The 56,501-nt window shown below is 71.0% G+C and carries 47 protein-coding genes and 3 tRNA genes (1 of these 50 cut by a window edge); 12 read left to right on the top strand and 38 right to left on the bottom strand.

Going from position 1 to position 56,501, the window contains the following annotated elements:
• Positions 1–6: 6 nt before the first annotated feature.
• From ABD652_RS00250 to ABD652_RS00325, 16 genes are all read right to left on the bottom strand, one after another.
• Positions 7–1,170, bottom strand: a complete 1,164-nt coding sequence (locus tag ABD652_RS00250) for a hypothetical protein (RefSeq protein WP_344717179.1) — start codon at positions 1,168–1,170, stop codon at positions 7–9.
• A 23-nt stretch (positions 1,171–1,193) separates the two neighbouring features.
• The gene (locus tag ABD652_RS00255; RefSeq protein WP_344717180.1) at positions 1,194–1,568 is read right to left on the bottom strand and encodes a hypothetical protein; all 375 of its coding nucleotides are present in this window, start codon (positions 1,566–1,568) and stop codon (positions 1,194–1,196) included.
• Positions 1,565–1,993 (bottom strand): hypothetical protein, encoded by a 429-nt coding sequence (locus ABD652_RS00260; protein WP_344717181.1) that lies wholly within the window; start codon positions 1,991–1,993, stop codon positions 1,565–1,567. Before ABD652_RS00260 ends, ABD652_RS00255 begins: the two co-directional genes overlap by 4 nt.
• A 7-nt stretch (positions 1,994–2,000) precedes the next feature.
• On the bottom strand, positions 2,001–4,073 hold the full coding sequence (locus ABD652_RS00265) for a type IV secretory system conjugative DNA transfer family protein (protein ID WP_344717182.1): 2,073 nt from the start codon (positions 4,071–4,073) through the stop codon (positions 2,001–2,003).
• Positions 4,070–5,722, bottom strand: coding sequence for a conjugal transfer protein TraC (locus ABD652_RS00270; RefSeq protein ID WP_344717183.1), 1,653 nt, complete (start codon positions 5,720–5,722; stop codon positions 4,070–4,072). Before ABD652_RS00270 ends, ABD652_RS00265 begins: the two co-directional genes overlap by 4 nt.
• A gap of 21 nt (positions 5,723–5,743) precedes the next feature.
• On the bottom strand, positions 5,744–7,399 hold the full coding sequence (locus ABD652_RS00275) for an SCO6880 family protein (protein ID WP_344717184.1): 1,656 nt from the start codon (positions 7,397–7,399) through the stop codon (positions 5,744–5,746).
• Between the two features lie 37 nt (positions 7,400–7,436).
• Entirely contained in the window at positions 7,437–8,954 is a 1,518-nt protein-coding gene (locus tag ABD652_RS00280; RefSeq protein ID WP_344717185.1) for a hypothetical protein, read from the bottom strand.
• Positions 8,955–9,035: 81 nt separating this feature from the next.
• On the bottom strand, positions 9,036–9,395 hold the full coding sequence (locus tag ABD652_RS00285) for a hypothetical protein (protein WP_344717186.1): 360 nt from the start codon (positions 9,393–9,395) through the stop codon (positions 9,036–9,038).
• Between the two features lie 127 nt (positions 9,396–9,522).
• Positions 9,523–10,182, bottom strand: coding sequence for a hypothetical protein (locus ABD652_RS00290; RefSeq protein ID WP_344717187.1), 660 nt, complete (start codon positions 10,180–10,182; stop codon positions 9,523–9,525).
• Between the two features lie 250 nt (positions 10,183–10,432).
• Positions 10,433–10,855 (bottom strand): hypothetical protein, encoded by a 423-nt coding sequence (locus tag ABD652_RS00295; RefSeq protein WP_344717188.1) that lies wholly within the window; start codon positions 10,853–10,855, stop codon positions 10,433–10,435.
• A 3-nt stretch (positions 10,856–10,858) separates the two neighbouring features.
• Complete coding sequence (locus tag ABD652_RS00300; protein ID WP_344717189.1) at positions 10,859–11,746, bottom strand: hypothetical protein; 888 nt, start codon at positions 11,744–11,746, stop codon at positions 10,859–10,861.
• Positions 11,747–11,799: 53 nt separating this feature from the next.
• Positions 11,800–12,777: an RNA polymerase sigma factor gene (locus ABD652_RS00305; protein ID WP_344717190.1), complete on the bottom strand. Its 978-nt coding sequence runs from the start codon at positions 12,775–12,777 to the stop codon at positions 11,800–11,802.
• A gap of 48 nt (positions 12,778–12,825) precedes the next feature.
• Positions 12,826–14,214: a helix-turn-helix transcriptional regulator gene (locus ABD652_RS00310; protein WP_344717191.1), complete on the bottom strand. Its 1,389-nt coding sequence runs from the start codon at positions 14,212–14,214 to the stop codon at positions 12,826–12,828.
• On the bottom strand, positions 14,214–15,491 hold the full coding sequence (locus ABD652_RS00315) for a DUF2637 domain-containing protein (protein ID WP_344717192.1): 1,278 nt from the start codon (positions 15,489–15,491) through the stop codon (positions 14,214–14,216). The genes ABD652_RS00310 and ABD652_RS00315 overlap by 1 nt, the downstream gene beginning before the upstream one ends.
• Positions 15,488–16,456, bottom strand: a complete 969-nt coding sequence (locus ABD652_RS00320; protein ID WP_344717194.1) for a hypothetical protein — start codon at positions 16,454–16,456, stop codon at positions 15,488–15,490. The genes ABD652_RS00315 and ABD652_RS00320 overlap by 4 nt, the downstream gene beginning before the upstream one ends.
• A complete protein-coding gene (locus ABD652_RS00325) occupies positions 16,456–16,719 on the bottom strand; it encodes a helix-turn-helix domain-containing protein (protein WP_344717195.1) in 264 nt (87 codons plus the stop codon). The genes ABD652_RS00320 and ABD652_RS00325 overlap by 1 nt, the downstream gene beginning before the upstream one ends.
• 138 nt (positions 16,720–16,857) lie before the next feature.
• Here ABD652_RS00325 and ABD652_RS13940 point away from each other — a divergent pair, with 138 nt between their 5' ends.
• Complete coding sequence (locus tag ABD652_RS13940; protein ID WP_425574522.1) at positions 16,858–17,160, top strand: helix-turn-helix domain-containing protein; 303 nt, start codon at positions 16,858–16,860, stop codon at positions 17,158–17,160.
• Here the strand turns inward: ABD652_RS13940 and ABD652_RS00330 are convergent.
• The 5 genes from ABD652_RS00330 to ABD652_RS00350 all read right to left on the bottom strand — a co-directional run bounded on the left by ABD652_RS00330 (position 17,120) and on the right by ABD652_RS00350 (position 21,905).
• Positions 17,120–17,193, bottom strand: a tRNA-Met gene (locus ABD652_RS00330). The genes ABD652_RS13940 and ABD652_RS00330 overlap by 41 nt on opposite strands.
• 85 nt (positions 17,194–17,278) lie before the next feature.
• Positions 17,279–17,350 (bottom strand) — tRNA-Thr (locus tag ABD652_RS00335).
• Between the two features lie 182 nt (positions 17,351–17,532).
• Positions 17,533–19,512: a DEAD/DEAH box helicase gene (locus ABD652_RS00340; RefSeq protein WP_344717196.1), complete on the bottom strand. Its 1,980-nt coding sequence runs from the start codon at positions 19,510–19,512 to the stop codon at positions 17,533–17,535.
• A gap of 324 nt (positions 19,513–19,836) precedes the next feature.
• Positions 19,837–20,895: a class I SAM-dependent methyltransferase gene (locus ABD652_RS00345; protein ID WP_344717198.1), complete on the bottom strand. Its 1,059-nt coding sequence runs from the start codon at positions 20,893–20,895 to the stop codon at positions 19,837–19,839.
• Between the two features lie 38 nt (positions 20,896–20,933).
• Entirely contained in the window at positions 20,934–21,905 is a 972-nt protein-coding gene (locus tag ABD652_RS00350; RefSeq protein WP_344717199.1) for a CPBP family intramembrane glutamic endopeptidase, read from the bottom strand.
• Positions 21,906–22,036: 131 nt separating this feature from the next.
• Here ABD652_RS00350 and ABD652_RS00355 point away from each other — a divergent pair, with 131 nt between their 5' ends.
• Together ABD652_RS00355 and ABD652_RS00360 are read left to right on the top strand one after the other, a co-directional pair.
• Positions 22,037–23,227 (top strand): sensor histidine kinase, encoded by a 1,191-nt coding sequence (locus ABD652_RS00355; protein ID WP_344717200.1) that lies wholly within the window; start codon positions 22,037–22,039, stop codon positions 23,225–23,227.
• Entirely contained in the window at positions 23,215–23,871 is a 657-nt protein-coding gene (locus ABD652_RS00360) for a response regulator (RefSeq protein WP_344717201.1), read from the top strand. Before ABD652_RS00355 ends, ABD652_RS00360 begins: the two co-directional genes overlap by 13 nt.
• A 27-nt stretch (positions 23,872–23,898) precedes the next feature.
• Here the strand turns inward: ABD652_RS00360 and ABD652_RS00365 are convergent, their stop codons facing one another.
• From ABD652_RS00365 to ABD652_RS00380, 4 genes are all read right to left on the bottom strand, one after another.
• The gene (locus tag ABD652_RS00365) at positions 23,899–24,999 is read right to left on the bottom strand and encodes a Fic family protein (protein WP_344717202.1); all 1,101 of its coding nucleotides are present in this window, start codon (positions 24,997–24,999) and stop codon (positions 23,899–23,901) included.
• A 104-nt stretch (positions 25,000–25,103) separates the two neighbouring features.
• The gene (locus tag ABD652_RS00370) at positions 25,104–25,730 is read right to left on the bottom strand and encodes an MOSC domain-containing protein (RefSeq protein ID WP_344717203.1); all 627 of its coding nucleotides are present in this window, start codon (positions 25,728–25,730) and stop codon (positions 25,104–25,106) included.
• A 104-nt stretch (positions 25,731–25,834) separates the two neighbouring features.
• Positions 25,835–27,016: a cystathionine gamma-synthase gene (locus ABD652_RS00375; RefSeq protein WP_344717204.1), complete on the bottom strand. Its 1,182-nt coding sequence runs from the start codon at positions 27,014–27,016 to the stop codon at positions 25,835–25,837.
• A 2-nt stretch (positions 27,017–27,018) separates the two neighbouring features.
• Complete coding sequence (locus ABD652_RS00380; protein WP_344717205.1) at positions 27,019–28,545, bottom strand: pyridoxal-phosphate dependent enzyme; 1,527 nt, start codon at positions 28,543–28,545, stop codon at positions 27,019–27,021.
• A 177-nt stretch (positions 28,546–28,722) separates the two neighbouring features.
• On the opposite strand from ABD652_RS00380, the gene ABD652_RS00385 reads away from it, so the two are divergent.
• Positions 28,723–29,805: a DNA-3-methyladenine glycosylase family protein gene (locus tag ABD652_RS00385; protein ID WP_344717206.1), complete on the top strand. Its 1,083-nt coding sequence runs from the start codon at positions 28,723–28,725 to the stop codon at positions 29,803–29,805.
• Positions 29,806–29,905: 100 nt separating this feature from the next.
• On the opposite strand, the gene trxA is transcribed toward ABD652_RS00385, so the two are convergent.
• The gene (gene trxA / locus ABD652_RS00390) at positions 29,906–30,370 is read right to left on the bottom strand and encodes a thioredoxin (protein WP_344717207.1); all 465 of its coding nucleotides are present in this window, start codon (positions 30,368–30,370) and stop codon (positions 29,906–29,908) included.
• A gap of 210 nt (positions 30,371–30,580) precedes the next feature.
• Positions 30,581–30,662 (bottom strand) — tRNA-Tyr (locus ABD652_RS00395).
• Between the two features lie 260 nt (positions 30,663–30,922).
• Between ABD652_RS00395 and ABD652_RS00400 the strand changes: the two genes are divergently transcribed.
• A complete protein-coding gene (locus ABD652_RS00400; RefSeq protein ID WP_344717208.1) occupies positions 30,923–32,347 on the top strand; it encodes an aminotransferase class I/II-fold pyridoxal phosphate-dependent enzyme in 1,425 nt (474 codons plus the stop codon).
• 44 nt (positions 32,348–32,391) lie between these two features.
• Here the strand turns inward: ABD652_RS00400 and ABD652_RS00405 are convergent, their stop codons facing one another.
• Positions 32,392–33,672 (bottom strand): cobalamin-independent methionine synthase II family protein, encoded by a 1,281-nt coding sequence (locus tag ABD652_RS00405; protein ID WP_344717209.1) that lies wholly within the window; start codon positions 33,670–33,672, stop codon positions 32,392–32,394.
• Between the two features lie 347 nt (positions 33,673–34,019).
• Here ABD652_RS00405 and ABD652_RS00410 point away from each other — a divergent pair, with 347 nt between their 5' ends.
• On the top strand, positions 34,020–34,508 hold the full coding sequence (locus ABD652_RS00410) for a YajQ family cyclic di-GMP-binding protein (RefSeq protein WP_344717210.1): 489 nt from the start codon (positions 34,020–34,022) through the stop codon (positions 34,506–34,508).
• A 142-nt stretch (positions 34,509–34,650) separates the two neighbouring features.
• Here the strand turns inward: ABD652_RS00410 and ABD652_RS00415 are convergent, their stop codons facing one another.
• Positions 34,651–35,886 carry a Na/Pi symporter gene (locus ABD652_RS00415; protein WP_344717211.1) on the bottom strand — a complete coding sequence of 412 codons (1,236 nt, stop codon included), beginning with the start codon at positions 35,884–35,886 and terminating at the stop codon, positions 34,651–34,653.
• 384 nt (positions 35,887–36,270) lie between these two features.
• Here ABD652_RS00415 and ABD652_RS00420 point away from each other — a divergent pair, with 384 nt between their 5' ends.
• Complete coding sequence (locus ABD652_RS00420; RefSeq protein WP_344717212.1) at positions 36,271–37,164, top strand: M48 family metalloprotease; 894 nt, start codon at positions 36,271–36,273, stop codon at positions 37,162–37,164.
• A 90-nt stretch (positions 37,165–37,254) separates the two neighbouring features.
• Here the strand turns inward: ABD652_RS00420 and ABD652_RS00425 are convergent, their stop codons facing one another.
• Positions 37,255–38,679: an FAD-dependent oxidoreductase gene (locus ABD652_RS00425; RefSeq protein ID WP_344717213.1), complete on the bottom strand. Its 1,425-nt coding sequence runs from the start codon at positions 38,677–38,679 to the stop codon at positions 37,255–37,257.
• Positions 38,680–38,958: 279 nt separating this feature from the next.
• Here ABD652_RS00425 and ABD652_RS00430 point away from each other — a divergent pair, with 279 nt between their 5' ends.
• The 3 genes from ABD652_RS00430 to rox all read left to right on the top strand — a co-directional run bounded on the left by ABD652_RS00430 (position 38,959) and on the right by rox (position 41,642).
• Positions 38,959–39,387, top strand: coding sequence for a hypothetical protein (locus ABD652_RS00430; protein ID WP_344717214.1), 429 nt, complete (start codon positions 38,959–38,961; stop codon positions 39,385–39,387).
• On the top strand, positions 39,384–39,890 hold the full coding sequence (locus ABD652_RS00435) for an HIT family protein (protein ID WP_344717215.1): 507 nt from the start codon (positions 39,384–39,386) through the stop codon (positions 39,888–39,890). Before ABD652_RS00430 ends, ABD652_RS00435 begins: the two co-directional genes overlap by 4 nt.
• Before the next feature lie 306 nt (positions 39,891–40,196).
• On the top strand, positions 40,197–41,642 hold the full coding sequence (rox, locus tag ABD652_RS00440) for a rifampin monooxygenase (protein ID WP_344717216.1): 1,446 nt from the start codon (positions 40,197–40,199) through the stop codon (positions 41,640–41,642).
• 188 nt (positions 41,643–41,830) lie between these two features.
• On the opposite strand, the gene ABD652_RS00445 is transcribed toward rox, so the two are convergent.
• A complete protein-coding gene (locus tag ABD652_RS00445; RefSeq protein ID WP_344717217.1) occupies positions 41,831–42,868 on the bottom strand; it encodes a polyprenyl synthetase family protein in 1,038 nt (345 codons plus the stop codon).
• An 11-nt stretch (positions 42,869–42,879) separates the two neighbouring features.
• Complete coding sequence (locus tag ABD652_RS00450) at positions 42,880–43,554, bottom strand: demethylmenaquinone methyltransferase (protein ID WP_425574523.1); 675 nt, start codon at positions 43,552–43,554, stop codon at positions 42,880–42,882.
• Between the two features lie 234 nt (positions 43,555–43,788).
• Between ABD652_RS00450 and ABD652_RS00455 the strand changes: the two genes are divergently transcribed.
• A complete protein-coding gene (locus ABD652_RS00455; protein WP_344717218.1) occupies positions 43,789–45,111 on the top strand; it encodes an isochorismate synthase in 1,323 nt (440 codons plus the stop codon).
• A 38-nt stretch (positions 45,112–45,149) separates the two neighbouring features.
• Here the strand turns inward: ABD652_RS00455 and ABD652_RS00460 are convergent, their stop codons facing one another.
• The 4 genes from ABD652_RS00460 to ABD652_RS00475 form a co-directional block, all read right to left on the bottom strand.
• Positions 45,150–46,748, bottom strand: a complete 1,599-nt coding sequence (locus ABD652_RS00460) for a peptide chain release factor 3 (protein ID WP_344717219.1) — start codon at positions 46,746–46,748, stop codon at positions 45,150–45,152.
• 144 nt (positions 46,749–46,892) lie between these two features.
• The gene (locus tag ABD652_RS00465; protein ID WP_344717220.1) at positions 46,893–48,884 is read right to left on the bottom strand and encodes an aconitate hydratase; all 1,992 of its coding nucleotides are present in this window, start codon (positions 48,882–48,884) and stop codon (positions 46,893–46,895) included.
• Between the two features lie 119 nt (positions 48,885–49,003).
• Positions 49,004–50,932, bottom strand: a complete 1,929-nt coding sequence (gene menD / locus ABD652_RS00470; protein ID WP_344717221.1) for a 2-succinyl-5-enolpyruvyl-6-hydroxy-3-cyclohexene-1-carboxylic-acid synthase — start codon at positions 50,930–50,932, stop codon at positions 49,004–49,006.
• 46 nt (positions 50,933–50,978) lie between these two features.
• Complete coding sequence (locus tag ABD652_RS00475; RefSeq protein WP_344717222.1) at positions 50,979–52,070, bottom strand: o-succinylbenzoate synthase; 1,092 nt, start codon at positions 52,068–52,070, stop codon at positions 50,979–50,981.
• A gap of 284 nt (positions 52,071–52,354) precedes the next feature.
• Here ABD652_RS00475 and ABD652_RS00480 point away from each other — a divergent pair, with 284 nt between their 5' ends.
• The gene (locus tag ABD652_RS00480) at positions 52,355–53,356 is read left to right on the top strand and encodes a phosphatase PAP2 family protein (RefSeq protein ID WP_344717223.1); all 1,002 of its coding nucleotides are present in this window, start codon (positions 52,355–52,357) and stop codon (positions 53,354–53,356) included.
• A 16-nt stretch (positions 53,357–53,372) separates the two neighbouring features.
• Here the strand turns inward: ABD652_RS00480 and ABD652_RS00485 are convergent, their stop codons facing one another.
• The gene (locus ABD652_RS00485) at positions 53,373–54,095 is read right to left on the bottom strand and encodes an MBL fold metallo-hydrolase (protein ID WP_344717224.1); all 723 of its coding nucleotides are present in this window, start codon (positions 54,093–54,095) and stop codon (positions 53,373–53,375) included.
• A 189-nt stretch (positions 54,096–54,284) separates the two neighbouring features.
• On the bottom strand, positions 54,285–56,501 hold the 3' portion of the coding sequence (locus ABD652_RS00490) for a rhamnogalacturonan lyase (protein WP_344717225.1). Its footprint extends 105 nt past the window's final position; 2,217 of the gene's 2,322 nt are visible here — the last part of the coding sequence; its start codon lies beyond the right edge, outside the window — the gene reads right to left on this strand; the stop codon is at positions 54,285–54,287.

The raw sequence follows: 56,501 nt of genomic DNA on the forward strand, positions 1-56,501 counted from the left end.
TTCTCGTCACCGCACGGGTGTCTCGACCTCGTCCTCTTCCTCGACGGCTTCCGCGTCGGCTGTCGTCTGCTCGTCGGGAAGCGGCTGCCAGGACTCGCCATCGGCGCTGGTCTCCCACTGCACTGTCGTCACCTGGGTGCCGCGCTCGACGTCGAGCCAGAGCTCGGCTTCTCCGGCCTCGGCGAGGCTGCCGAACCGAGCGAATGCCTCCGGCCGGTGGTTCACCCGCGCCGCCCCCAGCCCGACGGGATTCGAGGCCGCGATCTGTTCGCCGAATCCGTCGAAGGCCACCGCCCTGACCCACTGCGACCCGGCCGCCGGCCGCGCAACTCCCTGGGTCTCGCGCCGACCGGAGGTCGCTGCCTGCCAGTCGTCCTCGTCGTAGGCGATCTCGAAGGGCTCCAGCCCATTCCCCGGCGGGATCGGCGGCTGGTGACCCTTCTCCGGTGAGCAGCCAGCATTCTCAACCTTGTTCCGAAGCCGGACGATCATCTGCTCCAAGTTGGGGTGCCACATCATCATCGGGGTCAGGCTCGGGGCTCCCTCGGCCCAGGCCTTGTACTCCATGTTCATCGCCGCCCACAGCTCGGCGGTGATGTCGGGGTGGCGATACCAGCACGCCGGCACCACATGCGCCGGCAGCCGGTACTCCCGCACCAGCCAGTCGACCCACTTGCGCAGCCCGATCCAGGCCTGCTGCTGCTGTTCGGTCGGGATCTCGCGCCACCGCAGACCCAGCCATTCCGGCACGCCGTCCGAGTCGTCTTCCAACTTCTGCTGGACCCGCGGATCCCGATACGGGGCCAGCGGCGTGCCCTGGTCCGCTTCACCGTTCGATCCGGCCCCGCCAGCCGAGGCGGCCTCGTTCTTCTGCTTGGCCGCCTGCCGCTGAGCACGCAGTTCGTCCCACCGTTCACGCCGTCGCTGCCGGGCCTTCTCGATCACCGACTGCTGCTGAGCAGCTTCCTGGTCGCTGATATCGCCGGCCCGGCCCGTCGCCTCAGCGACTGCAGTCCAGGGATCCTCCTCCCCCGGACCGTCCTCCGCCTGGTCCTCGTCGCCGTCGCCGCTGTCCGGGCTCGCCGGCGCGGCGATCTCGTCCCAGGCCATCAGCAGCGCGTCGTCCTCAGCGGCACCGCCCTGCTGCTGGTTCTGCGTTTCCTCGCTCATCTCGTCTCCCCCTCACCGCGTGGTCATGCTGCCGGGCTTCGGCGCATATCCCGGCGTCTGCGGTAGATCCGTGGTGTCTGGATCACGTTCAGTGCTTGCTTCATCACCTCAGCGATGGCCAGCATCGCCGCATCCTCTCCCGGATTCCTGTCCATCCAGCGGTGCAGCGCGACATGGCAGGAGTGGCAGACCCACACCCCCGAGTCACTGGGCTGGGTGCAGGCGGTGATGTCGTAGACCGCGTGGCCGGTGGTGTGGACCTCCAACACCGCCGGCCGCTGGCACAGATAACACGTCAGCGGCTCGTCGGCGACGACGTCATCGACCACCGCCTCCTCGGGCGGCTGGTCCCCGGGTCGGTGCTCCTCGCTCGGCTGCTCGCCCATCGGCACGCTCACGCGTCCTTCCTCGTCTCGTCGTCGGTGTCTGCTGTCTCTTCTGTGCGGATCAGATGCGTGATGATCCAGATCGTCGCCCGCTCACGGTCCCAGCCGTAGAACTCCTTGCGTCCATCCATCATCCGGTGGAGTCGCTGGTGGTGACCCCGGCACATCGGCATCAAATCCTGGTGCTCCTCGGCGGCGATCCACCGGCCGGACTCGGTCTTGTCGACACCGGCGTAGGAGACATGGTGCAGGTCCAGCGAGACCTGATCCTGCCGACCGGCGGCCTCGGTCATCCCACACACCACGCAGCCAGGCTCCATCCCCATCGCCCGAACCTCCTCGAACCAGCGCCGCCGCCGAGCGAACCACGCTCGAGAGCGCAGGTACCCGCGCGAGTAGTCACTGTTGCCGGTCCGGTGCAGGGACAGTCGTGCCATCCTCGCCTCACCTCACCGGCGGAAGGTTCACGGCCTGACCGGACTGCCGCTCATCGCCGCCGCCATCGGTCGAGCCAGTCGGCTCGCCCACAGCCTCAGATGCGCCGGCACCGGTCTCGGTGGCCTCGGTGGTCTCGGCCGCGGCGGTGGTGGGCTGGTCGACTGATGACTGCACGGCCTCGTTCTGTTCGCGGATCAGCTCGTCCAGTCCTGCCGCCGCCTCTGGCGTCGCGGACGGTCCGGGCGTCTGTCCCGCGGTGGCGGCCGGTTGTTCGGCTCCGGTGGTCAGCACCTCCTCGGAGACCTGCTGGTCTCCGTTGGTCAGCGCTTCCAGCAACGAGGAGTTGTACCTCCCCAGTGAGGCCTTGATCTCCTTGGAGTCCTTGCGGTCGACCCACTTGACCATCGACATGTAGATCGGTCGGCCGTTGCGCTGCAGCAGCAGTCCCCGGCCGAACGGGATGCGCCGCAGGTCCGCGATCGGCAGCACGTCGACGTCGTGGACCTGTTCAGCGACCGAGGCCCCGTCCTTCTGCCAGGACTTCGAGCGCCGCGTGATCTGCCGCTGTCCGGCCAGCTCGTTGAAGACCTTCAGGTCATCGGTGTTGGCGGCACCGCCGAGCTGGACCTTCACCGTCGCGGCATCGAACAGCGCCGAGGCCTCCTGCTCGCCCCACTCGTTGCGGGCCTGGGCCATGGACTGGAACACCGCGAACGGCGAGATGCCGACACCGCCGCCGTCGGCCATCAGCTGGGTCAGCCCCGGCCAGGAGCCGGAGATGTTGGCGATCTCATCCAGCACCAGCGACATCGGCGGGTCCAGCCGGTTGCCCGGCCGCTTCGCCGCGATCTCGCGGGCCCGCTCGGTGATGGCATCCATCATCGCGATCAAGAACGGCCCCGCACTCGAGCCGCCGGTCTTAGTGCCGACGATGTAGAGAGTGCCGGATTCGTTGATGAAACGGTCGATGTCGAAGGTCTCCTCGACGCTGGTCGGCTTCAGCGCCTCCCGGACCTCCGGGACGCTCAGGCCCTTCACGCAGCCCTCGACGCCGAACCACTTGTTCTGCAGCATCTTCGGGTCGCCGTCGATGATGCCCTCCAGCGCCGCGCCCCAGCCGGAGGCAGCCTGCGGGTGGTCCTTCAGGATCGCCACCGCCCGGCGGGCCGAGGCCTGGTTGGTGCCCCACTCCATGAGGTCATCGACCGTCCGGTTGCCCAGGGCCGCGGCGTGCAGCAGGCACTCCATGATCGTCGTCGCCGGGGCCTTCCACTCGGCGTTGTTCCCCGACGATCCCAGCCCGGAGGCACCGATGAGGCTGGATGCCCGCTGGTTCGCGACCACCGGCTTCTCGCACCCGGTGATCGGCGACCACTTCAGCGTGGTCGGCTTGCCGGTCAGCCCCTGCGGGTCGAACAGTGCCACCGGGCCCTTCTTCGCCCGCATCTCAGCGGTCGCGGCGTAGTTGTCCGACCGGGAGCTGGTGGTGATCACCGGGCCCGGGGCATCCAGGATCGCCTGGATGAGCAGGTGCAGCCCCTTACCCGACCGGGGCGGGCCGATCAGCAGCAGCGACTCCTCCAGCGAGACCCAGATCGGGGTGCCCACACTCTGACCCAGCCGCAGGGCCGCATCGGCCAGCCGCGGCCGCTTCTGCGTCGGCCGGACCTTCTTCACCGTCTTCTTCGAGTTCTTCAGCACCCGACGGACTTCGGCCCCCTGGGCGATGCCCTCGCGGCTGGCCACGTCCTTGTTGAAGTACTTGTCGGACTGCTTGTACCGCCGGTAGGCGGCCACGCTGGCGGCGACGATGATCCCGACGATCACCAGCGTCACCAGCAGCACCACTGCCAGCCACCCCGGGGTCGCCGAGCACCCATCAGCGGTGCCGAACGCGGCCGGGTTCTGGGTGGCGAAGAACTCCAGCCCTGCCAGCGGGCTCTGCGGGCTCGCCCATGCCCCGCAGGCCAGCCGATTCGCGAGGATTCCCACGCCGATGAACAGCCCGTAGAGGGCGAACAGGCCGAGCACCAGCAGCATGATCTTCTCCTGGCCGGTGGTCTGCTTGGTGGTGTTCATGCCGCATCCTCCTGACCCGCAGCAGTCTCTGCGCCTCGACCGGCGGCCGCCATCTCAGCGTCCACCAGCGCTTCGTCCTCATCGTGTTGCCGTGTCTCTACTCCGGTCGCCGGAGTCTCCGGCTCGTCTGTGCCGGCGGCGAAGTTCATCCGCTGGTCCGTGTCGGTCAGCGGCACTTCGGCCGCGGTCCGCCGGGTGGCGACTTGGAAGCTCATCTTCGAGCCGATCCGCCACAGCGCGACACCTGGTTCGAGGTCCTTCAGCAGCGTCCGTTCCCGCTCGGAGATTTCCAGCTCCGACATCGTCCGGGTCAACGCCGAGGCGTCCTGCTTGTGGATGATCTTGATGTCGGCCTCGGCGAGCAGTCCGCGGGCCATCGCCGCTTCCTTCGAGCCGGCGTCGCCGGCGATGTCGAGGTCGGTGAGCTTGTGCAGGATCAGGATGTTGAAGATCCCGTAGGTGCGAGCGAGCTTGAAGAACCGCACTTTCGCCGCCAGGTCGTCCTCGCTGGTGATCTCAGTCCAGGCCTCCTCGTTGACCACGACACGCTGACCGGCTTCGGCGAATCCGATCATCGACTCGGTCCAGGTGGTCGAGCAGGCGCTGATCACATTGCGCAGCACCTGGTCGGCTTCGCCCAGTGCGGAGGTGTCCAGCGAGACCGCCGTGGCGAACGGGTCGTAGACGTGGGTGGACTCTCCGTCGACCATGCCCTTCATGTCGCCGGTGGTCAGCCGCCGTAGCGTCATCGCCATGCCGTTGGCCGCCTCCGAGCGGGTGGGGTTGCTCGTCTGCTCGCCGTGGTAGATGCCCCAGAGCTTGTCGATGATGTCCGGGATGATCACCGTCCGCGGTATCCCCTGCGCCGAGACCGGCTCGGCATCGACTGCGTCGTCCAGGGCTTGCCGGATGACGTCGATCTCGGCATGGGTGAGCTTGCGCTCCTCCAGGATGCGCACGATGCGGTTCATCAGCGTCAGCCGCCGCGAGCGGACCATCTCGGCCCATTTCTCCTCGGTCATGACCTCACCGTCCTCGGTCAGCGAGGGACGAACCCCCTCGTCCAGGGGATTCACGCGGGTGTTGAGCCCGGGTCCGAGCTTGATGACCTGCCCGCCGAGAGCTTCGATGACCGGAGTCCATTCGCCCTTCACGTCGGAAGTCACCGAGAGCTTGCGGCCGGTCAGCACCAGCCGCATCGCCCAGCATTTGGCCAGTGTCGACTTCCGGGTGCCGACGGTGCCGAAGATCATCGCCGCCGGCGCAGTGATGATCTTGCGCTCGTAGAGCTCCCACGGGTCGATGCAGAAGGCTCCGCCGCCGTTGAGGTCGTCGCCGACGAGCACCCCGTCAGAGCCCAACGACGGGCCAGCGACCCAGGGCATCGTCGTCGCCGCCAGGTGCGCCGTCGTCGGCACCCCCTGCACCTTCAACCGCCGCAGCCCCCAGCCTTGAGCCGGTGCCGTCGACCCGCCTTCCCCGTAGGCCGGGCCCGGCAGGCCCGGCCCGCTGGCCTTCTTCCGCTTCGTCGCCGCCTGCAGCCGGGACAGCTCACGCAGCCGCTTGCGTTCCTTCCGGGCGGCGCGGCCCGTGGCGGGCCCGTCGCCGAACACGGTCCGATGCACCGGGCGGCCTGTCTCCATGCTCATCCTCGTTCCCCTTCGTGCTCGTCAGCGGATCCCGATGCGACCGAACGGCAGCGCCGCGGCGGCGAAGGCCGCGTCCTGCTCTCGCCAGACCGGCCGCAGCTGGCAGTTCGCGCGCGTCGCCCGGGTCAGCACCTTCTGGCAATTCGCTTCCAGCGACGACATGTCCTCAGCCGAGATCGTGATCAACCCGACCGGCTTCATCGGCGCATGTCCCTCGAGCAGCTCGGCCTCCTCCTTCTCGACATCGGCCCCTTCACGCTCGGGCTGCTGGGTGTCGGGCTGGTCGAGCTTCTGCCGCATCCGGTTCGCGGTGGCCAGATCAGCCTTGCGCTGCTTGTTCCGGTGCAGCGCCTTCGCCGGCTCCTCCGGCTTGTACGCCACAGTGATGGTGTGCCGGAACCCGCCGGCGAAGACGAACTCTTCCAGAAAGCCCAACTTGGCCTGGTGCTGCGGCCATTCCGAGATCATGTAGGTCCGGTGCACCGCCGAATCGGCTGCGATCCGATCCGGGTAGACGTCCATGGCCATCGGCCCGGCATCGGTGACGTCGGCACCGGCGATTCCGCCATCGCCCTGGGTGACCATCAGCGTCGAGCCCGGGTCGAAGGCCGAGCGAGACAGTCCCGCCAGCGTCCGCGGGGTGTGCCAGCCGGTGACTTCAGCGCCCGAGTCCTCCACCACTGACTCCACTGAGCCGGTGACCCCGATGGCGACCTCCATGAACCCACGGATCCCGCCGCCGGAGACCGTGATCGCCTCCCGCAGCTTCTTCTCCGACAGCACGATGGTCAGCCACATCTCATGCACCGGCACACTGCCAGACTCTCGCATCAGGTCGATGAACGCGCTGTGCTGGAACGGGTCGACGTTCTCCCCCGACAGCGGCACGTGCTGCTCCAGGTCCTCCTCCCAGACCGTCGGAGCCTTCGCCCGCTTCTGGTCGTAGTAGCGCTCGATCCGAGCACCGGCGATCAGCGTGGTCTGGTCCGAGGTCACCCACCGGTCGATCCCTTCGACACCGGCCAGAGCGGTCAGCCCGTCACGGTATCCCCGGGTGCGGCCTTCCTGGTCCTCGGCCGCCTCCAGACCGAACGCCTTCGGAGTGCTCACCTGCGCAACCATGATCCCCTCGCGGTGCCGAGGATCCCAGACGAACGCCGGCCCGCCGGGAAGCTCATAGGCGGTCAGTTCAGCCAGCTCGCCGGGGAGAGTGAAGCGTCGCCGCTCCGTGGTCAGCTTGATCCGTCCACGCGCATCCCGCCACTGGGTCTCCCGAGAGATCCCATCGTCTGGTTCATCGTCATCATCGTCGTCCTCGCCGTCGAGCAGCTCGGCATCCTGCTCAACCTGCACCGGCGCGAGCTGGCGGCGGTACTGCAACTGGCCCCGCCGGTTCCGCAGCTTGTAGTAGAGGATCACCGCGCCCCAGACCGGGATCGAGCGGCCAGCCGGCTTCGGAATCGCCACCGCCGCAGTGATCATCAGCACCGGGATCGCCGTCAGCACGCCCCACGGGAACGGGACCAGGAACAACGCCTGCAGGATCGCCATCCCGATCCCGACCAGCACCGTGCCGACCTGCACCCAGTCCAGGCCCAGCACCACGCCCGTCCGGCGCTCCTTCGGGAACGAGGACCCGTCCCACTCCGACTCGAATCGCGACTCTGTCGTCGTCATCGTCACCTCACGTCCCTTCGATCATCCTGCCCCGGCATCACTGAGTCGCACCGACAGCCGGCCGCGCCGTCCCGCCAGATCCTGAATCCTTCTGCGCCGAGGCCCCTGCCGACGTCGAGGACCCCTTGGCCGCTCCTCCGTAGGCCGGCTTGGCTTCCTTCGTCGTCGACGAGCCGCTGGAGGCCGGGGTCGTGCTCGTCCCCGAAGCCCCGGAGCCAGCGGTCCTGGATCCCCCGGTCGCAGTCTTCTGCCCACCACCAGAGGTGTTGGTCGCCGGCTTCGCCGTACCCCCGCCGCCGGAGCCCCCGCCGGAGCCCCCGCCGGAGGGCTTCGTCGCGGATTTCGCCGCGCCTCCACCTCCGGTGCTGCCGCCGTCCGAGGACGTGGTCGCTGACTTCGCCGCACCTCCGCCGCCAGTGCCTCCACCTCCGGAGCCACCGCCGACGGCTTTGACTGTGCCGCCTCCGCTTCCTCCGGCGCTGGGCCGCACCGCCGACGAGGTCCGCCGGCTGGCCCCGCGCACCGCATTGCGGGTGGTGCTCTTCGTCTGGTTCACCGCCCGGCTGGCCACACCCGCGCCGGCGCGTTCGATTCCGTCGCTGGCACCGCCGGTCATCCAGCCCATCAAGGGCAGTAGAATCAGCGGCGCAGCCGCGGCGACCAGCAACAGGACGAACCCGATGGCCATCATGATGAACTCGGAAGAGGCCTGGGCCATGACGGCCCCGAATCGGATCACCACGGCCGCGGCAGGTTTCGCCGCCAGCAGCGCGATCACCACACCCCACCAGCGGTTGAAGATCGGCTTCGACGCCTCGCTGGCCAGCGAGAAGATCGCCACCGGCAGGAACACCGTCAGGATCAGCAGCGCCAGCACCCGAAGGACCATCATCCCCATCAGGATCACTCCGGCGATCAGCAGCGCCCCCGCGACGATCAGCGGGAACAGCGCCCGGCCGACGTCCTGCTCGTCTCGGGCCATCTCCCATTGGACGAAGGCCTCGTTCAGCACGACGCCCGCTTCACCGTCAGAGGTGTTGGTCCCGGATTCGTCCCATTGCAGACCGAACATCGACAGCACCGCCACGACCCCGTCGTTCTGACTGGTCCCGGCATTGAGGATGTGCGATGTGGCCAGGTCAGCGGCACCGAGCAGCATCCACATCAGACCGGTCATGATCACCACCGCGGGGATTCCACCGATGGCGACCAACGCCGCGCGCAGCAGACCAGCGGTCGAGCCGCGGAAGATCGACAGCACCACCTGGATGCCGACGATGATCATCAGCACCGGCACCATCACCGCGGTCACCACCGCCAGCATGCCGGGATGATCGACAGTGGAGAGCACCTCTCCGTCCGTCGAGACCTGGGTGATCTCTCCGCCGACGACGGCGACCCACCAATCGCTCAGGGCGCCGTCGCCGGCCTCGCTGCTGACAGTGCCCACGCGGAAGGCGTCTTCGATGAAGAACCAGGCCGCCATGGCCAGACCCTCGATCCCGCCGGACAGGATCTCGGCGATCTTCTCGCCCCAGTCATCAAAGATTCCCACGTGGACTCCTCGCCACCGTCTGCTTCACGTCACCACTGCCGCATCTCCAGGCGGCCCTTCGGCCGGCCCGCAGGGTGCGGATCAGGTCGACTGCTGCTGCTGCGAGATCTCTTCGTCGAAGGTCATCCAGTCCGGCCCGACGTCGGAGAAGTAGACGACCAGCGTGGTCGCGGTGCCGATCAGTACCGAGGCCACCAGGCCCCACACGAACGCGCCGATGCCGCTCTCCTGGGCGCGCCCACCGGCACCGAGCTTGCCGGCGACCCAGATGCCGACACCGATGATCATCACCACCACCAGCACCACGACGATCGTGGCGATGATGAACCCGCCGATCGTGGTGAAGAAGTCCATCCACGGCGCTTCGAAGTCCGCCGTCGGCAGGTCGCTCTTGTTGATTCCGCTGGCCACCGTGGTGGCCAGAGCAGTCGTCGCAGACATAGGTCTCCCTCTTCCTCGTTGAGAATTTCTCAGTACGCCCATCCCTGAGGTCCGTCCCAGGGGAGGTCTCTTCACAGATGCGCCTGCCGCCAGCGCCAGAGCGACACGGGCTGGTCAGGTCGCGGGTTCAGCCGTCGCTGGATTCCGGAGCTTCGAACTCGTGAGTCTTGTGCTCGGTGTTGCTCATCGCCCCGGGGGCGTGGATGGTGCCGACCTCGATCGTGGTTCCGCCCGCGGCCGAGCGGTTATCCGGGGTGCATTCGCCCTCACCAGGCATCCAGGAGATCTTCCAGAGGTAGGCCGAAGCGTGGTCGTCCAGCTCCTTCTGGACCTCCTCCTCGATGCCGAGAGCCTTCACGACCTCCATGCCCTCCTCGTGGGCCTCTTCATAGGCGCTCTCTGCTGGCCCGGCCCCGTCGGACTCCCACTGCACCGGCTCCTCGCAGCTGACCAGCGTGCTCTCGACCTCGACCTCGACGGCCCCGGGACGAGCGTCCTCCGGCATCAGGCCATAGATCCCGCCCTGCTCACCTCCAGCAGTCGAGGACCACGCCACCGCACCGGTCAGTGTTCCGATGAGGACACTGCCGCCGAAGAACGCCAGCAGAGTGCTGGTGCCCTTGCTGGCCAGCACTGAGCTGGCCTTGATCTTGCCGGTCGCCACCAGCAGCGCCCCGGTCGCGCCGCCGAGGACCAGCAGCACGGCTACAGCCCCCAGCACCATCGCCGCGATCTCTCCGGTCCCCGTCTCGGAGGACCAGATCTCGCTGTCGAGACCATCGAACATTGCACTCACTCCTGAAGGTGTCTGTCGCATCCGCTACACCTGCCATTCGTGACTGCCCCGATCACACGTATGTCACGCGGCCCCAGCACCGCCCCGCGACTCCCCCATGACTGCCTGCGGCCAGTCCGCGGCAACCGGCCGAGACGAAGAAGGGCGGTGAACCGCACCGGCCTCCCGATAGGAGGCCAGCTCGGTTCACCGCCCACGCACCGTGGCTGGCGAGGCTGCCCTGTCGCCGCAGCCAAACGGCTCAGAGCATCATCCCGGCAATCTGCATCCACGCCACCAGCACCGCCGCCGTGGCCACGACCAGCAGCGTCTTGCCCCACCAGCTCCGCACCCAGCCGGGATACCGCTGCACAGCGGACTCATCGTCGGGAGCTGTCGCCGCATCCATCCCCGAGCGGACGTGCCGCCCCATCTGCGCGAAAGGGCCACCGATGGCCCGCAGCGTCGCCGTGGCAGCTCGTCGCACCCACGAACGCCGCCGGTAGACGTACTCGCCCCGGCCGTCGCCGGCATCGAGCCGCTGGGGAAGCTCCTCCTCGGCTGCCTCGACCGCGGCCTCAGCGCTTCCCTCGATGTCGACGCCCTCGGAGCCGGTCCCGGCCGTCTCGATCACCTTGTCGGCACCCTCGGCGTCCTCTGGGGTTGTTCCGTTCCTCGTCATCATCGTCTACCTCCTCGTCTCGTCACCCATGCGCCCCGTGCGCCGTTCCGGCTGTGGATCTTCGACCAGCTCACGCTGCAGACGCCGGAGCCGTTCCTTCGTCCGCGCCGCCGAACTCTCAGCCTGCTCAGCCAACGCCGTTGCCGTCGCGGGCCGTCGCAGCGGCTTGTCCTGGAACCGCCGTCGAGCCCACAGCCGCGCGATCAACGACTTGACCCCAGCGTCCCGGGTCTCCACGCTCCAGTCGCTCTCCATCCAGCGGTCTCCGCACACCTGCTCGTTGATCACCCGATAGCGACCCGGACCCTCGTTGATGTCCCAGGTGTCCTCGAAGCCCAACGGCCGGTTGACTTCGATGCGGCCGAGCCGGACCGTCCCGACGCCCTCGTCCGTGGCCTTCTGGTAGACGATGACCGCACGCCGGGTCAGCGACGGGACCACGATGATGTCGACCAGACCGACCGGATCATTCGCCAGCCTCGGAGTCTGCAGACGCCGCGACCGACGAGTCATCCACTGCCGCGCTGCCGCTGCCACCAGAGAGCCACCGGCCTGCAGCAGAACGGCAATCACCAGCACGCTCGCGATCAGCTCCAGCAGCACCACCATGCTCCCGGACATGCTCGCGGGTTCAGTCACCTTCATCACTGCCGGAACCCAGGACCACTGGACCCCCAGCAGAGCCTCGGACCGTTCGGCGACGATGCCAACGAAGGCGAGAACCAGGACCCAGACCGCCACCACGCTGAATGTCCTCACCGGATCGACGTAGCGCCTCCAGCCTCGCCAGCCCATCACCGGAAACTGCCCTGCGAGGACCGTTCCGACAACTCGGCTCTCGAGCATCTGCTCGACCCACTGCTCGTTCTGGACGGTGTCACCGGGATCGCTCATCGTGTCTCCTTCGGCTCGTGTCTGCAGCATTGCTCCGTCTCCTCCTCGCCGGGTCATCGGCGGTCACCCTCATCTCCAGTCAGTCCGGTCTCGGTGGTCATCACCGTCGCCGCGACCGAGAGCCAGAGCTTCATCCGTGCCCAGTACTGCCGCGCGGTGTGCTTGCTGAATCCCGTCAGCTCAGCGACGTAATCGCCAGTGATCTTCGAGACCGGCCGGCCACTGGCCGCCACAGCATCAGCGACCTCCCTGCGCCATGACCCGGCCTCACTGGGGTCCGAGTCGGCCACACAGTCCAGCAGCACCCCGACAGTGGCCTGCTGGCCCTCTCGGCGGGCCGCCTGGGCCGCGGCGATCACCTGGCAGGTGGTGACGAACTCCCGGCGGGCCGCGCGCAGCGCGTCCTCGCTGACGCCCAGCCGCTGGGTCGCCACTGCGATGTCGTTCTCGCAGCCGATGATCGTCTCGACCGCCCGCTGGAAGGTCTCGCGGTTCGGCATCACCTTCTGGGCCGCGCGGAACAGCGGCCCGGCCTGCTCGATGGCCTCCTGAGCCGCCAACACCGCCTCATAGCCGTCGTCCTCGGCCCAGATCGTCACCGCGGACTGCTCCCGAGCCTTGGCCCCGGTCTCCAGGGCGTACTGCCCATCGACCTGCCGCTTCTGCTCACGGATGTGATCCACCGCCCTGCGCTTCGCGATCGTGTTCACCCAGGTCTTCAACGACCCCTGCATCGGGTCGAACCGATGCAGCGCCGCGGACGCGTCGATCCAGGCCTGCTGCAGCACGTCTTCGACGTCCTCCGAGCTGCCCATCGACCCGCCCAGGGTCTTGACGACCACCGGCCGGGCCGCGCGCAGCGCCTCGACCAGCTCATGGTCGCTGACCCCGGGACCGTCCTCGCCGGCACCGTTCTGCTCGGCCCACTGATCCCATGCGCCCTGGCCGTCGTCTGGCTCATCGACGTGCTGGCAGTCGCCCTCGGGTATCCCGGCACTGCCGGGGTCCTGTTCCAGTTCCTCAGGTCTCATGCTCTCCGTTCCTCCAGTCCCCGTTGCTCGGGCATCAGCCGAGATCTCTCACCCAGAGATCTCGATGCCCTGCTTGCCCACGGCCTGCTGTGCCTCGGCCGAGAGCTTCTCGAACTTCGCCCGTGTCATCTGACCGCGGTCGTACTCGGTCTTCCATCCCTCGCTGATGGCGTTGGAGCGGCACATCGGACACCGCCCCTTCCGGTGGCCGAAGCTCGCGTGGTCATCGACCGGACACCCTGGCCGGTCACCACCGGCCATCGCAGTGGCCGCCTGGCCGGTCACATGGCCGGCCACAGCCGCCGCAGCCTCCTGCTCGTTGTGGCCGGCCGCTCCGGCCAGCTCGGCCTTGGCCGCGGCCGGGATGCTGGACAGCTGGGCCGCCCAGCCGGCCGGGTCCGCGGTCACCGCGGCCACCACGTACGGGGTCGGCCGCTGGACTCGCGTCTTCGCCCGGTCAAGCACCTGATCGACCAACCAGCGGATGTCTGCGGACGAAGCCCGCCGGCCAATGGCCGCGGCCACCTGGTTGGCCACCACGGCCACATCCACGCCGCGGTGGACACCGTCGGCCCCCACCGTGGCCACCGGCCCAGACGCACCGGCCACACCGGCGGCGGGACCGGCCATCTGGCCGGACACTGTGGCCGCGCCGCCCATCGCTTCGCCGGAGTCGGGCTGAGGAGCCCCCTCGGTATCGGCCGGACTCGGCGGGGTGGCCGCGCTGGGCTCCGCCCCAGCGGCGGCCACCGCCGAGCCGGCAGCGATCTCGGCGGCAGCCTGATGGTCATCATCGATCCGGTCATCATCGGCGGCTCCAGCCGCCGGCTGGCCGACTGACACGACGGTGAACGCACCAGCCGACGATGAGGATGATGATGACGGTTCATGGTGATGGTTCAAGGACGCGCGCGCGTTCACCTCGCGCGCGGGAGGTGTCGCTGGTGTCACCTCGGAGGTGACACTGTGTCGCCTCCCCTGGGTTTCCTTCGCAGAGGTGACACTGTGTCGCCTCCTGGGATCACGCGGATCTGTAGAGGTAGGTGACACTGTGTCACCTCCTGCGGTTTCAAGAGGTGACACAGTGTCACTTCCTGGGATCACGCGGTTCTGTTCGGTGAGGGTGATCGGCTGCTCGACCGCCTCAGGGTGGAAAATGTAGCCGTTGCCCCCGAGGAATCCCGACTTCCGTCGACGCCGGTAGGTCGAGATCAGCCCGTGCTCGGTGAGCCGGCTCAGCGCCCGCATCACCGAGCGCTTCGACAGACCCGACTCCTTGGCCAGGGTTTCCTGGAAGGGCCGGGCGTGCCAGTGCCCATCTTCCTCATCCCAGGAGGCGTTGTCGGCCAGCAGCATCAGCACGAAGCGTTCCGAGCTTGAGAGATCGAACTGCTGAAAGACCTGTCTGCGCGCCCAGGTGAGCATCTCCGTGGCCATCAGAACCCTCCTGTCTGGCCCTGGCCCTCTTCATCAGCGCCGTCATCGGCCTCGTCGTCTGCCTGGAACAGCTCCGGGTAGGTCTTGCGCACATCACCCAGCCGACGCCGGGCAGTACGCTCCGAGACCCCGAACTCCTCGGCGAAGGCCGTCCCGACTGGCTCGATGCCGGCCTCGATCTGACGACGCACCCAGTCGGCAGCGTCCGCGACCGACTGGCGTCCCCGGGTCGAACCGCCGGAACTATTAGCGCTCGGTGCCTGTGTTGAGCCTTTCTCGGTCCGCGGTGCCGCCGGCACCTGCGCCACCGGCGCGGCAGACGGTTCCCCGCTGTCTTCAGCCATCGCCTGCTCGATCCGCCGCTCACGCTGTGCCCGGGCGATGGCCAGTCGAGTCTCATGTTCCTCGGACTCCAGTTCGGCCTGCCGGCGAGCTTCCTCACGCTCCTGCTCCAGCCGACGCTTCTGCTCCTCCCGCTGAGCTTCCAGCTCGACCATCTGCTGCTCCTGCTCGGCCTGGGCGGCCTCCCAGCGAGCGGCTTCCTGCAGCTCCCGGTCCCTGGTCTTGGGGTCCTCGACTGCGACCCGGGCAAGCTGCTCGGTCGCGGTGAAGATCGCAATCGGGACCATCGCCGCCATTCCCGCACCGACCAGCGACTGCCAAGAGTCCGTGGCCCCGTAGGCCAGCGCATGTGCGCTGTTCGCCACCACAGAGAGCAGCGTGAAGATCGTCAGCGCGGTCCACGAGGCGATAGTCCGCTCGCCCCGAGCGCGGTGGACCAACACCGCGGCGGCATAGACGAGGATCGCCAGGTCGATGAAGACCGGAACCGCCCAGGCCATCCACGACGGGAGCCCGAGCCAGGCGGCCACCTCCATCAGGGCGACGAAAGAGATCGCGAAGGCCACCAGGCCCAGGATCGTCACCCCGGCGACGATCAGGCGGATGAAGGGCCCGGAGTCCGGATTGACTCTGCGTCCCCGGCCCGGACGGCTCGCCGCTGTGCGCCCGCGACTGCCCTCGCCCTGATCGGCGCTGATACCATCGGAGTTGGCGAAAGATGCCGAATCCGTTCCTCGGTTCTTATCTTCGTCACCTCCAGTGCCCCCGGCCTGCGGTTCACCCGCCGCATCTTCAAAGGCCGGGGGCACACCCCTGTCTGCCGCCGTCGCCGACGACTCGGTCTCAACCGCGTGCAGCTCAGTCTTCCGCTCCGCAGTCTCTGCCGGCCGGTGTCCGTTCGTGGTCATGAACTCGTCTTGGATCAGCTCGCTCATCGCGTCTTCCTCCACCCGTCGACGGCGCGGGACAGGTCCTCCACGGCGTCGGTCACGTTCGACATCACTTCTTCAGCCGCAGCATCATCAGCGGCAAGGGCCTCAGGCGCTGCGGCCGTGCGGCTCAGCAGATTGGCGAGGGTGCGCACACACCGCGCGGAATCGCTGATCACTCCGACCCGTTCCTCATCGGTCAGCGGCGAGTCACCCATCGCCGGAACCACCGAAGCCGAAAGCCGGGCGGCCAGCTTGATCGTCATCGGCACAGCAGCCTGCCCCGAGGCATGGAACTCGCGAAGGTCGCGGCGGGACTGCTCACGGTGATTGGCCTCAGTCGCTTCGATGTCGACCACTGGGATTCCGGCCTCCTCGGGAGACATCCCCAGCACCGATCCCGACACGGCGTCCCCGGCGTCCTCGCCCAGCTCATCCGCGATCGAGATCTGGCCCGGAACGCGAGGTTCGTCTGACGCCGGTTCTTTGTGCTCGTCGTCCCCACTTCTCGGGCGGGCCGCAGCGTACTGTTTTCCGTCGATCCCCTGGATGGGTGCAGGAGTTGGATCAGTAGGCATCATCTGCTCTGAGGACTCACCATCAGGTGTCCCAGTTGGGACACCTGCATGGGACGAGGAGATAGCTCGCCCGACCGTTCCGCGCCCTAGCTGCGTTGCGGCGGCAATCGCGCGGACGCTCATGCCCGCGTCGCGGAGTGACGAGATGGTCTGTTCACGCTCTTCACGAGGCGGCTGGAGGTTCATCGACCCGAACTCTCGCTGGATGAACTGATCCCACGTCTGGTGGCCTAGAGCCAGCCATGCCCGGCCCTGGTAGGCGCGGATGATGTGCTCCCAGACCACAGCAAGTCCGGTCTTGATCTGGTCCGTAAGTTGCCGGGCCTCCTGGGCCGTCAGGTCACCGTCGGAGCTTCCGAGGCTGAAGCTTTCAGAAATCTCGCCCTCAGCCATCAGGCAGCCCCCGCGTCCGAAGGATTCCCGCCGTGGTTCAGCTCATCGGCGTCATCGATCCCCTCGGTGATCTGGGAGAACTTCACCCCAAGGATCGAAGCCAGGAGAACAAGCTCGCCGGTCTTCCAGTCCGTCATCCCGGTCATGCGCTTGCTCAAGGCCCCGCGAGATACCCCCAAGCACGATGCCACCTCCAGATTCGAGAGGTTCTTCCTCCCCACCTCGGCTCGTACATTTGCTGCAATCGCTTCGCTGTACTTCATGGCGGCAACTCTATTCGCTCTGCGATTAGGTGCCAAGCCGTTCGTTTCGCGTGTCGATACATCTGAGTCTTGTGGGTACACGAACGGTCGCCTAGGAGTTAGACTTGCCCCATGACGATCACCAGCACTGATGCGGAGATGGACAATCTCGACGCACATGTGGGCGCAGAAATTCGCAGCTGGCTAGGTAGGCGCGGCCTTCCTCAGCGCCGCCTGGCTGAAGTACTGAACATCACGCAGGGGAATGTCTCGCAAAGACTGCGAGGAAACCGGTCCTTCACGATCGCCGAACTCATGCAGATCGCGACATTCCTGGATGTATCGCTCGCTGACCTGCTCGGCAGCAGCCTGGTCAACGAAAAGACCCCCCGCCCGATGGGCGAGGGGTCCTCTGAGGGAGTAGCGGTGGCGGGGCTCGATCCCGCGACCTCACGATTATGAGTCGTGCGCTCTAACCAACTGAGCTACACCGCCACAGAATGAGAAGCGCCCGCGCCGTGCAGTGGCGCCCCATCCTCGGGAGGATGAGACGCTCTGCGCTGCGCGGGCTCTCACTCCGAGCCCCAAGCGGGAATCGATCCCGCGACCTCCACCTTACCAAGATGGCGCTCTACCGCTGAGCTATTGGGGCAACGGCATGAAAGTCTACCAGCACCCTCACGGCGAGTGAAATCGAGAGCAAGTGACCTGACTCACCTCTTCGATCCACCCTCGCGGCCGGCGGTCCGAGACTGCCGCCTCGACGAAGACTGCCGACACGACGACGGCGCGGCCCCGACCGTGTGGCCGGGACCGCGCCGTCGTCGTGCAGGCTCAGCTCGAGCGCGGCTTGCGCTTCGGGGAGCCGAAGCCGCCGGACTTGGCGTCACGACGCCCGCCGCCGCGCGGGGCGCCGCCCCCGCGGCCGCCGGAGGGGCCGCCGGACGCGCCGCCGGCGTCCTTCTTCAGCTCGATCAGCTCGCCGCCGATCCGCGTCTTCGCCAGCGCATCCCACTGCGCGGAGGACAGCTGCTCGGGCAGCTCGACCAGTGCGTGGGTGTTGCGGATGTCGATGCCGCCGATGTCCTTGGCCGGCAGGTCGGCCTCGTTGGCGATCGCCCCGACGATGTGTCCCGGATTCACCCCGTTCCGGCGACCCACCGCGATGCGGTACATCGCCTTGCCGGGGCCGGCCTCGCGGGCCGGACCCTTGGAAGCGCGGTCACGACCGCCGCGCTCGGGCTTCTCCGAGGCCTCGCGGGACGCCTCGCGGACCAGGTCGTCGTGGCCGGAGTCCCGGTCGAACAGCGGACGCCCCTCGTGGAGCATCGCCACCAGCGCGGCGGCGACATCCTCCCCAGAAACATCGTTATCGGCGATGTAGGAGCTGACGACCTCGCGGTACTGGTCGATCTGGCCGTCCTGCCGGGCGGCGGTGATCCGCTCGGCGAAGCGCCGCGACCGGGCGGCGTTGACGTCGGCGATGGTCGGCATCGCCATCTGCTCGACCTTCTGGCGCGTGGCCTTCTCGATCGAGCGCAGCATCCGCCGCTCGCGCGGGGTCACGAACAGCACGGCCTCCCCGGAGCGCCCGGCGCGGCCGGTGCGGCCGATCCGGTGCACATAGGACTCGGTGTCCATGGGGATGTCGTAGTTGTAGACGTGGCTGATCCGCTCGACGTCGAGCCCGCGGGCGGCGACGTCGGTGGCCACCAGCACGTCGACCCGGCCGGCGCGCAGGTTCTCCACCGTCTTCTCGCGCAGCTTCTGCGGGACGTCGCCGTTGATGGCGGCGGCGCGGAATCCGCGGGCGGTCAGCTTCTCGGCGACCTCCTCGGTGGCCGCACGGGTGCGGACGAACACGATCGCGCCGTCCTGCGTCTCGGTCTCCATGATCCGCACCAGGGCGTCGCCCTTGGCGTGATGCTTGACCTGGACGTAGCGCTGGCTGATCGTCGACGACGTCGACGTCGCCTCCTTGACCGAGACCTCGACCGGGTCGTTCAGGTAGTCGGCGGAGATCCGGCGGATGGCCTTCGGCATGGTGGCCGAGAACAGCGCGACCTGCTTCGCGGACGGAGTCTTCGCCAGGATCTGGTCGACCTCCTCGGCGAAGCCCATGCGCAGCATCTCGTCGGCCTCGTCGAGGACGAGGTGCTCGATGCCCGAGAGGTCCAGCGAGCCGCGCTGCATGTGGTCGATGACGCGCCCCGGGGTGCCGACGACGACCTGCGCACCGCGGCGCAGACCGTCCAGCTGCGGGCCGTAGGGGGCGCCGCCGTAGATCGGCAGCACGGTGACGCCGTCGACGTCGGCCGCGTAGGTGGAGAACGCGTCGGCCACCTGCAGCGCCAGCTCACGCGTCGGGGCGAGCACGAGCGCCTTGGGCGTGCGGGTCAGCTGACCGGCGTCGTGCTCGGCGGCCAGACTGCTCAGCGTCGGCAGCGCGAAAGCCGCCGTCTTGCCGGTGCCGGTCTGGGCCAGGCCGATGACGTCGCGACCCTGGTTCATCAGCGGGATGGTCCGCGCCTGGATCGCCGTGGGGGTCGTGAAGCCCATCCGGTCGACGACGGCCATCACGCGGCGGTCCAGGCCGAGGGTGCGGAAGGCGGGCTCGGCCGCCTCGGTCTTCGCCGGCGCCTCGGACGGCTCGGACTCCTCCGGCTGGGCAGCCGTCTGCTCAGTCGCCGGCTCAGCGGCCTGGTCAGCCGTCTGCTCAGCCTGCGGGGTCTGCTCCTCCGTCGCAGCCGGGGCGGACTGCTCGACGGTCTCCTGACGCTCGTCGGCGTCCTGGGCGAGGGTGGGGGTACTCATGGGCGGTGCTCCTTCTCGGATCGGCACGGCCGGTCCTCGACAGCACAGCTCTTCTGCACACATGCGTCGACCACCTCTGCTCGACATGCGTCAAGGGCAGGGCAGGGTGCACATGCTCTGATGAGAGCTGGGATGACGGGGACTCTGCGACCGCTGGTCGGCTCCGGAGTCGACCCGTGAAACACACATGAACCTCGACAGGCATCACAGGCGTCGAATGCTTCGACGCTCGCCTGGAGCAAGCAGGAGAAGACGGGGCCTTCCGGAGAATGCCCTATGAGTCTACGGCATCGCGACGCCGAATGCCGAGTCTCGAGACGAAGGTCACGGCCAGGCCACGTACCAGGCGTTCTGCGCGTCATGCGGCAGCAGGTGCGTGGACACCGAGCTGAAGCCGCTCTCAGCGAGCAGCGCCTCCGCGGCCGGCCGTCCCCACGCGGCTCCGAGGCCGGTCCCGCCCCGGGCCAGCGAGACCGTCAGGCAGTGCATCGTGGAGATCGTATAGATGAACGGTCCCAGCGGGTGGTCGAGGTCGCCGGCATGGGTGCCCGACGTATTGATGTCCTGGGCCAGGTAGACGCCGTCGGGCCGCAGCGCCTCCCGGATGCCGCGCACCACGGCGAGGGGATCGGCCTGGTCGTGGATCGCGTCGAAGGTCGTCACCAGATCGAAGGACTGGGCGCCCCACGGCGCCGGGAGGACGGCGGCGTCGCCGACGCGCCCCTCCAGCGACGGCAGGTCGGCATGCTCGGCGCGCAGGTGGTCGATCGCCTCCTGGGAGAGGTCGAGCCCGTGGAACCGCGAGCGCGGGAACTGCCGGGCCAGCACGGCCAGCGCCCTCCCCCGGCCGCAGCCGACGTCGAGCACGTCGATGCCGGCGGTCAGCCGGCCGGCGAGGCCTGGGACCATGGGCAGGACGTCGTCGAGCAGCGCGGCGACCACCGTCTGTGCGGAGTCGGCCTCCATGACCTCCTGGAACCGCGGATAGGAGGAGTACGGGACGCCGCCGCCGTGTCGGAAGCAGCCGACGAGCTCGTCCTCGACGCCGGCGAGGACAGCCAGGTACTGGGCGAAGGCTGCGACGTTCGCATCGCCCTCGTCGGTGAGCAGGTCCGCATGCGCCGCCGGCAGCCGATAGCGTCCGGTCTGCGGGTCGTGGGCGACGAGACGCCCGACGGCCATCGCCCCTAGCCACTCGCGCACGTAGCGCTCCTGGAGACCGGCGGAGGCGGCGAGCTCGGCGGCCGTCGGCGGCGTCGACGCCTGCGCCAGGACGGCGAGGAGCCCGGTGCGGTGGCCGAGGGCCAGCATCAGCCCCAGGCACCCGTCGTTGAGGATCTCGACGAGGCGCTCCTCCGCCGCCTCGGCCGTCGGGTCGTCCACCGTCCACACATGCCTCACCCCCGCTGCCCGGTCCACCGTCAGCGTCCGCCCGGCCGACCGGGAGAGTCAAGAGACCCGGCCCGCGACGCGGGAGAGACGGTCCTCGCCCGCACGATCCGTTGCTCGACCCAGAGCACGAAGGCCGCGACCGCCGCGGCATCGGCCAGCGCCACCGGCCAGCCGACCTCCGTCGCCGCCAGGTCGCCGATCCCGCCGAACCCGAGGAGAGACACGGCGAGGTTGTTGACCACATGCAGCGCGATCGCCGCCTCGAGCCCGCCGGTGCGCCAGGTGATCCAGGCGGTCCCGAGCGCGAACACGGCGATCGCCAGCTGTCCGGGCAGGTCGTAGTCATGGCCGAGGACGAAGAGCGGCACCGGCAGCAGGATCGCCCACCCCGGGTGCTTCAGCCAGGCGCCGAGGGTCTGCATCAGCGCCCCGCGGAAGATGTACTCCTCGGCGGCCGCCTGCATCGGGACGAGCACGAGGGCCAGCAGCAGCATCGGCCACGGGACCTGCAGCCCCATCTGCCGCGCCCCGCCCTCGCCGAGCTGCGCCCAGGCGGAGACGGCCGCCATCCCGGCGGCGGCGACGACGGCCGGCACCAGGCAGCGCGCCATCATCGTCCAGCGCAGCCGCCCAGCCACTGAGGACAGCAGCCCGACCGGCCGACATCCCGCCAGCCGGAAGCCCAGCAGCAGCGCCGGGAGCATCAGCGCGACGGTTCCGAAGATCAGCGTGAATCCCCAGGGATCATAGACGTCCAGCGTCGCAGGAAACTCCGCGTCAGGGTCCCGGATCAGCAGCGACAGCAGCACGGCGACCATGAGGACGAAGCCGCCGACGGCATAGATCACCGCACTGAGCACCAGGCCCAGCAGCGGCTTCCACCAGCGGTACTGCGGCCAGCTGCGGGCCAGCCGGTGGTGGACCGGCGGCGCCGGCTCCTCGTCGGGACACGGCATGGAGTCCGGCGGGGTCGTGACATCAGTGGTCGTCGAAGAAGGCATAGTTCCATCCTTCGCCGGCCCGCCGGCGCGCACATCGGTCGCTGAGCAGCCGGCCCGCCGTCGAAAGGACCAGATCAGCGTCATCCTTCCGGTCGACGCGGGGCGCCGGGCCGGTGGATAGGCTGGACACCGTGACAGCTCGTGGACGACGCCGACGGCACCTCTGGCAGCTGCCCCTGACGGCGCTGATCGGCCTGGCCTCCGGCGTCGTCGTCTGGGTGGACGTCATCACGGTCGACCCCGACATCTCGCCGCTGCCGCTCCTGCTCGACGTCGTCCTCGGCCTCGCCTCGATGGTCCTGGTCGGCCTGCGGGACCGGGCCCCGGTGACCATCGCCCTGCTCCTCTGTGCGACGGCGGGCTTCTCCGTCTTCGCCGTGGCCCCGTGGCTGCTCGCCGTCGCTTCGCTGAGCACGCGCCGCAGCCTGCGGCTGGTGGCGCTCCTGCTCGCCGCCACTGTCGCCTCGACGGCGCTCGGTGAGCTCGTGATGCCCCTTCCCACGGAAGACATGCCGTTCGACGACCCCTGGCTGATCATGGGAGTGGCGCTCACCGGCATGGCCGTCTTCGCCGCGCCGGTCCTCTCCGGGTGGATCCTCGGCGCTCGGCGGGCGCTGGTGGAGAGCCTGCGCAACGAGGCGCGCGCCGCCGAGGCCGAACGCCGCCTCGCCGCCGAGCAGGCGCGCACGGAGGAACGCATCCGGATCTCGCGGGAGATCCACGACGAAGTCGGCCACCGGCTCTCGCTCATCGCCCTCCATGCCGGGGCGCTGGAGTACCGCGAGGGGCTCGCCGCCGAGCAGGTCCGGCATGAGGCCGGAGTGATCCGCTCCAGCGCGCACCAGGCGATGGGCGAGGTCCGCCGCACGCTGCAGGTGCTGCGCGACGACGCGTCCGGACATCTCCCGGAGGATCACGACGCGGGGCTCGATCTGGAGGCGCGCATCCGACGCCTCGCCCAGGACGCCGACGACGCCGGGTCCCCCACCACTGTGCGGGCCTCCGCGCCGCTGGCCGAGCTGCCGCCCGCGTCGAGCCGCCACGTCCACCGCATCGTGCAGGAGTCGCTGACCAATGCGCTGCGCCATGCCCCGGGAGCCGCCGTGGAGGTCACCCTCGACGGCGGCCCCGGCGACCGACTGGCGCTGACCGTCGCCAACCCGCGGCTCCGCAGGACGCCGGAGGAAGCTCCGGTCGGCGCCGGCGGAGGACTCGGGCTGGTCGGCGCCCGCGAGCGCGCCGAGCTGGCGGGCGGACAGCTCGTCACCGAGGCCGGAGAGGACGAGTTCCTCGTGAGGGCGTGGGTGCCATGGCCGAGCTGAGTGTGCTGGTCGTCGACGACGAGGAGCTCATCCGTGCCGGCCTGCGCCTGCTGCTCGACGGCGCCGAAGGGCTGCACATCGCCGGCGAGGCCGCCGACGGGCACCGGGCCGTCGAGCTCGCCGCCGCGCTCGATCCCGACGTCGTGCTGCTCGACCTGCGCATGCCGGGCATGGACGGCTTCGCCTGCGCCGAGCAGCTGCTCGCCGACGACCCCGACCGCACTGTGCTGGTGCTGACCACCTTCGACGCCGACGAGACCGTGCTGCGCGCTCTGGAGCTCGGCGTCGCCGGATTCCTGCTGAAGGACACTCCGCCGGCCGAGCTCGTCCGCTCGGTGCGGCAGGCCGCCGAAGGCGCCCCGGCGCTCTCTCCGTCGGTCGCCCGGCAGGTGATCTCGCGGGCCACCGCCCCGCGCGAGGGCTTCCGGAGCGAGGAGGCTCGCGGCCGCCTCGCCGCACTGACCGAGCGGGAGCTGGAGATCGCCCGCGCCGTCGCCGAGGGGATGACGAATCAGCAGATCGCCGAGGCGCAGTTCGTCAGCCTGCCGACGGTCAAGACGCACATCGGGCGGATCATGCAGAAGCTGGAGGCCGACAATCGGGTGAAGATCGCCCTGGCGATCCATCGAGCGGAGCTGAGCTGATCCCGACTGCGTGCTGGAGTCCAGCCGTCACGCGTTCGCCAGGACCTCCAGGTACCCGTCGTGGACGAACAGCACGTCGCGCCCCTTCTCCATTCGCCGAAGCACTCCGGCGTCGACCATGGCGCTGAGCCATTTGCGCGCCGTCGGACGCGAGACGCCGCAACGTTGCTGCACTGCCGCCATGCGCGTGTAGGGACGCATCATCAAAGTCTCGACGAACCAGAGGTTCCCTCCGGCGGGCAGGGCATCGGCGGCCACACGCTTCAGCTGCTCTTCGACCGCCTGCAGCTCGTCGATGAGCAGCACTGTGGAGCGAGCCGTGCTCTGTACTGCGTCCAGGATGAACCTGATCCATGCGACGAAGTCCCCCTCCTCGGTGACTCGCCGCAGCAAGCTGTAGTACTGGCGCTTATGCGCGATGATGTACCGCGACAGATACAGCGTGGGGCGGGAGAGCATCCCCTCATTGATGAGCTGCAGAATGGCGAGGATCCGACCAGTCCGCCCGTTCCCGTCGTCGAACGGGTGGATCGCCTCGAACTGATAATGGCTCAACGCCATGCGGACGAGCGGATCATGAGCGCCGGGAGAGTTCACATAGTTCTCCCACTCCCCCATCTTCCGGTCGATCACCTCGAACCCCTCAGGAGGGGTGTACACCGGGGCGCCAGTCAGCGCGCTGGCGATGATCGTCCCCGGAGTCCTGCGGAGAGTCATGGACCGCCCGCTGATCTCGCCGCAGATGGTCTCAGCCGTCGCACGAGTGAGCGTGCCCCGCTCCTCGACGATCTCCACACCGCGGAAGAGACCGTCTCGGTACCGCAGGGCCTCCTTGACGTCGGGGGACGCCTCATCGAGATGGTCCATATAGCTGAACAGCTCGTCAGTCGTGGTGACGACGTTCTCGATCTCGGAGCTGGCCTGCGCCTCGAGGACGGTCAATGCGCTCAGCAGCACCTCGGGGTTGGGGAGCCTCCGCGCAGCTTCGTCCATCTTCGCCAGCACGGCCCGTGCCTCGACGACCTGCCGCAGCACGTCAGGAGGTTCCACGTCCTGGGCGGGCGGCAGAGGAGGAAGCTCCTGGTACGGGCGGTTCGGATCCCAGGAGGACTCAGAGGCGGAACACATGGCTCCGATCTTTCCACGCCACCCCCGATATGGAAAGAAAATCGCGAAACCTTTCCATGTCGGGCACCATCTGGAAACTCCCCTGCCCCGTCGGGCAGCTCTGTTCAGTCCCCGGGACGCGCGGCCGCCGGGCCCTTCGCCGTCGCGATCTCGCGGATGGTGGCCTCCGGGGCCTCGGCGACGGAGACGACCTCCACCGGGTCGCCGGCGCGGACCTCGCCGGGGGTGACCACGCGGAAGTAGGTGCCGGGGCGGCCGGCCTGAAGGAACCGCTTCACCCAGCCGGGCTCGTCCATCCACCGGCCGAAGGTCGCGCAGGGGATCCGCGGGCGGGTGGCCTCGAGGACGAGCCGCTCGCCGATCCGCCACCGCTCCCCCGGGTAGGCGCCGTCGACGTCGAGGCCGGCGATGCGCAGGTTCTCACCGAAGGCTCCCGGCGGAACGTCCCGGCCGAGCTGATCGGCCCACCAGGCGGCGTCGTCGTCGGAATAGGCGTAGACCGCCTTCTCCTCGCCGCCGTGGTGCTGACGATCGGCCTGGACGTCGCCGTGCAGCCCGAAGGTCCGGACCATGACCGGTTCCTCGGCGGGCCGCTTGTCGATGGCGGTGACCCCGACCTTCCCGGCGTCGTCGCGGACGAGCTGGTCGACCACGCAGACGGCCTCCACAGTGCCGGTCAGGCCGAGCCGGTCGGCGGCGGCGAGCAGACAGGTGGGCGAGGCGTCACTCATGGCGCCAGTCTAAGCGCCCCCTCGGAGGCGATGACGCCGTGGAAACTGTGGGAATGGTCGCTCATTCCCACACGTCCCACGGAGTCATCCCCGGCCGACGGCGCTCAGAGGCCGGCGAGCGCCTTGTCGAGGTCCTCGATGAGGTCGGCGACGTCCTCGATGCCCACCGACAGCCGCAGCAAGTTCTCCGGCACCGCCAGCTCGGTGCCCTGCACCGAGGCGTGGGTCATGTGGTGCGGGTGGTTCATCAACGACTCGATGCCGCCCAGCGACTCGGCCAGCTGGAACAGCCGGGTGCCCTCGGCGACCTTGCGCGCCGCCGGCTCGCCGCCGCGCAGCTGCACTGAGACCATGCCGCCGAAGCCGCGCATCTGGGCCTTCGCCAGGTCGTGGCCGGGGTGGTCCGGGAGCCCCGGGTAGAGCACCCGCTCGACGGCGGGGTGGTCGACCAGGTGCTCGGCGATCGCCTGGGCGTTGCTGCAGTGCCGGTCCATCCGCACCCCGAGAGTCTTCAGCCCGCGCGTGGTCAGGTAGGCGTCCAACGGCCCGGAGACCGCGCCGACGGCGAACTGCTGGAAGCCGACCTGCTCGGCGAGGTCGTCGGCGGCGGCGTCGGACCCCAGCACGACTGCGCCGCCGACGACGTCGGAGTGGCCGCCGATGTACTTGGTCGTCGAGTGGACCACCGCGTCGGCGCCGAGGCTCAGCGGCTGCTGCAGATAGGGCGTGGCGAAGGTGTTGTCGACCACGAGCAGCGCCGAGCGGCTGTGCGCGATCTCGGCCAGCGCGGCGATGTCGGTGATCGCCATCAGCGGGTTCGACGGAGTCTCGACCCACAGCACGGTGGCGTCCTCGGCGTCCAGGGCCGCGGCGACGGCGTCGGCGTCGGCCAGATCCAGCGGGGTGTTCGCGATGCCCCAGTTCCCGTGGACGCGGTCGATGAGCCGATAGCTGCCGCCGTAGGCGTCGTCCCCCATCACGATCCGCTGGCCGGGGCGCATCACTGCGCGGATCAGCGCGTCCTCGGCCGCCAGCCCGGAGGCGAAGGAGAAGGCATGCCCCCCGCCCTCGGCGGCGGCGAGCTGGGTCTGCAGCGAGCTGCGGGTCGGGTTCGCCGCCCGGCCGTACTCGTAGCCGCCGCGCAGCCCGCCGATGCCGTCCTGGGCATAGGTCGAGGAGAGGTGGATCGGCGGGACCACGGCCCCGGTGGTGGGGTCGAAGTCCTGACCGGCGTGGACGGCGGCGGTGGAGAAGCCCAGCGGGCTCTCGGCGTGGTGATGGGTCATGCTCAGGCCTCCTCGTCGAGTCCGGTCATCCGGACCAGCAGATCATTGCGGGTCAGCACGCCGACGATGTCGCCGTCCTGGGCCACCAGCAGCGTGGGGGCGGTGCGCAGCTTCTCGAGGATCTGCGGCACCGTCTCGGTGATGCCGACCAGCGGCAGCTCGTCGGAGAGATGCTCGGACACCGGGGCCCGCGCGTCGACCTGGCCGAGGATCAGCGCGTCGGAGAGCCGCTCGACGTCGACGGTGCCGTAGACCTCGCCGATGCGCGCGACGCGGCCCGGCTCGTCGATGACCGGCACGATGTCGACGCCGTAGCGGGTCATCACCGAGATCGCCTCGCGCAGCGTCGTCGAGCGCGGGATGGCGATGACCTCGGGCAGCGCCTCGGAGACGGCGTCGCGCTTGGCGGTCAGCAGGTCGGCCGCCGTCGTCGTGCGCGGATCGCGCGCCCCGGTGCCCGGGGCCGGATCGGCGACGCCGCCGAGACGGCCGTCGCACACGGCCTCGGAGATCTCCTCCGTGCTGGTCACCGCCAGCTCGGAGCCGGTGGAGGTGGAGACGACCTCGCCGAAGCCGTGGTCGATCATCCACTGGTCGTTGAAGATCTTGCCCAGGTAGCCACGGCCGGAGTCGGGCAGCACGGCGACGACGACGTCGTCCTCGCCCAGCCCTTCGGCCACCTTCAGCGCCGCGGCGACGGCGGTGCCGGAAGAGCCGCCGACCAGCAGCCCCTCCTCAGTGGCCAGCCGGCGGGCCATGGCGAAGGATTCGGCGTCGGTGATCGCGTGCTCCTCGTCGGGCACCGACGGGTCGTAGTTCTTCACCCAGATGTCCTCGCCGACGCCCTCGACGAAGTACGGGCGCCCCTCGCCGCCGGAGTAGACCGATCCGTCGGGGTCGGCGACGACCACCCGCACCGGTCCGGACGCGCGGTCGGCGGAGACCTCCTTCAGGTAGCGGCCGGTGCCGGTGACGGTCCCGCCGGTGCCGGCGCCGACGACCAGGTGGGTGACCGTGCCGTCGGTGTCCTCCCAGATCTCCGGGCCGGTGGTCTCGTAGTGGGAGTGCGGCGCGGCCGGGTTGGAGAACTGGTCGGGCTTGAAGCCGCCGGCGATCTCGGCGGCGAGCTGGTCGGAGATCCCGTAGTAGGACAGCTCGGACTCCGCGGAGACGCCGCTGGGGCCGACGACGACGTCGGCGCCGTAGGCGCGCAGCACGTCGCGCTTCTCCTGGGCCACCTTCGGCACGGTGACGAAGACGCTGCGGTAGCCCTTCTGCTGGGCGACCAGCGCCAGACCCACGCCGGTGTTGCCGGAGGTCGGCTCGACGACGACGCCGCCGGGCCGCAGCCGGCCGTCGGCCTCGGCCTCCTCGATCATCTTCAGCGCGATGCGGTCCTTGATGGAGGCGCCGGGGTTCAGGTACTCCAGCTTGACCAGGACGGTCGCGGAGATTCCTTCCGTCACCCGGTTCAGCTTCACCAGCGGGGTGCCGCCGATCAGGTCGACTACGGACTGGGCATATTTCATGGACCCAGGCTACCGCCGGGCCGTCCGCGGGCCCCGGGCCGATCGCCCGCGGCGGACTCATGGAGAAACAGAGGCCCTGCGGCGCGGCGCAGGGGCCGGGCACGGAGGCCGCGCGCCAGCGGCCGGGACAGGATTCGGGCCGGGGCCGCGTCCGGGGCGATGTGGTGGGATGGACCGGTGACCTCCTCCCCCGACGCTGCGCCCGCCGCCGAGCAGGTCCTCGACCTCGGCGGAGTGCTCGATCTGCCCCGCACGCTGGGGGTGCTGCAGCGCGGCCGGGCGGATCCGGCGCTGCAGGTCGACGGCGGGCCGCTGGGCGGCGGCGCCGTCGGCGGCCCGGACGGGACGCCGGGGGCGGGGGCCTGGCTGGCCTTCCGACAGGAGTCCCGCCAGCAGGCCGGCGGATCCGGCCCGGCCGGCGGGACCGCCCTCCCGACGCTGCTGCGCCTCGACCAGCTCGACGCCTCCCGCGTGCGGGCCCGCGCCTGGACCGCCGCCCCGGACGACGACGGCGCGGTCGCCGCGACGGCCGTCGCGGAGGCGGCGACGCTGCTGGGCGCCGCCGACGACTGGACCGCGTGCGAGAGGCTGCTCGACGCCCGCGGCGACGAGCAGTCGGCGGCGCTGGCGCGGGTCCGTCGTCGGCACCCGGGCGTGCGGCTTCCGGCGACCGGCCGGCTGGTCGAGCAGCTGGTCACAGTGGTGCTGGAGCAGAAGGTCACCCATGATGAAGCCCGTCGCTCCTGGCGCGAGCTGCTGCGCGCCGTCGGCGACCGCCCGCCGGGCCCGGCGCCCCGAGGGATGCTGCTGCCCCCGACGCCGACGCAGCTGCGCGGCATCCCCTCCTGGACATGGCACCGGCTGGGGGTTCAGCCGCCGCTGGCGGCGACGATCCAGCGGGTGGCCGAGCGGGCGAGCGCGCTGCGGCGGCTGGGCGCCGTCGGACCCGCCGACGTCGACGCGGCCGCCGAGCTGGCCGACCGGCTGACGGCGCTCCGCGGGATCGGCGCGTGGACGGCGGCGGAGACGCTGCAGCGCAGCCACGGCGCGGCGGATCTGGTCGCCGTCGGCGACTATCACCTGGCCCATCGCGTCGGCGAGGCGCTGACCGGCCAGCGCACCGACGACGCCGGGATGCTCGCGCTGCTCGAGCCCTGGCGCGGGCACCGGCAGCGCGTGGTGCGGCTGATCGGACTCAGCGGCTTCCAGCACCAGCGGCGCGGCCCGATGCTCGCCCCGGAGGATCACCGCCGCCGCTGACCCCGCCCCACACACGTCGAGCGGGGGATCCACTGCCGCTGTGCGCTGGATCGGCGCAGCAGCCATGGATCCCCCGCTCGATGCGTCGGGGCGGGGAGGCTCAGCTCCGGGCGGAGTCCTCGCCGGAGCCCTCGGAGCCCTCTGCGACCTCGCCGGATTCCTCGCCAGAGACCTCGTCGGACTCCTCGGCGTTCTGCGCGGCCTCGGCCTCGTCCTCGGCGATCTGGCGGTGGACCTCCTCCATGTCCAGGCCCTTGACCGCGGTGATGACCTCGTTGAGCTGCTCGGCGTTCAGCGCGCCGGCCTGGGAGAACACCAGGACCTTCTCGCGGAAGGCCATCAGCGTCGGGATGGAGGTGATGTTCGCCGCCGCCGCGAGCTCCTGCTCGGCCTCGGTGTCGACCTTGCCGAAGGTCACGTCCGGGTGCTGCTCGGAGACTTCCTCATAGACGGGGGCGAACTGCTTGCAGGGACCGCACCAGTCGGCCCAGAAATCGATCAGCAGGATCTCGTTGTCCTCCAGCGTCTGCTGGAAGCCTGCCGTGGTCAGTTCGGTGGTAGCCATGGCGGCCACCTTACGCGACCACGACGGCGCTGTGGGCGCTTAAGCGACCGGCGAAAGCCCCCTGGAATCGGGGTGGAGACCGGCTGGATGAAGCCCTGCGACGGGTCTGCGAGAAGCTCGCGAGAACCCCGCGAGGAGGCCCGGCGACGAGGCCGCCGCATGCACGACGAAGGGCCCGGACCATCCGGTCCGGGCCCTTCGTCTCAGGGGTGGCAGATGAGGGATTCGAACCCACGAAGGCAATGCCAGCTGATTTACAGTCAGCCCCCTTTGGCCGCTCGGGTAATCTGCCCTGCTGTCCTCGATCGGGCCTGCCCGGCCGAGCACCCCACCACTTTAGCCGACGATCCGGGGCTCCTGCCAATCGGCGCCGGGTGTGCGTCTGCTCACCCGCCCGAGCTCCGCCGTGGGCGGGCTCGGCACCCGGTCAGGCACCCAACTCAGCACCGGGCTCAGCACCAGGCTCAGCACCGGACTCGGTCGCGCCTGCGGCCGCGCAGTAGGCTGGACGCGCAGCCCTCCGCCCCCTCCCCGCCATCTCCAGGAGCTCCCGTGGCCGACGTCGATGCCGCCTCCCTCGCCCGTTCGCTGACCGAGCACAGCCCGGCGGGGATCGCCGAACAGGTGCGCGAGCTCATCGTCGACGGCACGCTGGAGGCCGGCACGCGCCTGCCGACGGTCCGCGACGTCGCCACCGAGGTCGGCGTCAGCGTCGGCACCATCGCCCAGGCCTGGGCGCTGCTGCGCGAGGGCGGGCTCGTCGAGACCCGCCGGCGCGGCGGCACGCGCGTCATCGAAGGCCACGGCCCGACGGCGGAGAACTTCCCCGGTTGGCACGCCGTGGACCTGCTGCGCCACAGCCCGGATCCGCAGCTCGTCCCCTCGCTGGAAGATGCGCTGACCCAGGCGGTCCACCAGCCGGGCATCCACGCCTGGAGCCGCGAGCACATCGTCGACCAGCTGGCCGAGCAGCTGGCGGAGCGTCTGCCCGACCAGCCGCGGAGCTATGCCGCGGTCAGCTCCGGCACCGAGGCGCTGTGGCTGGCCACCCGGGCCGCCGTCGACGTCGCCGCCGGGGCCGCCAGCGCCGAGCACGCCGCCGAGGCAGGCGTCGGGCTGCGCACCGCCGCCGGCGCCGAGCCGGTGGTCGCCGTCGAGGAGCCGGCGTCGCCGGGCTATCTCGGCGTGCTGCGCGGCATGGGCCTCGCCCCGGTCGGCGTCGCCGTCGACGAGCAGGGTCCGCGGCCGGAGGCGCTGTCCGCGGCGCTGGAGCAGGGCGCGGTCGCCGTCGTCCTCTCCCCCTCCGGGGCGTTCTCCGACCGCCATCGGCTCACCGCCGAGCGCGCCATGGCGCTGGAGCCGCTGCTGGCCGCGGCCGGCGAGGTCACGATCATCGAGGACGATCCGCTGGGCCCGCTGGCCGAGGACGGCGAGGCCGTGCCGTCGCTGGAGGCGCTCTTCCCGCACCGGACGCTGCGGGCGATCGGCTTCGAGCGCGCCTTCGGCATGGACCTGCGCAGCTCCGTGCTCGCCGGCGACGCGGAGCTGATCCACCGGTGCATCGCGCGCCGCTCGGGCGGAGTGGCCTCCACCAGCCGCATCCTGCAGCATGCGCTGGCCCACCAGCTGCGCGACCCGGTGGTCGCCCACCGGCTCGCCTCGGCGCGGAAGCACTACGCCGCCCGTCGCGAGCTCACCGTGGAGCGCTTCGCCGCCGCCGGGCTGACCGCCCGCTCGGGGCCGGGCAGCTGGGCGGTCTGGGTCGAGGTCGACGACGAGCAGTCCGCGGCCCTGGCGCTCGGGGCCCGCGGGATCGTCGTCGACGTCGGAAGCTCCTGCGTGGTCGCCCCGCGGCCGACCGGGCTGCTGCGCCTGTCGACCGCACAGCTGCCCGAGGACCCGGCGCGGCTCGACGAGCTGGCCGCCACCGTCGCCGGAGCGGCCGCCGGCTCGCTGGAGGACGCGACCTTCGTCTGAGCCGGCGCCGAAGTCCCGGGCTCCGGCCGCCCGCCGGGCCGTGCTCAGCCGAAGAGCCGCCGCGTGGCGATCTCCGCGCCCTCGGCGAGGCTGCGCAGCTTGGCCTCGGCGATCAGCGGGTGGAGGCGCCCGCCCAGGCCGCAGTCCGTCGAGGCGATGACGTTCTCCCGGCCCACCCGCTCGGCGAAGCGCTCGATCCGCTGGGCGACGAGCTCCGGATGCTCGACCACGTTCGTCGCATGCGAGACGACGCCCGGCACGATCACCTTGCCCGCCGGCAGCTCGACGTCGTCCCAGACGGTGTACTCGTGCTCGTGGCGGACGTTGGCCGCCTCGAAGGAGTAGTACGTCGCGTCGATCTGCAGCATGAGGTCGACGATGTGCCGGAACTCGATGTCGGTGGTGTGCGGACCGTGCCAGGAGCCCCAGCACAGGTGGAAGCGGATCTGCTCCTGCGGCAGTCCGCGGAGGGCGTGGTTCAGCGCGTCGATGCGCAGCTGGGTGAAGGCCCGGTAGTCCTCCACGCTGGGCTCCGGCGAGATCTGGTCCCAGTTCTCCGCGATGGAGGGGTCGTCAATCTGCACGATGAGCCCGGCGTCGGTGATGGCCCGGTACTCCTCGCGCATGACCTCGGCCCAGGCGAAGAGGTGCTCCTTCTCATCCCCGTAGTGGCGGTCGGCGATGCGGGCGGCCGAGCCCGGCGAGAGCGAGGTCATGAAGCCGGTCTCCAGACCGGCCGCGTCGAGGGCGCGGCGCAGGTTCGCGACGTCGGAGGCGATCGCCTCGTGGCCGGTGTAGGCCAGCGGGCCGGTGGTGGCCGGGAACGGGGTCGCATGCGAGCCGGTGCCGATGCCGGCCTCGGGATCGCTGTAGGCCTCGTGGAAGGCGACCCAGTCGCGACGGTTCGGGAAGCTGGTCAGCCGCACGTCGCCGGGGGCCGACTCCGCATGCGGCTGGCTGAAGATGTCCTCTCCGGTGACCTCCAAGCCGGAGACGCGCTGGAAGATGTAGGACCACCAGGCCCCGTAGTCCACCGCCGAGGTCATCGCCTTGCCGTACTCGCCGTCGCCGGGGACGGTCACCCCGGCGGCCTTCTGCCGGGCGACGAGGTCGACGACGGCCGCGGAGAGCTGGCGGTCGAACTCCGGGGTGCGCTGCAGCGTCAGCCCGTCCGCGGCGAACTCGCGGGCAGCGTTGGCGGCGATCAGCTCCTCGGTGCGCGGCAGCGAGCCGGCGTGGGAGACGAGGATCTGCCGCGCCGGGTCCTGCAGAGTGCTCGCGGGAGCGCTGGAGCGGGTGTTGGTGTGGGTGCTGGTGTGAGGCATGCGGCCTCTCCTTCCTGGGTCGGTCGGAGGGCCCGCTCCGGCGAGCCGCGGACTCCCCGGTGCGGACCCGCCGGCGCGGCGCCGCCCGCGGCCCGTCGCGGGCTCGGGGCGCCTGGCCGGTGCAGAGCAGGTCCGCAGCGGTGCCCCGAGGCGGGGCGCGAGGCTTCGCATGCACGCTGCGTGGATGACATGGCCGTCGTCGGACGCCGCGGAGCCGCGCCGGCCGACGAAATGTTCATGTCTTCACTGAGCATTGTAGGGCGGCCCGATGGACCCCGGGCCGATTATGACGGCGGCCGATAGACTCGACGACGACTCACGACACCGTCTCGAGCAGGAGGACGCTCATGGCCAAGGAATCCAGCTTCGACATCGTCTCCCAGGTGGACAAGCAGGAGGTCTCCAACGCGCTGCACCAGGCGCAGAAGGAGATCTCGCAGCGCTACGACTTCCGCGGCACCGGCGCGGGGATCGACTACTCCGGCGAGAAGATCCTCATCCGCGCCGAGGCCGAGGAGCGGGCGAAGGCGGTCAAGGACGTCTTCGACTCCAAGCTGATCAAGCGCGGCATCTCGCTGAAGTCCTTCGACGCCGGCGAGCCCTACGCCTCCGGCAAGGAGTACCGGATCGAGGGCGCCATCAAGGAGGGCATCGACCAGCCCACCGCGAAGAAGATCACCAAGATCATCCGCGACGAGGGCCCGAAGTCGGTCAAGGCCACCATCCAGGGCGACGAGCTGCGCGTGACCTCCAAGTCCCGCGACGACCTGCAGGAGGTCATCACCCTGTTGAAGGACTTCGACGACGCCGCCCTGCAGTTCATCAACATGCGCTGACCCGCGGCCGGGCCCGCAGCCGGGCCTGCGACCGGGCCGGCCTCCGGGCGGCGACACGACAGCGGCGCCCCCGCTCCGCAGTGGAGCGGGGGCGCCGCTGTCGTGTCGGCATCGTGCCGGCGTCTCGCCGGCGTCGTGCCGGTCAGACGATCGCCGTCACCGCGATCAGGCCCAGCGGCAGCACCACGAAGATGCCCACCACCCAGCCGGCGGCGTAGAGCTTCTTCTCCGCGGCGACGTCCGCCAGGCGGCTCGCCGCGCGCAGCGGCAGCTCGCGCAGCCCCGGGATGCCGAAGATCAGCGCAGTGGCCAGCACGTTGAACAGCAGGTGGGCCAGCGCGGCGATCAGCGCCACCCTCGCCGCCGGCCCGTCGAAGGCGAAGGCCGAGATCAGCGCAGTGACCGTCGTGCCGATGTTCGCCCCGAGGGTGAAGGGGTAGATCTGGCGCAGGCTCAGCGTCCCGGAGCCGGCCAGCGGAACCATCAGGGCCGTCGACGTCGACGAGGACTGGACCATGACAGTCATCAGCGCGCCGGAGCCGATGCCGGCCAGCGGCCCGCGGCCCATCGCCGCGTGCAGCACGGCGCGGGCCTTGCCGACCATCAGCACCTTCAGCAGTCGGCCGATGAGGTTGATGACCAGCAGGATGAGCGCGACGGCTACGCCGATCATCACCAGGCCCTGCCAGAGCGGCGGCAGCCAGCCCAGCGAGGCGGTGATGCCCTCGGCCAGCGGCGTGGTCGCTCCCTTGATGACGGATCCCAGACCGCCGAAGATCGCCGCCAGCGGCCCGCCGTCGGTGCCGGAGAGCGGGCCCGCCAGCGCAGTGGCGAGCTGCTCCAGCAGCCCGAAGGCGATCTCCAGCGGCAGGAAGATCGCCACGGCGAGGAGGTTGAAGAAGTCGTGGACCGTCGCGGCGGCGAAGCCGCGGCGGAAAGCCGCCTGATCCCGGACCATGCCGAGGCTGACCAGCGTGTTGGTCAGCGTGGTGCCCAGGTTCGCGCCGAGGATGACCGGGATCGCGATGGACAGCGGCAGCCCGCCGGCGACCAGCCCGACGGTGACCGAGGTCGTCGTCGAGGAGGACTGCGTCAGGACTGTGGCGGCGACGCCGACCATCAGGGCGACCAGCGGATTGGTGGCGAAATCGAAGAGCGTCTCGGCGTGCCCGCCGGTGGCGATGCCGAAGCCGTCGCCGATCACGTGGACCGCGGTGATCAGCACGTAGACCGCGGCGACGACGCCGAGCCAGTTGGCGATGCTGAGCGCCCGGCCGGAGAGGCCGAGGCGCTCGAAGGGGGTGATGGGACGGGTGACAGGAGCTTCGTGAGCTCCGGTGGTGACCTTCTCCGGTGCCGCGGCGGCCGGTGCGGACATCGATTCTCCTCAGCGTGAGCCGAGACCCTCCGGGCCTCTGCCGGACGCAGCTTCCGCCGCCCGCTCATCCACCGGTGAACATTCGGTGATGTGGGTGACACGGCGGACAACACTGCGCATCCCTTGCCCCATGAGCGTCACACGCGGAGGTGAACTCCGAGTGAACTGCCCTCCACCCACGCATGACCGCCGCTGTGGAATCACTCACACCCACCCTGCTCGCCGCATGCCCCAACAGTGGCAACCTTGAGCACGGTACTGACGAATGTCCCTGTCGAGGCCCGCGCCGAGAGCGGACGAGCGCCCAGGACGGATAGCATGAACGACGACGGGGCGATCCCGACGACGGCGCCCCTCCCCGCACGTCATCGGACAGGAGAGCGCATGCATCAGCACCACGGACGGCTCCGCACGGCAGGCCTGCTGGCCTTCCTCTTCGCCCTGCTGCTGCTCATCGGCGCGCTGCTCGCCTACTTCACCAGCAGCCCCAGCTTCCTGCTCATCTTCGGCCTCATCGGCGTCGGCTCGGTGGCGTACTCCTACTGGAACTCCGACAAGCTCGCCCTGCGGGCGATGAAGGCCTACCCGGTCAGCCGCGAGCAGGCGCCGGCGCTGTACGAGATGGTCGAGGAGCTCGCCGAGCGCGCCCAGCAGCCGGCCCCGCGGATCTTCATCGCCCCGCAGCCGACGCCCAACGCCTTCGCCACCGGTCGCAATCCGGAGAACGGCGTCGTCTGCTTCACCGAGGGCATCCTGAACCTGCTCAGCCCCCGGGAGCTGCGCGGGGTCACCGGACACGAGCTGATGCACGTCTACAACCGCGACATCCTGATCTCCTCGGTCGCGGCCGCCGTCGCCGGCTTCCTGACCACGATCAGCCAGTTCTTCCTGCTCTTCGGCGGCGGCTTCGGCCGGGGCGGCAACAACCAGGGCGGCAATCCGCTGGCGCTGATCGGGGCGATCGCCGCGGTGATCCTGATGCCGATCGCCGCCAGCCTCATCCAGATGGCGATCAGCCGCACCCGGGAGTACGACGCCGACGCCGACGGCGCCGAGCTCAGCGGCGACCCGCTGGCACTGGCCTCGGCGCTGCGCAAGCTGCACGGCGGGATCAACGCCGAGCCGCTGCGCGAGGACCCCAAGCACGACGCCCATGCGCATATGATGATCGCCAATCCGTTCGGCCCGAAGGCCAAGCAGCTCTTCTCCACGCACCCGCCGATGGACGAGCGCGTCTCGCGCCTGGAGCAGATGGCCTCCGGCCCGCCGCAGGGCTGACCCCTCGCCCACGACGAGACGAGCCCGCCCGGACCCTGAGGTCCGGGCGGGCTCGTCTCGTGAGGGCGGGCTCGTCTCGGCCGGGCCGACTCAGCCCTCGCGCGAGATGCGGACCATCTCTTCGCGGGGCACGACCTTGACCCGCTCGCGCTCCACCGGACCCTGCGCCGTCGCCTGCTCGCCGAGGGAGACCTCGTGCGCGTCGAGCGTCAGCCAGCCCTCCCAGGTGGTGTACTCCACCCCGCGGGAGTCGAGCAGCTCGAGCACCGCCGCCTCGTCGGGCTCCTCGGCGGCGGGCAGCTGATGGACGTCCTCCAGCAGGCAGCCGATGGTCTCCAGCGCGTCGCCCTTGGTGTGGCCGATGAGTCCGACCGGACCACGCTTGATCCAGCCGGTGGCGTAGGTGCCCGGCAGGTGCTCGCCGTCCTCGTCGAGCACGCGGCCGGCCTCGTTGGTGATCACTCCGCGCCGGGCGTCGAACGGGATGCCCGGCACCTGGGTGCCGTAGTAGCCGACGGCGCGGTAGACCGCCTGGACCGGGTAGTCGAGGAACTGTCCGGTGCTCCGGACGCCGCCGGAGCCGTCGAGCTCCATGCGCTCGAAGCGGATGCCGGCCACGCGGCCGGTGCCCTGCCCCTGCTCATCGGTGCCCTCGAGGACCTCGACCGGCTGGTGCAGGAAGTGCAGATGCAGCTTCCGCTCGGCCTCCTCAGTGCGCTCCTCCTGCTCGACCAGCCAGTTGGCCAGCGTGTTGACCATGGTCTTGACCTGGTTGTTCGACTTGATCGCCTCGTCGGAGGCCTCGTCGAACTCGAAGTCCTCCTCGTCGAGGACGATGTCCACGCCCGGCGCGTGCGAGAGCTCGCGCAGCTCCAGCGGGGTGAACTTCACCTGTGCGGGGCCGCGACGGCCGAAGATGTGCACGTCGCGGGCCGGGGACTCCTCGAGCCGCCGGTGGACGTTCTCCGGGACCTCGGTGGTCAGCAGGTCCTCGGGGTGCTTGGCCAGCATGCGGGCGACGTCCAGCGAGACGTTGCCGTTGCCGATGACCGCGATCTGCTCGGCCTCCAGCGGCCAGTCGCGCGGGTAGTCCGGGTGGCCGTCGTACCAGGAGACGAAGTCGGCCGCGCCGAAGGAGCCCTCCAGCTCGATCCCCGGGATGTCCAGCGAGGCGTCGCGGATCGCGCCGGTGGCGAAGACCACGGCGTCGTAGTGCCGGCGCAGGTCCTCCAGCGTGAGGTCGACGCCGATCTCCACGTTGCCCAGCAGCCGGATGTCGCCGCGGTCCATGACCTTGTGCAGCGCCTTGACGATCCCCTTGATGCGCGGATGGTCGGGGGCGACGCCGTAGCGGATCAGCCCGAACGGCGCCGGATACCGGTCGAAGAGGTCGATGCTGACCGGGATGTCGCTCTTCTTCTGCGACTTGGCCAGGATGTCCGACGCGTACACGCCGGCCGGGCCGGCCCCGACGACGGCGACGCGGACGGGGCGCTGGGGAGTCTGGTCTGTCACTTCGGGGACGTCCTTTCCATGCGCGGCCGACGGCACGACGACGCGCTCGACCGCGGGCGGCGTCGTCGCGGGGGTCGCGCCGCCGTCGCCTGCTCGATTACCTCAGAACAGTATGCCGTATTGCACAACGCCCGCCGCCCGGAACCCTGTTCCCCGCGGGCGTCGACATGACGGATCTCACGGCGGATCGCTGCTCCCGCGGCCCCGAGACGAGCATCGCAGCCGCCGGGCGCCGACGGCGCCGCGCGCCGTCGGGGCTGCGCCGACTAGACTGGCGCCATGGCGGAGATGCTCCTGGAGAAGTACAAGGGCCTGGTGGCCAAGCACCTCGACGATCGGTGGACCCCGCAGGAGGGCTACACCGCCGAGGAGCTGGCCGATCAGCTCGCCGCCGCAGATCTGCCCGCCGGCACCTCCCTGCCGCTGGCGCTCGAGGAGTTCTACCGGGCGGTGGGCCGCTGCGAGGAGCTCATGGAGGCCCATTGCTTCTTCTTCGACCCCGACGAGTTGATCGTCGAGGACGGCCACCTGCTCTTCCTGGAGGACGAGGAGGAGCAGTTCGCCTGGGGAGTGCCCGTCGAGGCGCTCGACGTGCCCGATCCGCTGGTCCGTCGGCGCGCGAACTCCACCGGCGCCTGGCACGACGAGGACGCCACCGTCGGCGAGTTCATCCTGGACCTCCTGGACTTCTCCTTCGAGGAGGAGTGAGCGTGGTCGATCCGTCCACGCTGCACGCCTCCCACCAGCCGCCCGACTACGCCTGCCCCTTCTGCGGCCTGGCCTGCGGCGACGTCGAGACCGGCGACAACCGCTGCGAGCTGAGCGACCTGGTCCACCAGGACGACGAGCTGCTGGTATTCATGGCCTGCGACGGCTTCGGCCCGCACGAGGGCCACGCGATGATCACTCCGGTGGCCCACCGCGAGGCGCTCTACGACCTCGACGACCACCTGCTGGCCCGGATCGGGGCCATGCAGCGCGACGTCGCCCTGGCGATGAAGCTCGCCTGGAACCCCGAGGGCACCTCCGTCCGCCAGCACAACGAGCCCGCCGGCAACCAGCACGTCTGGCACTACCACCTGCACGTCTTCCCGCGGTACAGCGACGACATGCTCTACCGCCAGCTGCGCCATCCCGTCCCCGTCGACGTGCGGGCGGAGAAGGCCGTGCAGCTGCGCGAGGCGCTGGAGCAGGTGCTCGTTTCCCGCTGACTCGCGTCTCGGCTGTCGCGGGTGGCTCCGGGGGCTCGCGGGTGGTCGCCTGCGGCGCGTCCGGCACCCGCCTCGCACCTTCGCTCCGGCTTCGCCGTCGCCACAAGGGATCCGCGAGGCGCGTGCCGACCACGCCGTGTGCCGGAAGTTCGCCGTCGGCGCGCCCCGGCGACCGATGCACACCAGGCATGAGAAAAGCGAGGAACCGATCGTTCCCCGCCATGCTCAGAATATATCCCACCAGGGGTCTTGCCGCAAGACGCCCCTGTACCGCGACAATGATCGCACTGACGAACAGGGGGCTTCATGATCGATGCGATCATCGTCGGCGGCGGGCCGACCGGAATGATGCTGGCGAGCGAGCTGCGGCTGCACGGAGTCGGCGTGCTCGTCGTCGAACAGGACGCCGAACCGACGCCGCAGGTGAGATCGCTCGGACTGCATGTGCGCAGCATCGAGATCCTCGACCAGCGCGGACTGCTCGACCGGTTCCTGGCGCACGGGCAGAAGTATCCCGGCATGGGCCACTTCGCGGGGATCGACAAGCCGTGGCCCGAGTCCCTCGACACCGCCCACGACTACATCCTCGGGATCCCGCAGCCGGTCACCGACCGCCTCCTCGCAGAGCGGGCCGCCGAACTCGGCGCCGAGATCCGTCGCCGGTGCGCGGTGGTCGGGCTGACGCAGGACGATGACGGCGTCACGGTCGAGCTTGACGACGGCGCGACGATGCGAGCGAGCTACGCCGCCGGATGCGACGGCGGGCGCAGCACGATGCGCAAGCTCCTGGGCGTCGGCTTCCCCGGAGAGCCGCCCGCTGCTGAATGGCTGACCGGGGAGATGGAGGCGACCGCCCCGGCCGAGGAGATCGCCGCCGTCGTCGCCGAGGTGCGCGAGACCCAGCGCGGGTTCGGGATCGGACCTTCCGGCGAGGACGTGCACCGCGTCGTCGTGCCCGCCGCCGACGTCGCGGAGGACCGCACTGCTCCCCCGACTCTCGAGCAGGTCCGTGAGCGGCTGCGGGCCGTCGCCGGCACGGACTTCGGGGTGCACTCGCCGCGATGGCTGTCGCGATTCGGCGACGCCACCCGACTGGCCGAGCAGTACCGCAGCGGGCGAGTGCTCCTCGCCGGCGACGCGGCGCATGTGCATCCGCCGCTGGGCGGACAAGGCCTGAACCTGGGCATCCAGGATGCCGTCAATCTCGGGTGGAAGCTTGCGGCCGCCGTCGACGGTTCGGCGCCGGACGGCCTGCTGGACAGCTATCACGCCGAGAGACGCCCTGTCGCCGCCGAGGTGCTCGTCAACACCCGCGCGCAGTCAGCGCTGCTCGCCACCGACCCCGGGACCCAGGCCGTGCGTCAGCTGCTCGCCGAGCTGCTGGACGTCGACGAGGTGAGCCGGCGACTGATCGAGAAGATCACCGCTCTCGACGTCCGCTACGACGTCGGCGACGGCTCCGCCCGCCTCGGCACCCGTCAACGCGATATCCACCTCGGCGACGGGCGCCTCTACGACCACATGCACGAGGCCCGCGGTCTGCTCATCGACCAGACGGGAGAACTCGACGCCGACGGCTGGAACGACCGCGTCGACGTCGTCGTCGCCGCCAGCGAGGAGCTCGACGATCCCGCCGTCCTCCTCCGCCCCGACGGACACATCGTCTGGAGCGGCGCCGACCAGGACGATCTCGCTGCGACTCTGCGCCGGTGGTTCGGCCCTCGCGCCGCCTCGAGCCGCGACCTGTCGTAGGGCTGTGAGATGTCGTGGCGCAGCAGCCCGACGACATCTCAGAGTCCTGCGATCAGCGGGAGGGACAGTGTGCGGAGCTCCGGACGCAGGGCGAGCACGCCAGGAGACTCGCGGATTCCTTGTGGCGACGGCGAAGCCGGAGCGAAGGTGCGAGACTCCTGGCGTGTTCGCCGCCGGTGGACGAGAGATCAGCCCTCGCGGTCCACCACGGCGTCGGCGAAGGCCAGCAGGGCCGACTTGATCGTCGACTCCGGCAAGTCGGTCAGCGCCTCGGCGGCCCGGCGGGACCACTCGTGGGCGATCTCCCAGGCCCGGTCGGTGACCGGATGGGCGACGACGGCGGCGACGGCGGCGGCCAGCGCGTCGTCGTCGGTCAGGTCGCCGTCGACCAGCGCCAGGGCCTCGGCCGCGGCGACGTCGCCGTCGGCTGCGGCGGCGCGCAGCAGCAGCACCGGCAGCGTGGGCACGCCTTCGCGCAGATCGGTGCCCGGAGTCTTGCCGGAGGCCTCGGCGTCGGAGGTCAGATCGATGACGTCGTCGGCGAGCTGGAAGGCCACGCCGACCGCCTCGCCGTAGGTGTCCAGCAGCGCGGCGGTCTCGGCGGTGCAGCCGCCGTAGTGCCCGCCCAGTCGGGCGGCCGCGGCGACCAGCGAGCCGGTCTTGTCGGCGATGACCTGCAGATAGTGGTCGTAGGGGTCCTCGCCCGTGCGCGGGCCGACGGTCTCATGCAGCTGCCCCATGACCAGCCGCTCGAAGGTCCGCGCCTGGACCTGGGAGCCCTCCAGGTCCAGCTCGGACATCATCCGCGAGGCGCGGGCGAGGATCAGGTCGCCGGTGAGGATCGCCACTGAGTTGCCCCAGACTTCGTGGGCGGCCGGTGCGCCGCGGCGCACCGGGGCCGAGTCCATCACGTCGTCGTGGTAGAGCGTGGCCAGGTGAATCATCTCCATGACCACCGCGGCACGCCGGACGGCGTCGTCGGGCCCGTCGCCGAGCAGGGAGGTCAGGATGGTCAGCAGCGGACGGATCCGCTTGCCGCCGGCCTCGGCGAGGTAGCGCGAGGAGGTGTCGGCCAGCTCGTCGTCGCTGGAGAGCGCGGCGAGCAGCTGCTCCTCCACGGAGCTCAGCGCCTCGGAGATCGCCGGAGCCAGGCGCTCGTCGTCGGCGAGCGCCTCGAAGCCCGGCGGGAGGCTGAGCGACAGGGGGTCGACTGCGGAGTGGTTCATCGCCGTCCAGCCTATCGGGCGTCGGGCGCGTGCGGCGCGGCCGGCCGGCGCGCATGGTGGATGGCGACGATGCCGCCGGTCAGGTTCCGGTACCGCACCGACTCCCAGCCGGCCTCGGCGACGAGCACGGCCAGCTCGTCCTGGTCGGGCCAGGCGCGGATCGACTCGGCCAGGTAGACATAGGCCTCCGGATTCGAGGAGACCCGCCGGGCCGCCGACGGCAGCGCGCGCATCAGGTACTCCAGGTACACCGTGCGGAACGCGGCGCAGCTCGGGTCGGAGAACTCCATGACCGCCAGCCGGCCGCCGGGGCGGGTCACCCGGTGCATCTCGGCCAGCGCGGCCTCGGTGTCGACGACGTTGCGCAGCCCGAAGGAGATGGTGACCGCGTCGAAGGAGGCGTCGGCGAAGGGCAGGGCCGTCGCGTCGCCGTGGACGAACTCGATGTCCGGCCGACGGCGCCGGCCGACGGCGAGCATGCCTTCGGAGAAGTCGCAGGCCACCGTCTCGGCGCCGGCGTCGGCGAAGGGCTCCGCGGAGCTGCCGGTGCCGGCGGCGAGGTCGAGGACGCGCTCGCCGGGCCGCACGTCCAGCGCCTGGACCAGACGACGGCGCCACAGCCGGGTCTGCCCGAGCGAGAGCACGTCGTTGGTCAGGTCGTAGCGCTCGGCGACCTGGTCGAACATCGAGGCGACGTCCTCGGGGCGCTTGTCCAGATCGGCCCGGGGCCCGCGGCGCGCACGCCGCGTGTCCGGCCGGGGGTCCTGCGCTGCAGAATGCGATGAGCTGGTCACGCCAGCATTGTCCCAGAATCCAGGTGCGCCCGCGCGGAGGGCGTCGCCGGAGGTCAGCGCCGGGACGAGGCGGGGCTCACAGCCGGTGCGCGACGAGCCCGGAGACGGCGATAGACTTTCTCCGCCATGGAAGCCCCACCGCTGCACTCCGTCGTCCGGGAGGTCACCCTCCCCGACGGCGTCCGCCTGCCCGAGCTGCTGCCGCGCCTGACCCCGACCGGCTGCTGGATCCGCCGCGGCGAGGGCATCGTCGGGCTGGGCGTCGCCGACGGCGCGACCGCCTCCGGCTCGCAGCGCTTCGTCGAGCTCTCCCGCTGGTGGGAGGAGCGCCGCGCCGTCGTCGAGGAGGCGCCGCGACCGGCCGCGCTCGAGCAGATCCCGGGCTGCGGGCCGACGGTCTTCACCTCGGTGACCTACTCCTCGGACTCCGCGCACGCCTCCCACCTGACGCTGCCGGAGGTGATCCTCGGCGACGTCGCCGGGCACACCTGGGTCACAGTGACCACGGTCGACGCCGACGACGCCGTCGCCGCCGTCCTGGCCCGGCACGGGCTGGCTCTGGGCGCGGACGGGGCGCTGACCCTGGTCGACGACGCCCGGGACTCCCCGGAGTTCCCCGCCACCCGGCTGCGCGCCGGGGCGCATCCGACCGAGCATTACCTCGACGCCGTGGCCGCGGGCGTGGAGGCCATCGAGGAGCGCCGGCTGGAGAAGCTGGTGCTCGGCCGCGACGCCGTCGTCGAGGCCGAGGCCCCGATGCCGCGCGGGGTGATCCTCGCCGGGCTGGTCCGCGACTACACCGACTGCTGGACCTATCTGGCCGGCGATCTGCTGGGGACCACTCCGGAGATGCTGGTCACCGTCCGCGGCCGCGACCTGGCCGCGCGCGTGCTGGCCGGCACCGTCGACGGCTCGCTCTCCGCCGCCGAGGCCCGCGAGCAGCTGCTCGACGACGTCAAGCAGCGCAGCGAGCACGAGATCGCGGTGCAGTCGCTGCTGGCCCAGCTGGCCCCGGTGGTCGAGCTGATCAGCGCGCAGAACCCGCCGGCGGTGCTCGCTCTGCCCAACGTCCACCACCTCTCCACCGACGTCACCGGCCGGCTGAGCCGCACCGCCGACGGCACGCTGCCGCCGGCGCTGACCGTCGCCGAGCGGGCCCACCCGACGGCGGCGATCTGCGGGACCCCGACGGCGACGGCGGCCGAGCTCATCGCCGCGCTGGAGCAGCTGGACCGCGGCCCGTTCACCGGTCCGGTCGGCTGGATCGACGCGCACGGCAACGCCGACGTCGGCATCGCGCTGCGCGGCGGGCTCCTGGGCGCCCACGATCGCAGCGTGCGGCTCTTCGCCGGCTGCGGGATCGTCGCCGGCTCGGATCCGGAGTCCGAACTCGCCGAGACCCGGGCGAAGCTGCGCCCGATGCTCGGCGTGCTCGGCGTCGAGGACTGAGCACCGGGGCCGGCAAGGCCCCGGTCCTCGCTCCTCCCTCAGGCGGCGACCAGCGGCTCCAGGGTGAGTCCTTCGCGGGTGCGCTCCACGCCGCGGACGTGCCAGCGGTCGCGGAAGAGCGCGAGCAGCTCGCCGTCGCCGCGCCGCAGCACCTCCACCCCGCCGATGGCCTCCAGCGCCGCGGCGGACTCCTCGTCGGTGCGCCGGGCGATGCCGTACGGCAGCGTCTCCCAGCGCGGGGCGGAGCGGAACTCGTGGGTCAGCCGGTGCTCGACGACGTCGAACTGCATCGTGCCGACGGCCGCCAGCACCGGGATCTCCTCGCCGCGACGCTCGGAGCGCAGCACCTGGACCACGCCCTCGGACTCGAGCTGCTCCATCCCGCGGCGGAACTGCTTGGTCCGGCCGCGGTCGGCCGGCGTGGCCACGGCGAAGTGCTCGGGGGCGAAGCGCGGCAGGCCGGGGAACTCCACCGGAGGCGCCTCATAGAGCGTGTCGCCGATGGTCAGCGCCGAGGCGTTGACCAGGCCGACGACGTCCCCCGGATACGCCAGATCGGTGAGGTCCCGGTCGCGGCCGAAGGACAGATGGGCGTACTTCATCGCGAAGGGTTTGCCGGTCCGCGCCGTCGTCGCCGTCATGCCGCGCCGGAACACGCCGGAGCAGACGCGGATGAAGGCCAGTCGGTCCCGGTGGGCCGGATCCATGCCGGCCTGCACTTTGAAGGTGAACGCGCTGAAGGGCTCGTCCAGCGCCCGGTCCCGACCGGCGACGTCGGGGCGGGGCGCCGGCGACGGGGCCAGCTCGACCAGGGCGTCGAGGATGCGCGGGACCCCGATGTGCCGCACGGCGGCGGCGAAGAGCACCGGAGAGGTGATCCCCTCCTGGAAGGTCTCGCGGTCCAGGTCGGCCCCGGAGGCCGACAGCAGCTCGGACTCTTCGACCGACTGCTCCCAGCCGTCGACGTCGGCTCCAGCGGCCTCGTCGGGCGTGCGGATCTGCTCGCGGGCGAGGTGGCGGCCGCCGGCGGAGGGCTCGACGGTGACGAGCTCGCCGCTGCGGCGATCCAGGAACCCGCCGAACTCTCCGGCGATGCCGACCGGCCAGGTCAGCGGAGTCGGCTCCAGTCCGGTCTGTTCGCGGATCTCGTCCATCAGCTCCAGCGCCTCGCGGCCCGGACGGTCCCATTTGTTGATCACGGTGATGATCGGGATGCCCCGATGCCGGCAGACGGCGAAGAGCTTCATCGTCTGCGGCTCGAGTCCCTTGGCCGCATCGACCAGCATGACCGCGGCGTCGACGGCGGCGAGCACCCGGTAGGTGTCCTCGGAGAAGTCGGCGTGGCCCGGGGTGTCCAGCAGGTTGAGGATCGTCCCCCGGTGCTCCAGCTGCATCGACGCCGAGGTCACCGAGATCCCGCGCTCCTGCTCCATGGACATCCAGTCGGAGACCGTGCTGCCGCGGTCTCCCTTGCCGTGGATATGGCCGGCCTCCTGCACGGCGCCGCAGTGCAGGGCCAGCGACTCGGTGAGCGTGGACTTGCCGGCGTCGGGGTGGCTGATGATCGCGAAGGTCCGCCGCCGCGCGGCCTCCTGGGCCGGGTCTGCGGCGTTCTCCGTGTGCGGGTCGGGCGGCATGTCGCTCCTGATCGTCGGGACGGGTGCTGCGGTGCGGCGTGCCCGGGGACGAGCACCGCCCCGGGAAACTTACCCCAGCGTCCGAATCTGTCCCAGCGACGGGAAGGACTGCGCGGGCGGGGCCTCCTGTCCGGTGCCGCGGGCTCACCCTTCCGCGGCGGCGCGCTGGGCGATCCGCCCGCCGGCGAGGACCATCTCCACCTGCCGCGCGGAGAGCCGATGGTGCAGCGTGACCTGGTGCTCGCCGTCGTCGCCGACCACTGTGGCCGGCACTTCGGTGCCGGCGCGCAGGGCGTCGTGGATGCCGCGCAGCCGCAGCCGTCCGCCCTGGGCGGCGGCCCGGTAGGCGGCGTCGTCGCACTCCAGGGCGAGGACGCCGAAGTTCGCCAGGTTCTGCCAGTGGATGCGGGCGAAGGACTTCGCCACGACCACGCGCAGCCCCAGATGCCGCGGGGCGATCACCGCGTGCTCGCGGGAGGAGCCCTGCCCGTAGTTCTCCCCGCCGACGATCGCGTGCCCGCCCTCGGCGGCCCAGGCGCGGTCCGGGTAGGTGTCGTCGACCTGGATGTAGACGAACTCGCTGATCTTGGGGATGTTGCTGCGGTAGGGCAGCACGCGGGAGCCGGCGGGCATGATCTCGTCGGTGGAGACGTCGTCGCCGACTGTCAGCAGCACCGGCACGTCCAGCGCGTCGGGCAGCGGGTCGAACTCCGGCAGCGTGCTGATGTTGCTGCCCTTGACCAGCTCGACCTCACGAGCCTCCTCGACCGGCAGCGGGGCGATGAGCATGTCCGGGTCGACCTTCGGGTCCTCGGGCATCCGCGGCACCGGGCAGCTGAGGCCGAGCTGATCCTCCAGCGTGCGCGGATCGGTGATGCGGCCGGTCAGCGCCGAGGCCGCCGCCGTCTCCGGCGAGCACAGCCAGACCGAGTCCTCGTCGGTGCCGGAGCGTCCGGGGAAGTTCCGCGGCATGGTGCGCAGGCTGTTGCGCCCCACCGCCGGAGCCTGGCCCATGCCGATGCAGCCCATGCAGCCGGACTGGTGGATGCGCCCGCCGGAGGAGATCAGATCCGTCAGCCAGCCGCCGCGGACCATGTCGGCGAGGATCTCCCGGGAGGTGGGATTGATGTCCAGCGAGATGCGCTGGTCGACGTGCCGGCCGTGCAGGATCTCGGCGACGACGGCGAAGTCCCGCAGCCCCGGGTTCGCCGAGGAGCCGACGACGACCTGGTGGACCTCCTCGCCGGCGACCTCCCGGACCGGGGTGACGTTGCCGGGCGACGACGGCGCGGCGATCAGCGGCTCGAGACTCGACAGGTCGATGTGCTCGGTGACGTCGTAGGACGCGCCGTCGTCGGCGACCAGCAGGGTGAACTGATCCTCGCGGCCGCGCTCGGCGAGGAAGCGGCGGACCTCGTCGTCGGCCGGGAAGACGCTGGTGGTGGCCCCCAGCTCGGCGCCCATGTTGGCGATGACGTGGCGGTCCATCGCCGTCAGCGAGCGCAGCCCCTCGCCGTGGTACTCGATGATGCGTCCGGAGCCGCCCTTGACCCCGTGGCGGCGCAGCATCTCCAGGATCACGTCCTTCGCCGAGGTCCAGGCCGGCAGCTCGCCGGTGAGCTCCACGCCCCAGATCTCGGGCATGGAGACGTACAGCGGATCGCCGGCCATGGCCATGGCGACCTCCAGGCCGCCGACGCCGATCGCCAGCATGCCCATCGCCCCGGCGGCGCAGGTGTGCGAGTCCGAGCCGACCATCGTCGCCCCGGGCCGGCCGAAGTGCGCCTGATGGACCGGGTGCGAGACTCCGTTGCCGGCCGCGGAGAACCAGAGCCCGTAGCGGCGGGCGGCCGACTGCAGGAAGAGGTGGTCCTCGGGGTTCTTCTCGTCGGTCTGCAGCAGATTGTGGTCCACGTACTGCACGGAGTGCTCGGTGCGCACCCGGTCCAGACCGAGGGCCTCGAGCTCCAGCATCACCAGCGTGCCGGTGGCGTCCTGGGTCAGCGTCTGATCGATGCCGACGGCGATCTCCTCGCCGGGCTCCATGCGTCCGCCGACCAGATGGTCGGCGAGCAGCTTCTGCGCCACGGTCCGCGGCGCGGAGCCGGCGGACGGGTCGGGGGCTGACAGGGGCATGACTGACCTCCACGGTGTGCGTCTCGGGTGCGGACGTCCTGCGTCGAGGATGTCCCCGCAGGCGCCGACGGGACAAGGTCCGGCGGCCTGACCTCCGGGGATGAGGCGTCGCAGGACGCTCAGTCGGCGACGACGGCGGCCAGCCGCGCGTGCAGGTCCCGCAGCCCGGTCCGGTCGGTGCGGACCTCGACCACCCGCAGTCCGACCCGGTCGTCCGGGTGGGCCAGGGCGGCGTCGAGCTGGTCGAGGTCCGTCACCAGCCGGTGCTCGACGCCGTGGCCGGCGGCCAGGGCCTGCAGGTCCGCGGTCTGCGGGGTGCCGAAGAGCCGCTCGACCTGGGCCGCCCGCCCGGACCGGCGGCCGACCTCGCCGTGCTCGAGCTGGTCGAAGATCGCTCCGCCGCCGTCGTTGAGCACGACGACGTCCACACTGGGCGCCTGCTCCCCGGAGGGGATGAGCAGCGCGTTGAGGTCGTGCAGGAAGGTCAGGTCCCCGACCAGCGCCGTGACCCGCCGGTCGCGGGCGATCGCGATCCCGGAGGCGGCCGAGACGTTGCCGTCGATGCCGGAGAGTCCGCGCAGCGCCCGGATCGGCCCGCGCCCGGCGGAGGCGTCCATCGCCGCAGCGCCCGGCCCCGCCCCCAGCACTCCGCCGAGGTCGGCGGCCAGGTCCACGTCGCGGATCACCGAGGACGACCCCAGCAGCAGCGGCGTCCGCACCCGCTCGGCGACGGCGGCCGCCGTCCGCACCGAGGTCAGCCGCGGCTCGGCCTCGAGGATCGCGCGCATCCGGCGCAGCGCCGTCGTGCCCGCGGCCGCCCAGGCGTCGCGCCAGCCCTCCGGCGCGCTGCCGAGGAACCGGCGCACCGCATCGAGGTCGGCTTCCGTCCGGCGGGGCAGTCGCTCGTCGCTCCAGGGCAGCGGCGCCGGCGCGTACTGGAGGACCTCGACGTCGGCGCGGCGCAGCAGCTGCTGCACCGGCCGGGAGAGCGTCGGTCGTCCGGCGACGACGACCCGGCGGATCCGGCGCGCCAGCTCCCCCGTCGACGCGTCCTCCGGCGCCTGCAGCAGCATCCGGTGGGCGGGCACCGCGCCGTCGACGGCGGCGGTGCGTGCGTCGAAGGCGCCGCTGGTCGGCTCGGCGAGCACCGGCTGGCCGAGCTCGGCGGCGAGGGTGAAGGTCTCGGGCGGAGCGTCGTGGCCCATCACGACCACGGAGGGGACTCCGGCGTCGAGCTGCTGCGCGGCGGCCAGGCCGCGACGGATCTGCTCGCGGGCGGCCTGCCGCTCCTCCTCGCCGAGACGGCCGAGCAGCTCCTGGCTGTGCAGCTGCTCGAGCGGCCGGCCGGCGTCGCGGTGCATCCGCCGGCGCTGGGACTCGTCGAGGATCGGCCGACGCGCCCAGCGCTGCTGGGCGGGGTCGGATCCGCCGTCGAGATCCTGCGGCACCAGCGGGTCGGCGAAGCCGATGTTCAGATGCACCGGCCCCGGCCCGCCCCCGCGGGCCTCGACGGCCTGCCGCATCAGCAGCGCGACCTGGGTCTCGGCGGAGAGCATGTCGTCGCGGGACTCGGGCTCCAGCCGGGTCTCGGACTGCTCCAGGTGGATCTCGTCGCGCACCCGGGAGGCGAACATGCCCTGCTGCCAGGTGGTCTGGTTGGCGCCGGTGCCGTGCAGCTCCTCCGGCCGGTCGGCGGTGATCGCGACCAGCGGGACCCCGGCCAGGTCGGCCTCCATCATCGCCGGCAGCAGTTCGCCGGTCGCGGTGCCGGAGGTGGTGACCACTCCGACCGGCGCGCCCGAGTCCATCGCGATCCCCAGCGCGGTGAAGGCCGCCGAGCGCTCGTCGATGCGCACATGCACCCGCAGCGCGCCGAGGTCCTCGGCCTCGGCGAGCGCGTAGGCCAGCGGCGCGGAGCGGGACCCCGGGGCGAGGACCACGTGCCGCATGCTCAGGCTCAGCCCGCGGACCACTCGACGGGCCAGCCGCAGCGAGACGGCGTCCTGGGAGTCGTCGAATTCGCGGAAGGGCCGCCGGGAGGAATCCATGGCCCCAATCCTATGTCCGCGCCCGCCGTCCGCTCCGCCCCTCGGATCAGCCTCCGGCCAGACCGGCATGCGCGGCCTGCAGCCGACGGCGCCAGCGCGCCTGGCCGGCGGCGTCGAGCCGGTGGGCGGCGAGCAGGCGCTCGTCCGGCGCCGGGGCGCGCACTGTGCCGGCGGCCGTGGCCGCGCCGTCGACGTCCTGCGGCACGTCCAGGCCGCCGTCGGCGGGGATCAGCGGCGCGGCGACGACGTCGGAGGCCAGCAGCGCGGCCGTGCCCAGCCCGCAGGCCCGCGGCGTCTCCAGCCGCGAGGCCAGGGCGAGGCCGGCGGCGAGGCCGATCGAGGTGTCCAGCGCGGAGGAGACCACCGCCTGGAGCCCGGAGGCGCGGACCACCGCCAGCGCGCGCTCGATCCCGCCGAGCGGGGCGACTTTGACCACGATGAGGTCGGCGGCGCCGAGCCGGGCGACCCGCAGCGGGTCCTCGGCCTTGCGCACGGCCTCGTCGGCGGCGATCGGCACCGTCATCCCGCGATGATGCAGCGTCTCGCGCAGCGCGGCGAGCGGCTCGATGCCGGCCACCGGCTGCTCGAGGTACTCCAGCCGGTCTCCGGCGACGTCGGCGAGCGCCTCGGCGCCGGCCAGCGCCTGCGCCCGGGTCCAGGCGCCGTTGGCGTCGGCGCGCAGCATCGCCCGCGGCACCAGGCGACGCACTTCGGCGAGGCGGGCGACGTCGTCGTCGAGGCTCTGGCCCGCCTCGGCGACTTTCACCTTCACCGCCGGGATGCGATCCAGGTCGCCGAAGCCGCGCAGCACCGCCTCGACCTGCTCGGGGCCGACGGCCGGCATCGTCGCGTTGATCGGGATCCGGGGCCGCCCGACGGCGCCGAGCCCGCGCCATCCGGCCTCGACCGCGGCGGCGAGCCAGGAGGCGGTCTCCGGCGCCTCGTACTCGCCGAAGGGGGCGAACTCGGCCCAGCCGGCCGGGCCGCGCAGCAGCATCGCCTCGCGCACGGTCTGGCCGCGGAAGCGGGTGCGCATCGGCAGCGCGACGGCGACGGCGGAGGCGAGCAGCTCCTCGACCGGCGGCAGGGCGAGCAGCTCGTCCGCGGCGGATCCGGGCAGCGGCGGGATCTCGGACATGCCCCGAGTCTAGGTGTCCTGCGTCAGGACGTCGCCGACGCCGCCCGGCCCGTCGGCGCCCGCTCACCCCGCCTCCCGGCCCCCTCGGCCCCCGCTCACCCCGCCGCCCGCCTCATCGAGTGGTCATCTCTGACGGCATCTCGCGCGGTGTGATCGGTCTCTCCGGCGGAGATCCCGTCAGGAGTGGCCACTCAGCGCGCGGGGAGCCGGCGCGACGCCTGCGACCGACCCGCGAGGCGCCGCCGATCGGCCTGTCGGCGGTGAGGAGCTGAGATACTGAGGACATGTCCGACGCGCACTCCCCTCGCCCGCGCACGCCGGCCCGCCGCACCTGGCTCTGGGCCGCCGGCGTCGTCGTCTGCGCCCTGGTCCTGCTGGCCGTGCACGAGTTCTTCCTGCGCTCGACGGACGGGCGCTGGCTGGAGCAGGCTCTGCTGGAATCGCGCTACGCCGCCATCACCGTCGGCCCGATGCAGGAGTCCACGCTCTTCGACCTGCTCAGCTCCGTGCCGCTGGCGGTGCTGGCGCTCGCCGGACTGATCTTCGTGGTCACCGTGCTGGCGCGCCGCCGCTTCGCCGCCGCGGGGATCGCCCTGGGCACCTTCCTGGGCGCGAACATCACCACCCAGGCGATGAAGACGCTGCTCGTCCGGCACGAGCCCGAGGGGATGCCGATGTCGAACGCCGCCATGCACGAATGGTGGTGGGCCCCGGACGTGACGTCCTTCCCCTCGGGCCACGCCACGCTCGCCGCCGGAGCCGCCGTCGCCGTGTTCCTGGTGGTCGGTCCGCGGCAGCGCCCGATCGTCGGGCTGTTCACCGGGCTGCTCGCCGTCGTCTCCGGCGCCGCGATCTTCCTGACCGGGCACTTCGCCTCCGACATCATCGCCGCATATCTGGTGGTCGCGATCTGGGGACTGCTCGGCGGCTGGCTGGTGATGCGGCTGGGCGAGTCCTGGAACACGCTGACCACCGAGCAGCACACGCCGGTGGGGGCCGGGGCCGGGCTGGCCTGGTTCCTGGGGATCATCCTCACTGCGGCGGCGCTGCTCGCCGTGCTCTTCGCCGGCGGCTGGGACGCGATCCGCCAGGCCGCCGAGGACCCCAGCGGCTGGCACTGGGTCGCCGGCACGCTGCTGCCGGTGGGCCCGGGGATGCTGCTCTGCGGCGCCGGGATCAGCTTCTTCGACGCCGAGACGGGGCGTCGCCATCCCGGCGAGCCGCTGCGCACGACGCAGCAGACGTATCAGGTGCCGCCGCAGTTCGGGCACCTCTACGAGGCCTGAGCGCGACCCGCCCGGGTCAGTGGCCCGAGCGCATCCGGGTGATCAGCTCCCGGGACTCCTCCGGGCCGTAGGGGATGATCGGGATCGCCTTGGTCGCGTCGCCGACGGCCTCGCGGATCGCGTCCCGGGAGAGCTGGTGGCCCTGCTGCATGCGACGGCGCATCGCGGCGACGAACTCGGCGTCCACAGGCCGCCCGTGGCCCGGCACGACGATCGCACCCTCGCCGGCCGCCGCGCGGATGCGCCCCAGCGTGCGCACCCAGTCCTGCGGATAGGAATCGCGGAAGCGCGGGTCGGTGCCCTCGCGCACCAGGTCGCCGCAGAACAGCACGTCCGGGACCTCGTCGCCCGCGGCCTCTCCGGAGTCCTCTCCCCCGGCGACGCCGATCACCAGGTCCGCGGCGGTGTGCCCGCGGCCGAGATGCTCGACGTGGACGACGACGCCGCCCAGGTCCAGACGCAGCGGCTCGTCGCCGACGGTGCGGGTCGCCTCCGCCACGCCGGCGTCGCGGTGGGCGATGATCTCCGCGCCGCGGGCGGCCAGCGTGGGCACTGCGCCGGTGTGGTCGGCGTGCCCGTGGGTGCACACCACGGTCAGCGGCGCCTCGGTGATCGCGGCGACGGCGGCCAGCAGCGGCTCGACGTCGCCGTCGGCGGATCCGGGGTCGACCAACACGGCATGATGCGCGCCGACGACCAGCCCGACGTTCAGCGGAGCGACTCCGTCGACGGCGGCCATGAACGCATGGCCTCCCAGTCGGACGAACACAGGGGCAGCTGCGGATGCGGCGTCGTCGCCGGACATTCGGATCACCTTCCTCACCGAGCGGGTGACCTCATTGTGCCCCCGATCCGCCGCGGACCGCAGGCGGCACCACCGGCGAGCCGGTGATCCGCCCGAGGACGCCGATCACTCCATTCACTCCGATCACTCCGATCCCGGCGGCACCTGCTTCCAGTCGATGTCGGAGCCCAGGTGGAAGCTGGTGTAGGCCGGCTGGTTGTAGGAGGTCTGCTGACGCGCCACTCCGGCGCGGTACTGCGGGTCGTGCATCAGCGTGTACAGCCGCCGGTCGGAGTCCTCCGTGCTGGTGTAGAGCCGCAGCGCCGAGGAGTCCTCAGTGCGCACGATCATCTCTTCGCGCCAGTCGCCGAGCACATCGGCCACCAGAGACGGGTTGCCCTTGGTGCCGTTGTTCGTCAGCGTGCCCTCGGCGGAGAACACCGTGCCGTCGGTCCAGTCGACGATCTCCGGGGTCTGCCGCCGGTCGCCGGTGTCGACGCCGGTGATCAGCTGGGTGGTCATGTCCGGGCTCCAGCGGATGGACATGTTCGTCGAGGGCGTCGCGTCGCCGAGATGCTCGCCGTCGACGCTGAACAGCCCCGTGGGGTCCGGCCCGTCCGAGCCGGAGGTCCAGGCCTCGAAGCCGGGACGGTCCGGGTCGATGTCGCCGACCATGCCGCGGCCGGTGTCCACGCCGGTGTAGCCGCCCCAGAGCACCTCGCCGTCCTCGGCGGCGCGCATCACGTAGCCGTAGGGCGCCCATTCACTGCCCTCGTGGACGGTGAAGATCTCCAGTCCGTCGCGGTTCGGGTCGAAGTCGCCGACGTGCTGGGCGTCGCCGTGGCCGAGCGGGGCCGTCTCGCCGGCGATCTCGCTCTCCGGATGCCCTTCGGCGGCGGTCGAGTAGAGCAGCGAGCCGTCGTCGTCGAGCGTGACGCCGCCGTAGACGATCTCGTGGCGACCGTCGTCGTCGACGTCGGCGGTGGACAGCGTGTGGAAGCCCTGCCCGGCCAGCTCGGCGTGCGCGGCGTTCCGACCGGGCTTGCCGTGCGGCGAGGCGTCGAAGGGGTTGTCCATCTCCACGTGGCCGGAGTCGGCGAGCCAGCGGGTGCTGATCTGTTCGCCGTCGAAGTCGTAGGCGGCCACCGCCGCGCGGGTGTAGTAGCCGCGGGCGAAGATCGCCGAGGGGCCCTGCCCGTCGAGGTGGGCGACGCCGGAGAGGAAGCGGTCGACGCGGTTGCCCGGCTCGATCCGCGACATCGCGTAGTCGCCCCACATCAGCCCGTCGTCGCCGCGGGCCGGCTGGTAGTCGACGGTGTCGAGCTCGGCGCCGGTGGCGCCGTCGAAGACGGTCAGATACTCCGGCCCGTCCAGGACGAAGCCCTCGAAGCTGCGCAGGTCGTTGCGCTCCGAGCGCGACGGCGCGTACTCGTCGACGAAGTAGTCGGCCAGGTCCTCGGCCGCGCTGCGCGTCAGCGGGTACTCGTGGCGCTGCTCGATCCCGAAGGCCTCCTCCAGCGTGGCCGGCCAGGTGCCGTCGACCACCTCGGGGTGCTCGTCCCAGGCCTGGAACATCTCCACCAGGTGGTCGTAGTACTCCTCGGCGCTGAGCCGGTGGTCGTCGTCATGGGTCACCCCGGCGGCGACGTCGTCGGCCGGCAGCGAGATGGGCGCGGACTCGCCCGGCTCGCCGTCCTCGGCGGCCGCGGAGCTGGTACCCGGGGCCGTCTTGAGCATGATCTCGCTGGTGCCGTCGTCGTCGAAGTCCTGCACCAGGAACTGGGTGTAGTGCGCGCCGGCGCGGATGTTCGGTCCCAGGTCGATGCGATTCAGCAGCTCGCCCTCGGCGGTGTAGGTGTCCACATACACCGGGCCGGTGTAGCCGACCTGGGAGACGTCCTTGGAGTTGGTGGGATCCCACTTGACCACGTACTCGTAGGAGCCGTCGCCGGTGACGTCGCCGACGCTGACGTCGTTGGCGGTGTAGCCGTACTCCTCGCCGGCGGGGGTGGTGCCGCCGGCCGGCTTGGACAGCGGGATGTCGTGGTGGCCCTCGGCCCAGACCTCGGCCTCGCCGACGGGCCCGCCGCCGCGCACCGGGCGCACAGTGTAGGTCGAGGCGGCGTCGCCGGCGGCGTCGCGGTAGTCGGTGCTGTCGGTGACGGTGGCGATCTTCTCGCCGTCGCGCAGCACGTGGAAGGCCGGGCCCTTCACTCCGTGGCCGGTGCTGCCGGCGGACTCCTCCCCCAGCAGCCGCCAGCTCAGGTGCACTCCGTCCTCGACGGCGACGGCGACCAGGCCGCGGTCCAGCTCCTCGAGCTGGACGTCGCCGCCGGCGCCGGCGGTCGACGCCGCGCTGCC

The organism is Nesterenkonia halobia (genome assembly GCF_039536005.1).
Classification (GTDB): domain Bacteria; phylum Actinomycetota; class Actinomycetes; order Actinomycetales; family Micrococcaceae; genus Nesterenkonia; species Nesterenkonia halobia.

What these genes read in the sequence shown, in the direction of transcription:
- ABD652_RS00250 (WP_344717179.1), bottom strand. Translation starts at nt 1,170, where the DNA reads ATGAGCGAGGAAACGCAGAACCAGCAGCAGGGCGGTGCCGCTGAGGAC.
- ABD652_RS00260 (WP_344717181.1), bottom strand. Translation starts at nt 1,993, where the DNA reads ATGGCACGACTGTCCCTGCACCGGACCGGCAACAGTGACTACTCGCGC.
- ABD652_RS00265 (WP_344717182.1), bottom strand. Translation starts at nt 4,073, where the DNA reads ATGAACACCACCAAGCAGACCACCGGCCAGGAGAAGATCATGCTGCTG.
- ABD652_RS00270 (WP_344717183.1), bottom strand. Translation starts at nt 5,722, where the DNA reads ATGAGCATGGAGACAGGCCGCCCGGTGCATCGGACCGTGTTCGGCGAC.
- ABD652_RS00275 (WP_344717184.1), bottom strand. Translation starts at nt 7,399, where the DNA reads ATGACGACGACAGAGTCGCGATTCGAGTCGGAGTGGGACGGGTCCTCG.
- ABD652_RS00285 (WP_344717186.1), bottom strand. Translation starts at nt 9,395, where the DNA reads ATGTCTGCGACGACTGCTCTGGCCACCACGGTGGCCAGCGGAATCAAC.
- ABD652_RS00290 (WP_344717187.1), bottom strand. Translation starts at nt 10,182, where the DNA reads ATGTTCGATGGTCTCGACAGCGAGATCTGGTCCTCCGAGACGGGGACC.
- ABD652_RS00295 (WP_344717188.1), bottom strand. Translation starts at nt 10,855, where the DNA reads ATGATGACGAGGAACGGAACAACCCCAGAGGACGCCGAGGGTGCCGAC.
- ABD652_RS00300 (WP_344717189.1), bottom strand. Translation starts at nt 11,746, where the DNA reads ATGAGCGATCCCGGTGACACCGTCCAGAACGAGCAGTGGGTCGAGCAG.
- ABD652_RS00305 (WP_344717190.1), bottom strand. Translation starts at nt 12,777, where the DNA reads ATGAGACCTGAGGAACTGGAACAGGACCCCGGCAGTGCCGGGATACCC.
- ABD652_RS00310 (WP_344717191.1), bottom strand. Translation starts at nt 14,214, where the DNA reads ATGGCCACGGAGATGCTCACCTGGGCGCGCAGACAGGTCTTTCAGCAG.
- ABD652_RS00315 (WP_344717192.1), bottom strand. Translation starts at nt 15,491, where the DNA reads ATGAGCGAGCTGATCCAAGACGAGTTCATGACCACGAACGGACACCGG.
- ABD652_RS00320 (WP_344717194.1), bottom strand. Translation starts at nt 16,456, where the DNA reads ATGGCTGAGGGCGAGATTTCTGAAAGCTTCAGCCTCGGAAGCTCCGAC.
- ABD652_RS00325 (WP_344717195.1), bottom strand. Translation starts at nt 16,719, where the DNA reads ATGAAGTACAGCGAAGCGATTGCAGCAAATGTACGAGCCGAGGTGGGG.
- ABD652_RS13940 (WP_425574522.1), top strand. Translation starts at nt 16,858, where the DNA reads ATGGACAATCTCGACGCACATGTGGGCGCAGAAATTCGCAGCTGGCTA.
- ABD652_RS00340 (WP_344717196.1), bottom strand. Translation starts at nt 19,512, where the DNA reads ATGAGTACCCCCACCCTCGCCCAGGACGCCGACGAGCGTCAGGAGACC.
- ABD652_RS00350 (WP_344717199.1), bottom strand. Translation starts at nt 21,905, where the DNA reads ATGCCTTCTTCGACGACCACTGATGTCACGACCCCGCCGGACTCCATG.
- ABD652_RS00360 (WP_344717201.1), top strand. Translation starts at nt 23,215, where the DNA reads ATGGCCGAGCTGAGTGTGCTGGTCGTCGACGACGAGGAGCTCATCCGT.
- ABD652_RS00365 (WP_344717202.1), bottom strand. Translation starts at nt 24,999, where the DNA reads ATGTGTTCCGCCTCTGAGTCCTCCTGGGATCCGAACCGCCCGTACCAG.
- ABD652_RS00370 (WP_344717203.1), bottom strand. Translation starts at nt 25,730, where the DNA reads ATGAGTGACGCCTCGCCCACCTGTCTGCTCGCCGCCGCCGACCGGCTC.
- ABD652_RS00375 (WP_344717204.1), bottom strand. Translation starts at nt 27,016, where the DNA reads ATGACCCATCACCACGCCGAGAGCCCGCTGGGCTTCTCCACCGCCGCC.
- ABD652_RS00380 (WP_344717205.1), bottom strand. Translation starts at nt 28,545, where the DNA reads ATGAAATATGCCCAGTCCGTAGTCGACCTGATCGGCGGCACCCCGCTG.
- trxA (WP_344717207.1), bottom strand. Translation starts at nt 30,370, where the DNA reads ATGGCTACCACCGAACTGACCACGGCAGGCTTCCAGCAGACGCTGGAG.
- ABD652_RS00405 (WP_344717209.1), bottom strand. Translation starts at nt 33,672, where the DNA reads ATGCCTCACACCAGCACCCACACCAACACCCGCTCCAGCGCTCCCGCG.
- ABD652_RS00410 (WP_344717210.1), top strand. Translation starts at nt 34,020, where the DNA reads ATGGCCAAGGAATCCAGCTTCGACATCGTCTCCCAGGTGGACAAGCAG.
- ABD652_RS00415 (WP_344717211.1), bottom strand. Translation starts at nt 35,886, where the DNA reads ATGTCCGCACCGGCCGCCGCGGCACCGGAGAAGGTCACCACCGGAGCT.
- ABD652_RS00420 (WP_344717212.1), top strand. Translation starts at nt 36,271, where the DNA reads ATGCATCAGCACCACGGACGGCTCCGCACGGCAGGCCTGCTGGCCTTC.
- ABD652_RS00430 (WP_344717214.1), top strand. Translation starts at nt 38,959, where the DNA reads ATGGCGGAGATGCTCCTGGAGAAGTACAAGGGCCTGGTGGCCAAGCAC.
- rox (WP_344717216.1), top strand. Translation starts at nt 40,197, where the DNA reads ATGATCGATGCGATCATCGTCGGCGGCGGGCCGACCGGAATGATGCTG.
- ABD652_RS00445 (WP_344717217.1), bottom strand. Translation starts at nt 42,868, where the DNA reads ATGAACCACTCCGCAGTCGACCCCCTGTCGCTCAGCCTCCCGCCGGGC.
- ABD652_RS00450 (WP_425574523.1), bottom strand. Translation starts at nt 43,554, where the DNA reads ATGTTCGACCAGGTCGCCGAGCGCTACGACCTGACCAACGACGTGCTC.
- ABD652_RS00455 (WP_344717218.1), top strand. Translation starts at nt 43,789, where the DNA reads ATGGAAGCCCCACCGCTGCACTCCGTCGTCCGGGAGGTCACCCTCCCC.
- ABD652_RS00460 (WP_344717219.1), bottom strand. Translation starts at nt 46,748, where the DNA reads ATGCCGCCCGACCCGCACACGGAGAACGCCGCAGACCCGGCCCAGGAG.
- ABD652_RS00465 (WP_344717220.1), bottom strand. Translation starts at nt 48,884, where the DNA reads ATGCCCCTGTCAGCCCCCGACCCGTCCGCCGGCTCCGCGCCGCGGACC.
- menD (WP_344717221.1), bottom strand. Translation starts at nt 50,932, where the DNA reads ATGGATTCCTCCCGGCGGCCCTTCCGCGAATTCGACGACTCCCAGGAC.
- ABD652_RS00475 (WP_344717222.1), bottom strand. Translation starts at nt 52,070, where the DNA reads ATGTCCGAGATCCCGCCGCTGCCCGGATCCGCCGCGGACGAGCTGCTC.
- ABD652_RS00480 (WP_344717223.1), top strand. Translation starts at nt 52,355, where the DNA reads ATGTCCGACGCGCACTCCCCTCGCCCGCGCACGCCGGCCCGCCGCACC.
- ABD652_RS00485 (WP_344717224.1), bottom strand. Translation starts at nt 54,095, where the DNA reads ATGGCCGCCGTCGACGGAGTCGCTCCGCTGAACGTCGGGCTGGTCGTC.